Source organism: Mucilaginibacter sp. SG564, assembly GCF_013149275.1.
GTDB lineage: Bacteria > Bacteroidota > Bacteroidia > Sphingobacteriales > Sphingobacteriaceae > Mucilaginibacter.
The window spans coordinates 301461-359131 of record NZ_JABGNA010000007.1 but is presented as its reverse complement, the minus strand read 5'-3'; the positions used below and the strand labels follow the sequence as shown (position 1 = coordinate 359131).

Sequence of the window (57671 nt, the reverse complement as noted above, 5' to 3'; positions counted from 1 at the left end):
CGCAGTGGCTCTATCTCCTTCTCCAATATGGTCGAATCGATTTCTGGAGCCACAGCCTCGGGCAGGCGTTTTATTTTGAACAGGTTACGCGGGCTAAATAACTTTTTTTCTTCCTCCAGACCAGTGCCAAGGGCATAGGTACGGGCGCGCAAAAAGTTAAGGAGTTTGGCGCTGTTGTTATGATCGGGTATGTCCTCTATATTAATGGGTTTGCCAATGCGCAGTTTAATGGTGTGACCGTGCTTGTTAAACAGTTCAGAAGGTAATTTGGCCGTACGCAGGGCAGGGTGTATCAAACTCAGCAAATTGAACAACAAGCCATTATTGCCGTGGAAATAAATGGGCACAACAGGCACTTTCGCCTTAGCTATTATTTTACCCACAACCGGATGCCAAAGGCGATCTGTTACCTGTTTTTGTTCCACCTTAAAGGTTGATACTTCGCCTGCCGGGAAAATGCCGATAGGTGTGCCATTATTTAAAAGCTCCAGGGTGTTTTTTAAGCCACTAATGCTGGAGGAGTGTTCCACATTTTCAAAAGGATTAACGGCTATAAAATAATCACTTAGGTTGGGAATCTTTTTAAGGAGGAAATTAGCCATCAGCTTAGCATCAGGCCTAACCATACATAATATTTTTAGGAGAACCATACCTTCAATACCACCATAAGGATGATTGGCTATGGCAACAAAAGCCCCCGTCTTGGGTATGTTTCGTAATTCACGTTCGTCAAATTCAATATCAATTCCGCAACCCTCTAAAATAGCATCAACAAACTCGGGGCCTTCTTTAGGTTGGGCTTGTGCAAAAAGCTCGTTAACCTGGTTGATTTTCATGAGCTCCATCAATAAAGCGGCCAGGCCCGGCATTTTCAACTTATCCAGTTTGGTGGCTTTGGCAAACTCTTCGGTGGTTATTACTTTCATTTTTATAAAAAGGGGGTGTTTTATTTAACTTATAAATATCCTGAAAATTTATTTATTTTAACAATCGATAAACGCTGTAAATGAAGCCGTATTTTAAAAACTACCTGTCTGTAACCAAAAAAGAATGGAACGGAATGGTAGTAGTTATTATTTTAATGGCATTGATTTTAGCAGCGCCCTATGTTTATCAGGCAATCCGCAAAGATAATATAATAAATTTTAATGAATTTGATAAAGCGGTTGCATTGCTAAGTAAGGGTAAAAGAGTAAGTACAGAGAATAAATCATGGGAAGGTGAATCGAAGACGGCCACCGCGGTAATGTTTGCCTTTAACCCGAATGAGTTAACAGATGCCGGGTGGCAGAAACTGGGCTTAAGCGAACGGCAGGTCAAAGTGATCAAAAATTATGAGGAAAAAGGCGGGCGCTTTTATACCAAGGATGATGTTAAAAAGATCTATTCCATTACCGATGCCGATTATCAGCGCCTGGAGCCATACATCAATATACCGGATACTTATCATCGCACGGAAAAGGCTGCACCGGGCGAAGTGATTGAGGTGAATAGCGCCGACTCTGCAAAATTAACCCGTATAAGAGGAATAGGGCCAGCGTTTGCTATGCGCATTATCAGGTATCGGGAGCGTGTGGGTGGCTTTTATAATAAAGAACAATTAAAAGAAGTATTTGGCATTGATGAAGCTAAATACGCCGAAATAAAAGGCGGCGTCGGTGTTGATAACAAACATATCACTAAAATAAATGTAAATACGGCCAGTTTTGATCAGCTCAGGCGGTTCCCGTATTTGAGCTACAAACAGGCCAATGCCATATTAGAATATCACAATCAGCATGGTGATTATGAATCAGTTGATGATATGAAAAATATTGCCATACTTGATGATGGAATTTTGCGTAAAATTGAGCCATATTTAACTTTCAAATGATAACCCAGCAAATAAAATCTGCCATTCGTGATATTCCAGATTTTCCGAAACCCGGAATTGTTTTTAAAGATATAACCCCTATACTCAAAGATCCTGTTTTATGCGATAGCATTATTAATGCCTTTGTTGAACAATTGCAAGGAAAACAAATAGATGTAATAGCCGGGATTGAAAGCCGGGGCTTTTTATTCGGACTAACATTGGCCACTAAGCTGGGAGTCCCTTTTGTACCCATACGTAAGGCCGGTAAACTACCTTTTACCATCAAACAAAAAGCCTACAAACTGGAGTACGGTACTGCCATTATTGAATGCCATATCGATGCTTTTGAGCCCGGGCAACATGTGCTGATCCACGACGATCTGCTGGCAACAGGTGGTACGGTAGCCGCCGCGAGTGAACTGATCAAAGAAATGGGTTGTGAAATAGCCGGTTTTTCTTTTGTGGTTGAGTTGGGCTTTTTAGAGGGCCGTAAACGAATAACCCCCATCAGTGATACCCTGGTAGTATTGGCAGAATATTGAGGGTAACCGCTGCACAGGGTAATCACTTCTTCGCGTTAAGGATTGAAACGAATACCGGCCAGTGATTAATGCCTGCGCGGTATGAGTGTAAAGCCTGGCCGCAGGCAACGCCCTTACATGATTTTATACACATTCATAAACATACCCCATTTTGTTACAGAAGTGGGTTTACATGGTTTACACTTTTTATGGTTTGCATTGATTTAAATACTTGATAATCAATGGATATATTTGAATATGTAGTGAAAAAGTGTAAACCATGATTTGTCCTATTTTAAGCCCCCTCAAAGGCTTCTGCGATATACCCGAAGAGACTTTTTGATTTCGATATTGGAAATTCGGAATTCATTATTCGATATTAATCCTCTTTTCTTCTGATTCTATCAGTAAAAGCAATAATTTGTTAAATTCTGAAAAATAATTTCCGCCTTTCTTTTTGCCCCAAAAATAACCCTATTTGAACTAAACCTATAATTTATACCAGATACCAAATTGTACTTCTTTTCGGCCCTCGTCAAGGTCAAACTATCTTGATAATTAATCCGTTACTTTGCTAATAACCAATTATAAAACATGGATTCTTTATTAACAGACAGCCCGGTAGGGTTTGATTTTTCTATTAGCGATAACCAGCGAATGGTGGGTGAGATGGCAAGGGATTTTGCCGAAAAAAATATCAGGCCATTTGTGGCCGAATGGGACGAGGCACAGCATTTTCCGCTTGAGTTATTTAAACAAATGGGCGAACTGGGTATGATGGGGGTTGTAGTGCCAGAACAATACGGCGGCTCTGGCTTTGGCTATGCCGAATATGTAACCGTTATATCGGAAATTGCAAGGGTATGTGGGTCGATAGGCCTGTCGCTGGCTGCACATAACTCTTTATGCACCGGTCATATACTGACTTTTGGTAATGAAGAGCAAAAACTCAAATGGTTGCCCAAGCTGGCCAGCGCCGAATGGTTGGGTGCCTGGGGCCTTACCGAAGCAAACACCGGATCTGACGCGATGGGTATGGCAACTACCGCGATATTAGATGGTGATCATTACATAGTAAATGGTTCAAAAAACTTTATAACCCACGGCAAATCGGGTAATGTGGCCGTAGTAATGGTGCGGACAGGAGAAAAGGGCGACTCAAAAGGTATCTCGGCTCTGGTTATAGAAAAAGGCACGCCAGGTTTTACCCATGGCAAAAAGGAAAACAAAATGGGTATGCGCGCTTCGGAAACTACGGAGCTCATATTTGATAATTGCCGAGTACCTAAAGAGAACTTGTTGGGCAAAGAGGGTGAAGGCTTTAAACAGGCCATGACTATATTAGATGGCGGACGTATTTCTATAGCTGCCTTATCGTTGGGTATTGCTAAAGGAGCGTTTGATGCGGCGGTGGCTTATTCCAAAGAGCGTAAACAGTTTGGGCAGGCTATCAGTAACTTCCAGGGAATAGCTTTCAAACTGGCTGATATGGCTACCGAAATAGAAGCAGCTGAACTTTTAGTGATGCAGGCTGCTGATTTGAAAACCAGGCACCTGCCGGTAACCAAACAATCGGCCATGGCTAAGTATTATGCATCGGAGGTAGCGGTGCGTACGGCTAATGAAGCTGTACAGATATTTGGTGGATATGGTTATATCAAGGATTTTCCGGTCGAAAAATACTATCGAGATGCCAAATTGTGTACCATAGGCGAGGGCACGTCAGAAATACAGAAGATCGTGATTAGCAGGGAAGTGCTGAAAGGATAACTATAGAATTTACCCATGCTTTTTACGTTGCTTTAAATGTCTGTTTGTCAGTAAGTTGTAGTTTGTCATGCTTGCTGACAAATTGACAATATTTACATTTGGATGACTAATCCGAACGGAATTTATATAATTCCCGGATATAGTTTAACAGGATAATGAAAAACCGACACTTATTAAAAAGCGGAGGGGGTAAATTGCAAAACCAATTTTCCGCTTTTTAATTTTTAGGGGTTTTAGATACTCTGTCAGGTTTATTCATCTTAAATACCTGTGTTTTTTAATAAATTGAGATTTATTACTGCTGAAAATCAGTTTTTTATTATCGCTTATTAAAAAATAGCCTTAAAATTTAATAATTCAACCTTTTTTCGATTCATTTAAAAATTTTAGCAAAATCAGGAAATACACAATTTTTTGATAAAAATAACTTTTTGGCGATGGCATGTTTTTAGTCGCAACCGATGCAGAAAGAATTAAATATTAATCAAAAAATTAAAGTTATGTTAGTTGTATTAGAAGTTGTTGCCTTTTTAGCTGTTATTATATTACCATTGATCCCAGCAAAAAAAGTAGCCAAATAATTAACGGTAGTATTCCGCTAAAACAAGAAAAGGATGGGAACCCCCATCCTTTTCTTGTTTTAAATTTACGGTGCTGGGGTAGTGAGTTGTTATTTTAATAACTGTAATACAGATATTTATAAAAAGCAAAGGGAGAAAATACCTCGCGTATTTTCTCCCTTTTTAATTAACTAAATTAACTGTCTTATTAATAACTGAACGTGTCAGTAATGCATCTTTAACGAGAGAAAAATAAATTTGTTTTAGTGGTTTTGAAAAAAAATGACTGTTTTAGTTAAAAATTTGTTTGTAAGAGAAATGTTACAATCTTTGCTTGCTTTTCATTCATAGCTGTCAGTAGATTTACCGCCTTAACTATTAACTAATTTTTTTCTATGGAAAAAAGACTACTCCTCGTTTTGTGCGGTATCTTATTGGCTGTAACACAGCTTTTTGCGCAAAGCCAAACCATTACTGGTACGGTAACGGCTAAAGAAGATGGGTTACCCTTGCCTGGTGTAACCGTAAAAGTAAAAGGAACAACTACCGGTACCCAAACCGGTATCAACGGTAAGTTCTCCTTAAATGCCCCTCCAAATGCAATTTTATCATTTAGTTTTATTGGTTATACTACCCTGGATGTTCCTGTAGGTGGAAAAAGCCAGCTAAATGTAGTTTTAGTAGCATCGAGCAAAGGCTTAAATGAAGTGATTGTTACCGCCTTAGGTATTTCACGTGAGCAAAAATCATTAGGTTATGCTGCTCAGGCGGTTAAAGGTGATGATTTAACGGTTACCAAGCAATCAGACTTAAACACGGCCCTTGCCGGTAAAATTGCCGGTGTGCAGGTATTGGGCGGTTCTGGTGCCAAATTCGGAACATCTACCATTCGTATCCGTGGTGTTAACGCTTTACAAGGGGGTAACCCAATTTATGTAGTAAATGGTGTTATTACTGACCCTAATGGAGTAAACAATGATGATATTGAATCATTAACGGTTTTAAAAGGCCCTGCGGCTACAGCCTTGTATGGCCAGCGTGCATCTGAAGGTGCTGTTGTTATTCAACTTAAAAAAGGTGTTGATAAAGGTATTGGTATATCATTTAACCAATCAACTACTTTTGAAAAAGTTTACCAACTGCCTAACTATCAAAATGAATATGGTGGCGGTACCAGTATCAAGTGGAATACTTATACTTATGATCCAGGATCATCTCCAGCATCTAATGCTAACTTTAACGGCGTAAAATACTACGATTATGGTGTTGATGAAAGCTGGGGCCCTAAAATGGATGGTACTTTATATGCACCCTGGTATTTCTGGGATCCATCAAACCCGGGTTATGGTAAATTAGTTCCATTTGTACCTCAGCCAAACAACGTACGTGATTTTTACAGAACAGGTGTTACTTATAACACCAATGCCGCGTTTTCAAAAGCAGCCGACAATTATAATTTCCGCGTATCATACACCAATATTGATCGTACAGGTATTACACCAAACAGTGATCAAAAACGTAACAACGTAAGTTTGAATGGTGAGTTAAAGCTTACTAAGAAATTAACGGTAAGTGCAAATGTTAACTTCTCACAAATCAATTCAAGCAATATACCTGATGAAGGTTACGGAACTCAAACTGCTGGTTCATTCAGCCAATGGTTTCACCGGGATGTTGACATGAGCAAGCTAAAAAATTACCGTCGTGCAGATGGTACTTTTACTTCATGGAATATTACCAGTCCGGACGATCTTACACCTCACTATTGGGATAATCCTTATACAGAGGTATATGAAAATACTTCTAAATCAAATAGCAACCGTGTATACGGCAATTTAACAGCTACTTATCAATTCACAAAAGACTTATCGGTGTCATTGATCGCAAGAGAAGATCTTTTGAATCGTGATGATAATAACAGGACCGCTTCGGGAACACTGAATCTTGATCAATACACTCAAAACCAGTATACCTATAAAGAAAATAACTATGTAGGAAATGTGACTTACAATCACCTATTTGGTGATCTGTCTGTAAAAGCGGGTGTATATGCCGAAAGTCGCCAGGATCGTTATTTGTTTACTGGTGGTAACACCAACGGTGGTTTGGCAATACCTGATCTTTACACTTTAGGTAACTCTTCAAACGCTCCAACAGCAATTAGTTTTAATGGACTAAGTAGGGTAAATAGTTATTACGGATATACTTCATTTGGATATAAGAATTTCTTATACCTTGATTTTAATGCACGTAATGATAGGTCGTCAACATTGCCTGTAAACAATAACTCATACTGGTATGGCGGTCTTTCAACTTCATTTGTATTTACGGAGTTAATGCCGAAGAATGATATATTTACTTTTGGTAAATTAAGACTATCAGCTGCCAAGTTAGGTTCTGATGCAGGGCTATATCAAATTTATCAAACATACAATTTAGGTACAAACCCTTACGGAACGTCGCCTACACAAACAGTGCCTAACGCTTTACCAAATGCAAATTTAAAACCAGCTCTTTCTACCTCTTATGAAGTAGGTACAGAGTTGCATTTTATTCAAGACCGGATCAAGTTTGATTTTAACTACTATACACGTACACAAAAAGATCAAATATTATCATTACCTATTAACGGAACCTCTGGTTACTCATCGGCCGTAGTGAATGCAGGTTCGATCAGAAATAATGGTATTGAGATCTCCCTTGGCGGCACCCCTGTTAAATCAAAGGACTTTATCTGGAATGTTGATTTTAACATCGCGTTTAACCGTAACAAAATTTTATCACTATACCCTGGCACAAACACCTTACCGGTTGCTCCTGATAACAAGCCCACTTATGACTCATCTGGTGGCAATAATCCAGCTGGCGCAACGGGTTTTGGTTTTGTTGGTTCTCCAAGCTTTGGTGTTAATGGTGTTGTTGGCGGCTCATACGGCCAGATCATTGGCTCAGGCTTTATACGTGATGCACATGGTAATATAGTAGTTGATGCGAATGGTATGCCAACATGGAGCAGTACAGTTAATTTAGGTAGCATGCTGCCAAGTTATACCGGTGGTTTTACAAACTCCTTTAATTATAAAGGATTTACCCTGGCTTTCTCTCTTGATTTTCAAAAGGGTGGCAAATTTGTATCAGTTACACAACAGAACCTAAATGGTTCGGGTCTTGGTGCTGAAACTGTTGGCAATAACGCCAAAGGTAACCCAGTGCGTAATGCTGTAGCTGATGGTGGTGGTACTTTGGTAGCAGGTGTTCATGCAGACGGAACGCCAAACACTACCTATGTTGAAACACGTTCATTATACGAGCAGGTATATAGCCAGATATGGGAAAAATGGACTTATGATGCTTCTTATGTGAAACTAAGAGAAGTTAGCATTGGTTACACATTCTCTAAAAAGATGCTGGGTAAAACTCCATTCCAATCCGCTTATTTTGGTATAACCTCACAAAATCCATGGATGATCTATTCCAAAGTTAAAGGTGTTGATCCATCACAACTGCAAACATCCTTTTATGAAGGTGGGCAGTTACCCAACACAAGAAACTTAGGTTTTAACCTTAAATTAACTTTCTAATAAGATAAGATCAAAAAATCATGAAAAGACTATTCAATATAAGTAAATATATTATTGGGGCTGGTGTAATTATCCTGGCTTCATGTAAAGTGGGGGGCGATGTAAACGTCAGTCCCAATCAATCGCCAAATGTTCAAACGGGTTATATGTTAACCAACGCCATACAGTTTTTAGGCGGTATTAACGGTGCTGGTGCCACAACCAATATCAACTCCTTTTGCGGTGAGTTGTATTCGCAGTATATGTCAGAAACGTTTTATACTAACGAATCATTGTTTGCATTAAAACAATATGACTATGCAACGTATTATACCGGCCCTTTACAGGATTTAAAAACTATTATTGCTACTAATACCGATCCGTCAAAAAAAGGATTGTCAGCAACAACTAAATTTGGTTCTAATAATAATCAGATAGCTTCTGCCCGTATCCTTACCGCTTTTATTTATCTGACTATAACTGATAGATGGGGGGATATCCCGTATTCACAGGCTTTAAGTGGAATATCTAATGTTACTCCGGCGTTTGATGCGCAAAAGGATATATATACTGCTTTGATGAAGGAGTTGGATGAAGCTCAAAATCAATTTGACGGTGGTGCTGCACTAACCGGCGATATCTTATTTAATGGTGATAATACCAAATGGAAACACTGGGCAAATTCTTTACACGCTATTATGGCCTTAAGGCTTTCAAAAGCTGATCCGACCACAGGAAAAGCAGAATATGCTAAAGCTGTAACCGGGGGGTTAATGACCTCAAATGATGATAATGCAGCTTACGCTTATCTGGGTGCTTCAACAAATGAAAACCCATATTATACCAACTACCGTAACGGTCGTTATGATTATGCGGTAAGCAGTTTATTGGTAAATACACTTAGCGGTCTTAATGATCCAAGATTACCGGTTTACGCAGCGCCAACGGTGTCTAACACGTATGCCGGCTTGCCTTACGGTACATTTGGTGATGCATTGGGCGCCTATAGTAAAGGTACCCGTACTAAACCAGGTAACATATCATTGATTGGGCTGGCGGTTTCTAACCAGAGTTCACCAACCGTATGGACATCATATGCGCAAGTATTATTTACCCAGGCCGAGGCTGCTCATTTAGGCTGGATATCTGGTGGGGATGGTTCAGCAGCTGATTTTTATAATCAAGGGGTGCTGGCCTCATTAGATCAAAATGGTGTAGCTACAACTGATGCTAATACTTATGTGGCACAAACGGCTGTGAAGTTCTCTGCAAGTACCGCTTTAGAGCAGATCCACTTACAAAAATGGATAGCAGGCTTTTTAGGCGATGGTTGGGAATCATGGGCCGAGTACCGCAGAACAGGTTTGCCAAAATTACTTGACCCTGTACCGGGTTCATTAAGCCCGGGTCAGAATATTCCGCGCAGGCAGCAATATCCTCAAACGGAGATTAATCAAAATCAGACCAATTACAACGCTGTAGTGGCACGTCAGGGAGCTGATGTTATGAACACCAGGATGTACTGGGATAAATAGCTTAAACTCTATTAAAAACAACAAACAAGGGCTGCCATTGGCAGCCCTTGTTTGTTACAAACCATAAGTGCAACAGAGGAGTGATAAAAAAATAGGCGTCCTGTTTGATTTTCAAATAATTGTGCTTACCTTTGACCCTCCTTGAAAGGAGGTATTTTAGGAATTATGATCATTATCAACGTAAAAGAAGGCGAATCATTAGACAAAGCATTGAAACGCTTCAAAAAGAAATTTGAGAAAACAGGTGTGTTGAGAGAACTTCGCAGCCGTCAGGCATTCGAGAAAAAATCTGTAACTCGTCGTCATGTTGTTAAACATGCAATCTACAAGCAAGGTATGAATCAAGAAACTGTTTAATTCTTGTAAAAGAATTTTTCAAATTTCTTAACACTATATTAAAACTATTTGTACATTCAATCTCTGGATGTTCAAATAGTTTTTTATGTTTTTAGAGCGTTTTATCCGATATATTCAGTTCGAAAAGCGATACTCTCCGCACACAGTATCCGCTTATCGATCAGACCTGGATCAGTTCATGCGCTTTTTGAACAATGCGGGGGAAACCGGTACTGTTTCCGAATTAATTGTTACCCATCCTAATCAGGTAAGCTATCAGGACATCCGTAACTGGATGGTTGAGCTTATGGGCCAAAAAATCATAGCCCGCTCTGTAAACCGCAAAATGGCTACGCTGCGTAAGTACTTTAAATTTTTATTGCAGGAAGGCATCATTACCGATAATCCAACATCCAAAATACGGTCGCAAAAAATACCCAAGAACCTTCCGGTAGTTGTTGAGGACGCCCGCTTAATCCAAATGCTGGATGATAACGAAATATTTACAAACGATTTTATAGGCCAGCGGGATAAGCTGGTTGTTGAAATGTTGTTTGGCACCGGTATGCGCCTTGCCGAGCTGCTGGGGCTTAAGGATCAGGATATTAATGATTATGAGGGCACGCTAAAGGTTTTAGGTAAACGAAACAAAGAACGCATTATACCGGTAAATACGGAACTGCGCACTCTGCTGGGTAAATACCTGGAGTTAAAGAAAAATCAAAATTTTGATAACAATTCGCTAACATTAATCGTTACAAATAAAGGCGCAGATGCTTATCCGAAACTAATATATTTAATAGTGAATAAATACCTCTCCAACATATCAACCCAGTATAAAAAGAGCCCTCACGTACTCAGGCATACGTTTGCAACAAGCTTGCTTAATAACGGAGCCGATTTAAATTCAATAAAAGAACTTTTGGGTCATGCCAATTTAAGCGCGACTCAAATTTATACACACAATTCAGTTGAAAGATTAAAGTCTATTTACAAACAAGCCCATCCAAAGGCGTAATTCAAGGAGGAAACATGAAAATTACAGTGCAATCAATTCATTTTACCGCAGACAGGAAATTATTAGATTTTATTCAGAAAAAGGCTGATAAGCTGGATACGTTTTATGATCAGATAATTAGCGGGGAAGTTTATTTAAAACTGGAAAATGTAGAAGATGAGGCAAATAAAATAACAGAGATAAAATTGTTGCTTCCGGGGAACCAGATTTTTGCAAAAGAGAAATGCAAAAGCTTTGAAGAAGCTACCGATCTGGCTATCGAAAGTCTCCGCAAGCAGATAGAAAAGCATAAACAGAAGAAAACCATTGCCGACACCGCAGCCAAAAAGGCTATCCTGATGGCGGCCGAGGACGATTTATAATATAAAAAAGCCCTTTTTTAAGCTAAAATCGACGAGTTTTCCACTCGTCGATTTTTTTTGATAAAAAATTTTGTACGGGTTTAATTTTTTGTAGATTTGCAATCCCTTTCAGAGAGGTGCTAAGCACTGAAAAAAAAGTTGGGATTGTTCTTTAAAATATAAAAAAGCTTATTAGTTTTGCCGCTCTTAATTTTGAAGCCTGTTTAAGGTTATAAAATAAGAAAAGGTAAATAAACATAAGCCTCCTTAGCTCAGCTGGTAGAGCGACTGACTTGTAATCAGTAGGTCATTGGTTCGATCCCGATAGGAGGCTCAGTTTTTTTCGGATTGAAGTGTTTAGCTTCAACTTTGGACATTTTAAATCCGGAATTAACTAATGGGGGGATACCAGAGCGGTCAAATGGGACGGACTGTAAATCCGTTGCTTCGGCTACGAAGGTTCGAATCCTTCTCCCCCCACACCTTAATGAGTGGATTGTTGAATTAGTGAATTACAGAATGATTTTTAAATCATCCGGTCACTAACTCGATAATTCACTCATTTAATTGCGGAAGTAGCTCAGTTGGTAGAGCGATAGCCTTCCAAGCTATAGGTCGCGAGTTCGAACCTCGTCTTCCGCTCGGAGAATTAATTAATGAGTTATTGAATTGCTGAATGAGTGATTTGGTAGGAGTTTTAAAATTCAATAATTCACTAAATCATTAATTCAATAATTAAAATAAGCCGACGTAGCTCAGGGGTAGAGCACTTCCTTGGTAAGGAAGAGGTCATGGGTTCAAATCCCATTGTTGGCTCAATAAAATAAAGAGTAAAACAGAATACATTTTTAAGTATAAATTAACCTACAAAATAATTATAAATCATGGCAAAAGAAAAGTTTGACCGCAGTAAACCGCACTTAAACATCGGTACAATCGGTCACGTTGACCACGGCAAAACAACCCTTACTGCAGCTATCACTAAAGTATTAGCTGATGCAGGTTTATCAGAAGCTCGTTCATTTGATTCAATTGACTCAGCTCCTGAAGAAAAAGAGCGTGGTATCACCATCAATACAGCACACGTTGAGTATTCAACTGCTAACCGTCACTATGCACACGTTGACTGTCCAGGTCACGCGGATTATGTGAAAAACATGGTTACTGGTGCTGCTCAGATGGATGGTGCAATCATTGTTGTTGCTGCTACTGACGGTCCGATGCCACAAACCCGCGAGCACATCCTGTTAGCACGTCAGGTAGGTGTACCTGCACTTGTTGTATTTATGAACAAGGTTGACATGGTTGATGATCCGGAATTATTAGAATTAGTAGAAATGGAAATTCGTGAATTATTATCATTCTACGAATATCCAGGTGATGATATTCCAGTTATTCAAGGTTCTGCATTAGGTGGTCTTAACGGAGATCCTACCTGGGTTGGCAAAATCATGGAATTGATGGACGCTGTAGATAACTACATCCCTATCCCTCCACGTTTAACTGATCTTCCTTTTTTAATGCCGGTTGAAGACGTATTCTCAATCACTGGTCGTGGTACTGTTGCTACCGGTCGTATTGAGCGTGGTGTAATCAACTCTGGTGAGCCTGTTGATATCCTGGGTATGGGTGCTGAGAACTTGAAATCAACCGTAACAGGTGTTGAGATGTTCCGCAAGATCCTTGACCGTGGTGAAGCTGGTGACAACGTAGGTTTATTGTTACGTGGTATTGAAAAAACTGATATCCGTCGTGGTATGGTTATTTGCAAACCAGGTTCAGTAACCCCCCACACCGACTTCAAAGCAGAAGTTTACGTATTATCAAAAGCAGAAGGTGGCCGTCACACTCCATTCTTCAACAAATACCGCCCGCAGTTCTATTTCCGTACAACTGACGTAACTGGTGAGATTTCACTGGCCGAAGGTGTGGAAATGGTTATGCCTGGTGATAACGTTACCATCACTGTAAAATTGATCAACGCTATCGCTATGGAAAAAGGCTTACGTTTCGCTATCCGTGAAGGTGGCAGAACAGTAGGTGCTGGCCAGGTAACTGAAATTTTAAAATAAAATTTCAAAAAAGGTTAATTGGAAACATAAGTTTGACTGTAAAAAGCAAACTTATGTTTTCTTATTATAAAATATACACGGGAATAGTTCAACGGTAGAATAGAGGTCTCCAAAACCTTTGATCAGGGTTCGAATCCTTGTTCCCGTGCATAAGCAAACAATAAAAAATGGCAGGCGTAGCTGAATATATTAAAGAATCATACATCGAGTTAACTCAAAAGGTAACTTGGCCAACCTGGCGCGAATTGCAAAGCAGTGCTATTTTAGTACTGGTTGCTGCAATCATTATAGCTTTGGTTATTGTAGGTATGGACCAGATTATTAATTATTTGCTTGGTATATTTTATCATTCACTAACATAATATCAAAGGACAACGATGAGTGATCAATTGAAGTGGTATGTAGTTAGAGCCATCAGTGGTAAAGAAAAAAAGGTAAAACAATATATAGATGCCGAAATTAGTCGTTTGGGCATTACGCATTTGGTACCTCAGGTATTAATACCAACTGAAAAGTATTACCAGATGCGCGACGGAAAGAAGATAGCTAAAGAGCGTAACTATTTTCCGGGTTATGTGCTGATGGAAGCCGTACTTGACGGTGAAACTGAACACATCATCAAAAATATAAATAGCGTGATTGGTTTTTTAGGCGATAAAGCCGGAAACGCCATCCCATTACGCCAGGCCGAAGTTAACCGTATTTTAGGTAAGGTTGACGAAATGAGTGCGCAGGGCGAAACAATGAACGTGCCTTATTACATTGGCGAAAATGTGAAAGTTATGGACGGACCGTTCAATGGCTTTAGCGGCGTGATAGAAGAGGTTAACGAAGAGAAAAAGAAACTGAAAGTAATGGTAAAGATATTCGGGCGCCGTACGCCGCTTGAATTGAATTACATGCAGGTAGAAAAAGAATAGTAAGTTTTTAATCATGAGCTCTGATTTGGAAAGGCAGACTCAACATGATAAACTTACTTAATGAATATTAAAAGAAAGAAGTTTAGATATTAAGTTAGGGTTAAAAAAACCATACTCATTACTCCAAACCGACAACTATAAAAATCTTAAATGTTACTTAGCTTCCACTTACTAACATTGAGTTATAATTAAAGTAAATTAAAATGGCAAAAGAAATCGGTGCGATGGTAAAGCTGCAGGTAAAAGGCGGCGCTGCAAACCCATCACCTCCAATTGGACCTGCTTTAGGTGCAAAGGGCGTGAATATCATGGAGTTTTGCAAGCAGTTTAATGCACGTACCCAGGACAAGCCTGGTAAAGTGTTGCCTGTTTTGATTACTGTTTACGTTGATAAATCTTTCGATTTTATCATTAAAACCCCTCCGGTTGCAATCCAGTTATTGGAAGCAACAGGATTAAAAAGTGGTTCAGCAGAGCCCAACCGTAAAAAAGTTGCCAATGTAAATTGGGAACAGGTTGAAACTATTGCTAAAGATAAAATGGTGGATCTAAACGCATTCACAGTTGAATCAGCCATGAAAATGGTGGCAGGTACTGCCCGTAGTATGGGAATAACCGTATCAGGTACGGCTCCCTGGAATTAATTAATTTATATTAAAATCAGTTTAAGACAGTGGCTAGATTAACAAAAAATCAGAAAGTGGCACTCTCCAAAATTGAGGCTAACAAATCGTATTCATTACAGGATGCGTCATCTTTGGTAAAGGAATTAACCTTAACCAAATTTGATTCATCAGTTGATATAGACGTTCGTTTAGGTGTTGATCCGCGTAAAGCCAATCAAATGGTACGTGGTATTGCAACATTACCTCATGGAACCGGTAAAACTGTACGTGTACTGGTGCTTTGTACTCCTGACAAGGAACAAGAAGCAAAAGACGCAGGTGCAGATTACGTAGGTTTGGATGATTATATTGCCAAGATTGAAGGTGGATGGACTGATGTTGATATTATCATCACTATGCCAAGTGTTATGGCTAAAGTAGGTCGTTTGGGGCGTATATTAGGCCCACGTAACCTTATGCCTAACCCTAAATCAGGAACAGTAACTCCAGAAGTTGGAAAAGCTGTAACTGACGTAAAAGGTGGTAAGATCGACTTCAAAGTTGATAAAACAGGTATCATCCATGCCTCAATAGGAAAAGCATCTTTCTCTGCGGATAAAATTTATGAGAATGCATTAGAAGTATTGCAAACCATCTCAAAATTAAAACCATCTGCAGCTAAAGGAACATATTTCAAGAGTATCCATATCTCTTCAACTATGTCGCCAGGAATTGAAATTGAAACCAAAACAGTAGCGGGGATTTAATCATGAATAAAGAAGAAAAATACGATCTTGTTCTTGCCCTTACTGAGCAAATGAAAGAGTACGGTAACTTTTATATCACCGATACCTCTGATTTGACGGTTGCAAAGATCAATGACATTCGTCGCAAATGTTTCGACAGCGACATCAAAATGCAGGTAGCAAAAAATAGCTTGATCAAAAAAGCTATGGAAGCTGCAGGCGGCGACTTTAGCCCGATATATGATGTATTAAAAGGATCATCATCAATCCTTTTCTCAAAATCAGCAACTGCTCCGGCAAAGCTGATCAAACAATTGAGAAAAGCAGGTGACAAACCACTTTTAAAAGCAGCATATATTGACTCAGCAGTGTTTATTGGCGACAACCAGATCGATACATTGATCAAGTTGAAATCAAAAGAACAACTGATTGGCGAGATAATAGGATTACTACAATCACCTGCCAAAAACGTTATTTCTGCATTACAATCAGGCGGAAATACGATTGCAGGCCTTGTAAAAACATTACAGGAAAGAGGTTAACGAACACCTTATTAAAGTTCGATATTAACAAACAAAAAGCATTAAAAGTAAAATTTAAATAAAATGGCGGATTTAAAAGCGTTTGCTGAACAGTTGGTAAACTTAACAGTAAAAGAAGTAAACGAATTAGCTCAAATCTTAAAAGATGAGTATGGTATTGAGCCTGCTGCTGCAGCTGTAGCTGTTGCTGCTGCTCCTGCTGGTGGCGATGATGCCCCTGCTGCTGCTGCAGAACAAACTGCATTTGACGTTATCCTGAAAGAAGCAGGTGGTCAAAAATTAGCAGTTGTTAAATTAGTGAAAGACTTAACCGGTCTTGGTTTGAAAGAAGCTAAAGACTTAGTTGACGGTGCACCTAAAGAATTAAAAGCTGGTGTATCTAAAGAAGAAGCTGAATCTCTGAAAAAACAATTAGAAGAAGCCGGAGCAGTAGTTGAGGTTAAATAATTTAACCCACTCAAATATAGCATCAGACTCCGACCTATTTTGGTCGGGGTCTATTGCTGTTTATATACAATAGACTTGAGATATTAGATTTGGGATTTGAGATTTTTGCAGGATGCAGCCTGTGAAATTTTTTAGTCTCAATACTTACGTCTCATATCTCACTTCTAAATACAGGTTTATTAATAAACTAAAATTATAATACCTTGGCAAACAACAATAATCAAAGAGTAAACTTTGCAACCAGCAGAAAGGTACTTGATTACCCTGATTTCCTGGATGTGCAGTTACAATCTTTCCAGGAATTTTTTCAATTGGAAACCACCTCAGACAACCGTTATAAAGAAGGTTTGTTTAAAGTGTTTGCTGAAAATTTTCCGATATCGGATTCAAGAAACATCTTTGTTTTAGAATTTCTTGATTACTTTATTGATCCGCCACGTTACGATATTCAAGAGTGTATCGAACGCGGATTAACTTACAGTGTACCCCTAAAAGCCAAGCTTCGTCTTTCATGTAATGATGAGGAGCACGAAGATTTTGAAACTATTGTACAGGACGTGTATCTGGGAACTATCCCATACATGACCCCTAAAGGTACATTTGTTATAAATGGTGCCGAGCGCGTAATTGTATCTCAATTACACCGTTCGCCAGGTGTGTTCTTTGGCCAAAGCCGCCACACCAACGGTACAAAATTATACTCGGCCCGTGTTATACCTTTCAAAGGTTCATGGATTGAGTTTGCTACTGATGTTAATAACGTGATGTATGCATACATTGACCGTAAAAAGAAATTCCCGGTTACCACATTACTTCGTGCCATCGGTTACGACTCTGATAAAGATATATTAGAGTTGTTTGAACTGGCCGATGAAATTAAAGTAAGCAAATCTGGTCTGAAAAAATATATCGGCCGTAAGCTTGCTGCAAGGGTGCTTAAAAAATGGGTTGAAGATTTCGTGGATGAGGATACCGGTGAAGTGGTTTCTATCGACCGTAATGAGATCATCCTTGAGCGTGAAACCGTATTGGAAGACGATCACATTGATATGATCATTGATGCCGGTGTTAAAACCATCATCCTGAACAAGGAAGATGCGGCCACCAGCGGTGATTATACTATTATATACAATACCTTACAGAAAGATACTTCGAACTCGGAGAAAGAAGCGGTTGAGCATATCTACCGTCAGTTACGTAACGCTGAACCACCTGATGAAGAAACAGCTCGTGGTATCATCGATCGTTTATTCTTCTCTGATAAAAGATATGATTTGGGTGATGTGGGCCGCTACCGCATCAACCGTAAGTTGAAACTGAATACCTCTGACGAAACAAAGGTATTAACCAAGCAGGATATCATCGCCATTGTTAAGTATTTGATCAAACTGATCAACTCTAAGGCTGAGGTGGATGATATTGACCACTTGTCAAACCGTCGTGTTCGTACAGTGGGTGAGCAGTTATATGCTCAGTTTGGTGTAGGTTTGGCACGTATGGCACGTACTATTCGTGAGCGTATGAACATCCGTGATAACGAGGTGTTTACGCCAACCGACCTGATCAACGCGCGTACATTATCGTCAGTGATCAACTCGTTCTTCGGAACAAACCAGTTATCACAGTTCATGGACCAAACCAATCCACTGGCAGAGATCACGCACAAGCGTCGTCTGTCAGCCCTTGGGCCCGGTGGTCTGTCACGTGAGCGTGCTGGTTTCGAGGTTCGTGACGTACATTACACCCACTACGGTAGGTTGTGTACCATTGAAACTCCGGAAGGACCGAACATTGGTTTGATATCATCACTTTGCGTACATGCTAAGATCAACAACTTAGGCTTTATCGAAACTCCATACAAACGTGTGGTTGAAGGTAAGGTACAGGTTGATGAACCGGTTATCTATTTATCTGCAGAAGATGAGGACGGTAAAACTATTGGTCAGGCTAATGCCCATTATGATGATAAAGGTGTGTTTGCATTGCCAAAAGTAAAAGCACGTTTTGAAGGTGACTTCCCGATTATTGAGCCGGAAAGACTCGATTTGATGGACATCGCTCCAAACCAGATCACTTCTATCGCGGCTTCATTGATCCCGTTCCTGGAACATGATGATGCTAACCGTGCATTGATGGGATCGAACATGCAACGCCAGGCAGTACCATTGTTGCGTCCTGAAGCGCCAATTGTTGGAACCGGACTGGAAGGACGTGTGGCAAAAGACTCACGTACACTGATCAACGCCGAAGGCGACGGTGTAGTAGAGTATGTTGATGCTAATGAGATACGTATTAAATATGACCGTGATGAACTTGACCGTTTGGTTTCATTTGATGGCGATTCAAAAAGCTATCGTTTAACCAAATTCAAGAAAACCAACCAAAGCACCACCATGAACCTGAAGCCGATTGTTAAAAAAGGCCAAAGAGTATCAAAAGGAGAGGTTCTTTGCGAAGGTTATGCTACTCAGAATGGTGAGCTTGCATTAGGCCGTAACTTAAAAGTGGCGTTCATGCCTTGGCAGGGATATAACTTTGAGGATGCGATCGTAATATCTGAGCGTGTGGTTTCACAGGATATTTTCACTTCACTTCACGTTGAAGAGTTTGAATTGGAAGTACGTGATACCAAACGTGGTGAAGAGGAATTGACACCAGATATCCCTAACGTATCAGAAGAAGCTACCAAAGACCTTGACGAAGACGGTATCATCCGTGTAGGTGCCGAGGTTAAAGAAGGCGATATCCTGATTGGTAAGATCACTCCAAAAGGTGAATCAGACCCATCACCGGAAGAAAAACTGTTACGTGCCATATTTGGTGATAAAGCAGGCGACGTTAAAGATGCGTCACTGAAAACTCCGCCATCTATTGCAGGTGTTGTTATTGATACCAAATTGTTCAGCCGTGCTAAAAAGACCTCAAAGGCCGAAGAAAAAGCACAGTTGGAAAAACTGGATACTAAACACGAAAGAGCTGTAAAAGAACTTAAAAACACGTTGATCGAAAAGTTATTTGAGATCGTGAATGGTAAAACATCACAAGGTGTTTATAATATTTACAAAGAGCTTTTAGTGCCTAAAGGTGTAAAATTCACTCAGAAAATTTTAGTTGAGCTTAGTTACGAAAACATTAACCCAACTAAATGGACAACTGATGATGACAAAAACGATCAGATCAAGCTTCTGCTTCATAACTACAACATCAAAGTTAATGAGGAATTAGGTGCTTACCGTCGTGATAAATTCGCGATCAGTGTGGGTGACGAGCTTCCATCAGGTATCGTACAAATGGCTAAAGTTTACATCGCTAAAAAGCGTAAGCTTAAAGTAGGTGATAAAATGGCTGGTCGTCACGGTAACAAAGGTATCGTTGCACGTATTGTACGTGACGAGGATATGCCTTTCCTTGAGGATGGAACACCGGTTGATATTGTGTTGAACCCACTGGGTGTACCTTCACGTATGAACCTGGGTCAGATCTATGAAACAGTATTGGGCTGGGCCGGTAAAGAGCTTGGTATTAAATTCGCTACCCCGATTTTTGATGGTGCAAGCCATGAAGAAGTGGAAGAGTGGGTTAAAAAGGCAAACTTACCAGAATCAGGCCGTACCTATTTATACAATGGCTTAACAGGTGATCGTTTTGACCAGCAAACTACAGTAGGTATTATATACATGCTGAAACTGGGTCACATGGTTGATGATAAGATGCACGCACGTTCTATTGGGCCATACTCATTAATTACACAACAACCATTGGGTGGTAAAGCTCAGTTTGGTGGTCAGCGTTTTGGTGAGATGGAGGTTTGGGCACTCGAAGCATTCGGTGCATCAAACATACTGCAGGAAATATTAACCGTTAAATCGGATGATGTTATCGGCCGTGCCAAAACTTACGAGGCTATTGTTAAAGGTGAAAACCTGCCAACACCATCAGTTCCTGAATCATTCAACGTATTGGTTCATGAGTTAAGAGGTTTAGGTTTAGATATCACGTTAGAATAATTAGTGATTTAGCGAGTTAGTGAATTAGTGATTAAACAAATCATCAATTCGCTGACTCGCTAATTCAAACATAGTAGAAGAGTGATTTAACAAACCTGGTTAACTCACTAATTCACTAACTCACTAATTCAATCATTAAAAAACAAGGAGACTATGTCTTACAAAAAGGATAATAAAATCAAAAGTAATTTCACCACAATTACGATCAGCCTGGCCTCTCCTGAGTCCATCCTTGAACGTTCAAGCGGTGAAGTTTTAAAACCAGAAACCATCAACTACAGGACCTATAAACCTGAGCGCGATGGTTTATTCTGCGAACGTATTTTTGGTCCGGTTAAAGATTATGAGTGCCATTGCGGTAAATACAAACGTATCCGTTACAAAGGTATCGTGTGCGACCGTTGCGGTGTTGAAGTAACCGAAAAGAAAGTACGTCGTGAGCGCATGGGCCACATTAACCTTGTAGTTCCTGTTGCTCATATCTGGTACTTCCGTTCATTACCAAACAAAATTGGTTACCTGTTAGGTTTGCCAACAAAAAGGCTCGACCTGATCATATACTACGAGCGTTATGTAGTTATCCAACCAGGTATCAAAGAAGCCGATGGTATCAACAAAATGGATTTCCTAACTGAAGAGGAATATCTTGACGTGTTGGATACCCTTCCAAAAGAAAACCAATACCTGGATGATAAAGATCCACAAAAATTTGTGGCTAAAATGGGTGCCGAGGCTCTTGAAGAGTTATTAAAGCGCCTTGACTTGGATGAGTTATCATTCAGCCTACGTCACCAGGCTGCAAACGAAACTTCACAACAACGTAAAAACGAAGCTTTAAAACGTTTACAGGTTGTTGAGGCTTTCCGTGATGCTAAAACTCGTATCGAGAATAACCCTGAATGGATGATCGTTAAGATCGTTCCGGTTATCCCGCCTGAATTGCGTCCATTGGTACCACTGGAAGGCGGCCGTTTCGCTACTTCGGATTTGAATGACCTTTACCGTCGTGTAATTATCCGTAACAATCGTTTAAAACGTTTGATCGAGATCAAAGCACCGGAAGTTATATTACGTAACGAAAAACGTATGTTGCAGGAAGCTGTTGACTCGTTGTTCGATAACTCACGTAAAGTAAACGCAGTAAAAACCGAAGGTAACCGTGCCCTGAAATCACTTTCAGACATCCTGAAAGGTAAACAAGGCCGTTTCCGTCAAAACTTATTAGGTAAACGTGTGGATTACTCTGCCCGTTCGGTAATTGTTGTAGGTCCAAACCTTAAACTACACGAGTGCGGTTTACCAAAAGATATGGCTGCCGAGCTGTTTAAACCATTTATCATCCGTAAAATGATTGAGCGTGGTGTGGTTAAAACAGTAAAATCTGCCAAAAAGATAGTTGACCGTAAAGATCCGTTAGTTTGGGACATTTTAGAAAACGTATTGAAAGGACACCCTGTATTACTAAACCGTGCGCCTACGCTGCACAGATTAGGTATCCAGTCGTTCCAGCCAAAACTGGTTGAAGGTAAAGCGATCCAATTGCACCCATTAACTTGTACAGCATTCAACGCGGATTTTGACGGTGACCAGATGGCCGTTCACGTACCACTAGGTAATGCGGCAATTTTGGAAGCCCAAATTCTAATGCTGGCATCACACAACATCCTTAACCCTGCCAACGGTACACCTATTACTGTACCATCACAGGACATGGTGCTTGGTTTGTACTACATAACCAAAGGCCGTAAAACAGATGCAACCCGTGTGGTAAAAGGCGAAGGTTTAACCTTCTACTCTGCAGAGGAAGTAATTATCGCTTATAATGAGAAAAAACTTGATCTGCACGCCTTTATCAAAGTGAAAGCTTTGGTGAAAGAAAAAGATGGCAGTATTGTAAGTAAAATCATTGATACTACTGTTGGTCGTGTATTGTTTAATCAGCATGTACCGGTAGAAGTAGGTTATATTAATGAACTGCTTACCAAAAAATCACTTCGTGATATCATTGGTGAAGTAGTGAAAATTACTGGTATGGCTCGTGCAGCACAATTCCTTGATGATATTAAGGAGTTAGGCTTTAAGATGGCATTCCAGGGTGGTTTATCATTTAACCTGAAGGATATTAATATCCCCGCCGAAAAAGTTACGCTTATAGAAACAGCTTCTAAACAAGTTGAAGAGGTAATGAGTAACTATAACATGGGTTTCATTACCAATAACGAGCGTTACAATCAGATCATCGATATCTGGACACGTATCAACAACCGCTTAACCGCGAATGTAATGGATATTCTGAGCACCGATAACCAGGGCTTTAACTCTGTTTACATGATGCTTGACTCAGGAGCCCGTGGTTCTAAAGAGCAGATCCGTCAGCTTGCAGGTATGCGTGGTTTGATGGCGAAACCTCAGAAATCAGGTTCAGGTGGTGAGATTATCGAAAACCCGATCCTTTCAAACTTTAAAGAAGGTTTGTCGGTATTGGAGTACTTCATCTCTACTCACGGTGCTCGCAAAGGTTTGGCCGATACGGCGTTAAAAACAGCGGATGCTGGTTACTTAACCCGTAGGTTGCATGACGTTGCCCAGGATATGATTGTAGGTGAAGTTGATTGTGGCACTTTAAGAGGTATCTACACAACTGCACTGAAAGACAACGAGGATATTGTTGAGCCATTATATGACCGTATCTTAGGTCGTACCGCTTTACATGATGTACATGACCCTATCACCAACGAACTGTTGGCATCAGCTGGTCAGGATATTACAGAAGAGGTAGCTAAAAAAATCGAAAACTCTCCATTGGAGGGTGTCGAAATACGTTCGGTATTAACTTGCGAAAGTAAACGCGGAGTTTGTGCACTTTGCTACGGCCGTAACCTGGCCAGCGGTAAACGTGTACAAAAAGGCGAAGCTGTAGGTGTAATTGCTGCACAATCAATCGGTGAGCCGGGTACACAGTTAACACTACGTACTTTCCACGTGGGTGGTACCGCGTCAAACATTGCTGCGGAGTCACAAATCAACGCTAAGTTTGATGGTATCATTGAATTTGAAAACGTGCGTACTGTTGAATACACTACTGCCGAAGAGGGTAAAGTAGATGTAGTATTAGGCCGTTCAGGTGAGTTCCGTATCATTGAAGAAGGAAGCAACAAGGTAATTGTTACCAATAACATTCCATACGGTTCATACCTGTATGTAAAAGATGGCAGCAAAATAACCCGTGGCGACCGTATCTGTTCATGGGATCCATACAACGCGGTGATTATATCTGAATTTGCAGGTTTAACCCAGTTTGAGGCTGTATTGGATGGTATCACTTTCCGTGAAGAATCTGACGAACAAACAGGTCACCGTGAAAAGGTAATTATCGATACCAGGGATAAAACAAAAAACCCTGTTATTCAAATTACCGATACAAAAGGTAACATCATTAAAGGGTATAACATTCCGGTAGGAGCGCACATCGCTGTTGAAGAAGGTGAAAAGCTACAAACAGGACAGGTTATTGCTAAGATCCCTCGTTCAACTGGTAAAACCCGTGACATCACCGGTGGTTTACCACGTGTAACCGAGTTATTTGAAGCACGTAACCCATCAAACCCTGCTGTAGTAACAGAGATTGACGGTGTGGTAACTTTGGGTGGTGTGAAACGTGGTAATCGCGAGATCACTATCGAATCAAAAGACGGTCAGGTTAAAAAATACCTGGTTCCATTGTCAAAACACATCCTTGTACAGGATAACGACTTTGTGAAAGCAGGTATGCCGTTATCTGATGGATCTATATCACCTGCTGATATCCTGGCTATTAAAGGCCCGGCTGCGGTGCAGGAATACCTGGTAAATGGTATACAAGAGGTTTACCGTTTACAGGGTGTGAAGATCAACGATAAGCACTTTGAGGTTATCGTTCACCAGATGATGCAGAAAGTATCGATCGAAGACGCGGGTGATACCCGTTTCTTAGAGCGTGAAGCTGTTGACAGCTGGGATTTCATGACCGAAAATGATGATATATTTGACAAAAAGGTAGTAGTTGAGCCAGGTGATTCAACTACGTTAAAAGCTGGTCAGATTGTATCATTAAGAAGGTTACGTGATGAGAACTCTGTCTTAAAACGTCGTGACTTAAGGTTAGTTGAAGTGCGTGATGCTATCGCGGCAACTTCAAGCCCGATACTGCAAGGTATCACCAGGGCGTCATTAGGCACCAAATCGTTTATCTCAGCTGCATCATTCCAGGAAACTACCAAAGTACTGAATGAAGCTGCCATAGCAGGTAAAAAAGACCTAATGCTTGGCCTGAAAGAAAACGTTATTGTTGGTCACTTGATTCCTTCTGGTACTGGCTTACGCGAATACGAAAACATCCGTGTAGGTTCGCAAGAAGAGTTTGATCGCTTAATGGCTTCAAAAGCCGAGGAAATCGAAGCGTAATTTAATCAGCTATATTGATCAAAGCCCCCCGTAAACCGGGGGGCTTTTTGTTTTATGATCAATACGATATCCGCTAATGGAAAATTTTGAAAAAAAGTAAAACAAAACCTAAACATGATGGTTTTAGAGTTTCGTTGCTTACAATAAAGCATTTGTACGTTAGGTTGAACAATATTTATTATTATTGGAGAGCCTTTCGATGGATGAATGGCTTTATTATTTTAATGAAATGGAAGAACAAAATGAAAATCAACTGAATATTGAACTTTCTGAAGAGATAGCAGAAGGAATTTATTCAAATTTGGCAATAATTACTCACTCCAGCTCAGAATTTGTGCTTGACTTTATAAGAGTAATGCCCGGGATACCAAAGGCAAAAGTAAAGTCGCGTGTTATCTTAACGCCGGAGCATGCTAAACGTTTATTAACTGCATTGGAAGACAATCTGGAAAAATTTGAATCAATTAACGGACGTATTAAAGTTCAACAGGAACCTTCAGGTTTTCCGATGAACTTTGGTGGGACAATGGGGCAAGCATAAGATGAGCGAAACAAATACTTAACAAAAAAGTAGTATTTTGTGAAAAAAATTTTATGAAGAAATTAATACCCCTAAACTTTACCTTGTTGATCTTGTTATTAGTTATTTTTTCTTGTAAAAAGGAAGATAAGATACCCGATCACGTTTATGAAGTTACTGTACCTAATCATGTTAATTTACCCGATTCAGTCAACCCACTTCCAGTTATTCCGGTTAGTCTTAAATTATACAGTGATGTTATTAGCCCGGTAGTTCCTGATGATTTTTTAGGTTTTAGTTTTGAGAAATTGATATTAACAGATACAACTTACTTTAATACATCAAATACCTCTTTTATTAATCTATTTAAAAACCTTGGAGGTGGATTAATCAGAATTGGAGGGGCTTTTGTCGATAAAGTTTATTGGTCAAAAAATAACAGGAAGACAGGTACCAAGGATACTGTTTATGCCAATGATGTTGACCGCGTTCTTGCGTTCAACAGACAGGTTGGATGGAAAACAATCTGGGGCCTTAACTTGGGCAAGTTAAACATATCAAGCGATGTGGAGGAAGCAAATTATGTATTAAGTAAATCGGGCAACCTGATACATAGTTTTGCCATAGGAAATGAACCGGAATATTTCGGTTTAAATAATTTAAGGAAACCCGGTTATAGCTTTAACGATTTTCAAAGTGAATTCACTAATTTTTCAAATACTTTAAGGAGCTCCGTTCCAGGAATAGTAATTTCAGGTCCGGAATCAAATGACGGAAACTGGGCGAGGCAATTTTTAAATAACACTAATAATAATGTAAACCTGTTTTCATTCCATTATTATAGAATGGGACCAGCAGGCAATGCAAGTGTCACTATGAATAAACTGATGACTTTTGATCAGTTTTTACATGATATCATTGAATATCTTAAGTTAGGTGTAAACGTACATAACAAAGTGCCGTTTCGGTTTTCTGAATGTAGTTCGGTTTATCGCGGCGGACAGCCTGGAATTAGCAACGCCTTTGGATCATCATTATGGGGATCTGAATTTTTATTTTATTTGGCACAACAAGGTATTGCTGGCGTTAATTTTCATACGGGAGGAGAAAGTGTATACGTTTATTCGCCTATAAATACGGTTAATAAGAAAAACGTAGCCAGGCCGTTGTATTATGCAATGTTACTGTTTCATCAAGCCGCAGTTAGGCAATTTTTAAAGACAGAGCTGCAAAGTACAAATGCAAACATTGACATTTTTTCATTTACAAGAAAAGATGGTAAAAAAGGATTACTGCTAATTAACAAAGACGACAAAAACGATGTGTCGGTTACTATAAATAATAAGGACGTTATAAATACAACAACAATCTATCAGTTAAATGGGCCATCACTGTCGAGTACCTCCCCATCCGGTACTAATATTAATGGGGCTTTTGTGGATGATAATGGTGTATTTAAAACAGACGGTTATGTAAGTAATCTGAGCGCGCCAAGTAGATTTATTAATATAAAAGTACGGGCTACTACGGCATTGTTAATAGTTCTTAACTAATGATTATTTAATATATTCAAACAAAATTTTCTTATTTTATAAAAAAAATCTATGTTTGTTGAAATAATTGCAAAATTAAATACATTGATTGTCGCTTTCAAAATATATATGTTTAATTTTTTCGAAACTTTAATCAATGGTCTTTATAACCCAATTTCAAAATAAATGTTCAACATGTATAAAATAGTTTTAGGGTCATTTTTAATTATAGGTCTCTTGACAATGTTTTCATGCGCTTCTAAAAAGCAAATTAAGTATTTCGATGATCTTTCAGATACGGCCAGAACCGTTAATATATCTAAAGTTAATTATGTAGAACCATTGATTCAGATTGATGATATACTTAACGTAACTATCCTGACATTAGATCCTAACGCTACTCAGATAATTAATGCGGGTAACCTGGCTCTTGCCGGTAGCGCCCCTGTTGGTAGTAGTAATAGTGCAGCTATTCAAACCTCAAATGGATATCTGGTTAACAAAGATGGTGTTATAGATTTACCGATACTTGGTAAAATAAAAGTGGTAGGATTAACAACATCGCAGGCGCGCGAAGCGATCGAGACGAAAACAAAAGCGTTCTTTAAAGATCCTTCTGTATCGGTGAGAATTACAAATTTTAAAATAACGATTGCCGGTGAGGTTGCCAGACCCGCAACTTACATTGTTCCTAATGAAAAGGTAACTATACTTGATGCCTTGGGTATGGCAGGGGATTTAACAATATATGGAAAACGGGAAAACGTTTTATTGATAAGGATGAATCAGGATGGATCGAAAGAAGCGCATCGCCTGGATTTATCCAAGAGCGCGGTATTAAATTCGCCCTATTACTACCTCAAACAAAATGACTACCTGTATGTTGAACCGGCTAAAACAAAGATAGCCGCCTCTGATGCCGCATCATTAAGAACTATAACAATTATAGGCTCGTTCCTTTCTTTCATCGCTATCATCATTACCCGGATTAAGTAATAAATATGAATCAAGCTTCTAGTAACCAAAATTTATCTTCAAAAGAAGGTGTTGATTTAAAATCAATAATAGCCAAAGTCAGACGTAGATGGTATTTGTTTTTAATAAGTATAGCACTTTGTTTATTTACTGCTTTTTTTTATCTAAAATATACAGCGCCATCCTATAAAATATTCAGTAAAGTTCTTGTTGAAGATAATAAATCCAATTCGCTGTCTTCTTCAAGTGGTTCAAATGGAATGGTTGACCTGTCTTCATTGCTTGATACAAAAAGTAATGCCGATAATGAAATACAGATTTTACAATCACGAAGCTTGATGAAGCAAGTTGTGGATCAACTAAAGCTTAATCAAATTATTTATAAACAGGGAACGTTAAGTAAGAAGGAATTATATGATGAAGCTCCGTTTGATTTGACCGTTATCAGCAAAAAGGATACAATCATAAGCCGGGAATTTGAACTGGTTATTCTTAAGAATAATAAATTTAGAATAATAAACAGTGATGAGGATATTGATATGAACGAGGTATCATTTGGTACCGTTATCAAACTCAGTCAGTATGACCTGGTATTTAGTGAAAATAAGAATAAACTTATACCCGGAGCTAAGTATAAAGTAAATATTGTTTCAAAGGATTCGAAAATTGAAAGCTTATCTAAAAACTTCAAAGCAGAATTATCAGATAAAAAGGTTACAACCATAGATTTATCATTAAAGTATCCTAATCCTAAAAAAGGAGAGGTTATACTTCAAACATTGATGAATTTATATCTAAAAGAAAACCTGGAAAATAAAATAAGCATAGCAGACAGCACATTAGTTTTTATAAATGACAGGCTTAATATTGTTGGAAAAGAATTAGGCGGTGTTGAAGGTCAGTTGGAGAAGTTTAAAATAAATAATAACATAGCCGATATTGATGGTCAATCACAAGCGTTGATATCGAGCTCTGTAGATTATGTTGATAAATTGAATACTGTAAATGCTCAATTGGGGGTTTTAGATCAGGTTGAAACCTATATTAAAAGCTCCGATTTAAAGAAAAGCTTACCAAGTTCATTAAGTATCCAGGATCCGGTTTTTGCTTACTCTCTCCAGGCTTACAATACACTTCTTATTGATCGGGACAAGCAAAGCTTATCTTATACTAATGATAACCCCTATATAAAGAATCTGGACCTCCAGATTGATAATGCAAGGGCAAATCTTTTAAAGAGTTTCTATACCTATAAAAAAGGCCTGGAACTTAATAAGCAGCAATTGGTAGCTCAGAATAATAATTTCAAAGGGCAGATCAAAACTGTTCCAGGAAAAGAGCGAATATTTTTAGATTACTCAAGACAACAGACGGTTAAGCAGCAATTATACTTATATCTGTTACAAAAAAGAGAAGAGACCGCTATTTCCAAAACATCAACAATTTCAACAACCAGGATTATTGATAATGCTAAAAGCGAGTTTGCTCCGTCAGAGCCTAACAGAAATAATATTTATATTATAGGCTTTGTGATCGGATTGCTTATTCCGTTCTTAATCATCAGCATTCAGGAGCTGCTCAACGTTAAGATCATTTCAAAGGCAGATATTTTAAAAGAAAGTGATATTTCAATTTTAGCCGAAATTAGTCATAATACCTCGGGCGATTCCATTGTGGTGGCTGCCAGTTCCAGATCGGTAATTTCTGAGCAGTTCCGGAGTTTGCGTACCAACTTGCAGTTTTTGTTAGCTTCTAATAAGCCTAATGTAATAATTATAACCTCCAGCATGAGTGGGGAAGGTAAATCATTCATTAGTTTGAATCTGGGTTTATCATTAGCATTAATGGGAAAGAAGGTATTATTTATGGAGCTGGATTTGCGGAAACCAAAACTATCGAGTAGCGTTGGTATGGATAATCAATTGGGCTTTACCAATTATATTATAGGTGAGCAAACCGATGTGAGTAGCATAATTAAACCATTGTGGATGCATGAAAACTGCTATCTGATATCTTCGGGGCCTATTCCGCCTAACCCTTCTGAATTACTTCTTAATGAAAAGGTGGATGCAATGATGACCGAATTGAAAGAGCAGTTTGATTATATAATTATGGATACGGCGCCTATCGGGTTAGTTTCTGATGCCCTGATCGTTGAAAAGTATGCAGACTCTGTGATGTACATTGTTAGACAGAACTATACATTTAAATCGCAACTGGGTATTGTAAACGAGTTAAAGAGTACCGGTAAAATCAGAAAGCCATATTTAGTTGTAAACGATATTAAAGCTAATGATGGCGGTTATCAAGGCTATGGCTACGGATATGGTTATGGCTACGGAAATTATAGCGAGGAAGTAGAAACCAGTTGGTTTAGCAAGCTATTTAAAAAGTGATATGTGAATTAAATTAAAATTATTTCAGAAAAATCATTTTTTTGTGAACAAATTTTCAGTGAATTTGTCTGATTGTTAAGAATATTTTAATTATAATTGTGAATGTAATGAATAGAAATTTAACAATATTTTAGGTTTAATTATGATTACTTACACATTAAAAGTTGTAGAAGTCAGAAAGGAAACAATTGATACTGTTACTATTTGTTTTAAACAACCGGGCCTAAAGAAAATTAAATATCTTTCTGGCCAGTATTTGACATTAATTTTTAGAATAAACGGCCGTAGATATATACGCCCTTATTCTTTTTCTTCTGCCCCAGGTGTTGACCCTAATATTGAAGTTACAGTGAAAAGGGTGCCCGGAGGAATAATATCAAACCATATTAATGATCGGGTAGCAGTTGGTGACATCGTAGAGGTAATGGAACCATTGGGAGACTTTACTTTGAGTAAAATACCAGATTTGCCCGAGACGCATTTAGTATTATGGGGAGCTGGCAGTGGTATAACACCGCTTTTATCAATAGCTAAATTTGCACTGTATAATAAGGTTTGTGATCATATTACATTGGTATATGGTAACAAGAACTCTGAAAGCGTGATTTTCTCTGATCAGATTGAAATGCTCCAGGCAACATTTAAAAATCTTTCAGTATTTCATTTTCATTCACAGCTTGTTATAAGCGCCAATAATCCTGAGATTATTGAAGGGAGGATAAACCCCAAAAAGGTTTTATCAATCATGAAACAGGAGAAGCCAAAGGATAAAACAATACATTATATATGTGGCCCTGTTGGACTTAAGGAATCTGTAAAGGCCCAGTTGTCTGTTTTGCAAATACCGGAAGAAAATATTTATACAGAAGACTTTGAAATAGTAAAGGATCCTAAGGAATTTGAATCAATAACAACACAGAATGTAGAGGTTGTTTTTGAGGATACTACTTATAACGTTGAAGTGGTAAAAGGCAAAAGCATTCTTGAAGCAGGACTTGATTCTTTATTGGATCTTACTTATTCCTGTCAAACCGGGAACTGCCTGGTATGCAAAGCTAAATTACTATCGGGTGAAGCGAAAATGATTGGAGCATCGAAGAAAGACGAACTGTCTGAAGATGAATATTTGCTTTGTTGCAGCTATCCGGTAAGTAGTAACGTAAAAGTTTTGGTTACAAATTAAACAAATAAAAATCGATACATGAAAGTTGTATTATTAGCCGGTGGCTTAGGCACCAGATTATCTGAAGAAACTGTCCTGAAACCTAAACCCATGGTTGAAATAGGGGGAATGCCAATTCTATGGCATATCATGAAAATCTATTCGAGTCATGGATTTAATGATTTTATTGTTTGCCTTGGTTATAAAGGCTACGTCATTAAAGAGTATTTTGCTAATTACTTTCTTCACAAATCAGACGTTACTATTGATTTATCTGATAATTCAATCAAAGTTCATGATTCGCAGGCTGAACCCTGGAAAATTACATTGGTTGATACTGGTAATGAGTCAATGACGGGCGGAAGGATTAAAAGAATACAACCTTTTGTCGGCGACTCTCCGTTTATGCTTACATATGGTGATGGTGTTTGTGATGTAGACGTTAAGGCTTTGGTGAAATACCATGAAGAACACGGCAAATCATGTACGGTGACATCAGTTCAGCCATCAGGAAGATTTGGTGCTTTAAACATCCTCGAAGACTCTACAGTGCATTCATTTATGGAGAAACCAAAAGGGGATGGAGCCTGGATCAATGGGGGATTTTTTGTTTGCCAGCCCGATGTATTTAATTATATAAAAGAAGGCGACAGTACGGTTTGGGAGCAACAACCAATGGAACAAATCGCAAATGCCGGTCAGATGAATGCCTATAAACATACAGGATTTTGGAGACCAATGGATACATTGAAAGATAAACAGGATCTAAACACAATGTGGGATACAAATAGCGCCCCCTGGAAAATTTGGTAGTTATGTATAATAAATTAGTTTCGGCATATAAAGGGAAAAAGATCTTTTTAACCGGGCATACCGGTTTTAAAGGGTCGTGGTTGCTCAAAACATTAACTATATTGGGAGCTGATGTAAAGGGCTACGCCCTGGCTCCCGAAAATGAGGAAAATTTATATAATTTAATACAAGGCGATAAACTATGTGAATCTGTAATAGCAGATTTAAGGGATAAAGAGAAGTTGGTAAGTAGTATTAAAGAGTTCGAGCCTGATTTTATTTTTCATCTTGCAGCGCAGCCCCTGGTTAGGTTATCATATGAATTCCCGGCAGAAACTTTTGAGATCAATGCAATTGGTACGGCTAACCTGTTAGAAGGTGTAAGGGCCTTAAATAAGCCATGTAACATCATTCTAATAACAACGGATAAAGTATATCATAATAATGAATGGGTATATCCTTATCGCGAGAATGACAGGTTAGGAGGATACGATCCATACAGTGCAAGTAAGGCCTGTGCCGAACTGGTAATAAATTCTTATCAAAAATCGTTTTTTAATATTAATAATTATCACGAACACCAGAAGGCTATTGCGGTAGGCCGGGCTGGTAATGTTATAGGTGGAGGCGATTGGTCAAAAGATCGTTTAATACCAGACATTGCAAGAGCGCTGGGGAATAATAAAAAGATAACTGTCAGAAACCCTGTCTCTGTAAGACCCTGGCAGCATGTATTAGAGCCATTGGTTGGATATTTATTATTAGGCGAAAAGTTATTGGCTGATGCCATTAAATATGCCGAACCGTACAATTTTGGCCCTTACGGAGAGGATGCCTTGCCCGTAAAAGCGATGGTTGAACTCGCCATTGAAATATGGGGTAAAGGCGAATATGAAGTACCGCAGTTGTCTAATCAACCACATGAGGCGGGTTTATTAAAGCTGGATATCAGCAAAGCTATAGACCAACTCGGTTGGAAACCGCAATTAAATGCAAAAAAGGCAGTTGAATATACAATTGATTGGTATAAAAGCTTTTTTGAAGATAAGGCAGGTATGGATAAATATACCGAAAAACAAATAACAGGTTTTTTAAATTTAAATTAATGACAACCAACAGTATCATCAACGAAGATTTAGAAAACATATATAAGGCAGATATAAATTGGTCGCGATTTGCTGGTAAAACTGTATTAATTACAGGTGCCAATGGATTTTTGCCCGCGTATTTGGTGGAAACTCTTCTGTATGTTGGTGATCGTTTCGTGGATAAAAAAGTTAAAGTAATTGGCCTGGTACGGAATATTGAGAGGGCCAAAAAAAGGTTTGCAGACTATCTATCAAATAGCAACCTGATATTTATTGAGCAGGATGTTGTAGAAGAAATCCGGCTGGATACAAATGTTGACTTTATTATACATGCGGCCAGCCAGGCAAGCCCTAAGTATTACGGCACCGATCCGGTTGGTACACTGAATGCAAATGTGCTGGGAACCAGTAATCTGCTAAATTTGGCTAAAGATCACAAAGTAGAGTCTTTTTTGTTTTTTAGTTCAAGTGAAGTATACGGATCATTAACAAATGACCAAATGCCGGTAAATGAAGATCACTATGGCTATCTAAATCCATTAGTAGTAAGATCATGCTATGCAGAAAGTAAGCGAATGGGTGAAAATATGTGTGCAAGCTATTCTCATCAATACCAGGTAAACACCAAAATAATTCGACCATTTCACACTTATGGGCCAGGAATGGATCTTAACGATGGTCGGGTGTTTGTTGATTTTGTTGCCGACGTTTTAAAAGGGGAAAATATAGTTATTAAAAGTGATGGTACAGCTAAAAGAGCCTATTGCTATATAACTGATGCCATAATAGCCTATTTTAAAGTATTACTTAACGGCAAAAATGGAGAGGCCTATAACGTAGGTAACCCATATAATGAACATAGTGTAAGTGAACTTGCAAACATTATGGTATCGCTATTTGAGGGCGAACCTTTAAAGGTTATTATGGAAAACAAAAGTAATGGTTCATACTTACCATCACAGGTTAGCCGTATTGTACCAGACATTAATAAGTTAAAAGACCTTGGTTGGGAACCAAAAGTTTCCGCAAAAGAAGGCTTTTACCGAACAGTAACGAGTTATAAAAACATTTACAATGAAAGCATCTGATTACATAGCCAAATTTTTGGAGCAAAAGGGGGTTAAATATGTTTTTGAGCTCTCGGGCGGGATGATAACCCACCTGCTTGATTCACTAAATCAAAAAACAGCTATTAATATTGTAACAATGCACCACGAACAGGCTGCGGCATTCGCTGCCGATGCTTATGGACGCGTTACAGGAATACCCGGTGTTGCCTTAGCTACCAGTGGTCCTGGTGCCACAAACCTGATCACAGGAATTGGAAGTTGTTACTTTGATTCAACTCCGGCGGTTTTTATAACCGGGCAGGTTAATCGCCATGAACAAAAGGGTGATAGGAATATCAGACAATTGGGCTTCCAGGAAACGGATATTATTTCGATGGTGAAGCCCATTACTAAAGCATGTTATAAGGTTGAACACCAGGACGATTTGCCTTTGATTTTGGAAGAGGCATTTGCAATAGCTGTAGAAGGGCGCCCCGGTCCTGTTTTGATTGACATTCCCATGGATGTTCAAAGATCAGCAATCACTGTTCCTGCACCTAATTTAGATCCAATTGTGCCGCTAACACCCTCAGCTGAAGTTTTAGAAGAAATTGTTGCTGATATTCATAATGCTCAGCGTCCGTTGCTTTTGGTAGGCAGGGGAGTAAGATCGGCATTTGCAATAGATGCGATGAAAGCATTTATTGAAAAAACAAATGTTCCTGTTATAACCACCCTTTTAGCGGTTGATGCCATAGAATTTACACACCCGTCACGAGTGGGTTTTATTGGTAGTTATGGCAACAGGTGGGCGAATGTTGCCTTTGGCGAATGCGATCTGCTTATTGTAGTAGGTAGCCGTCTTGATATCAGGCAAACAGGCGCCGACACTAAATTTTTTGAAAATCGTAAGATTTATCATATTGATTGCGAACCGGGTGAAATTAACAACCGGGTTAAAGGCTGTGTACCCGTAGTTGCAGATGCAAAGAAGTTCCTGGAGAACTTTAATGAATTTACAATTACAGAAGAGTTTGTTAAGCCTGTACTATGGTATAATTACATTAATGAATTAAGGGCGCAATGGCCAGATACAAAAGAGCTTGCGCCCAATGGTATAAATCCTAATGTGTTTATGCACAGTTTGTCAAAAAATTCACCTTTGGCAAAATGTTATATTGCGGATGTCGGAAGTCACCAGATGTGGACAGCACAGTCAATTGAATTAGCTGAGGATCAGTTATTTTTAACCTCGGCTGGTATGGGAGCCATGGGTTACGCTTTACCCGCTGGTATCGGTGCAAGTTTTGCCCTGGATAGGCAACCGGTAGTAACCATTATAGGCGATGGTTGTATGCAAATTAACATACAGGAGTTGCAAACTATATCAAGAAATAAACTCCCGGTAAAGGTGATCATCATGAATAACAAAAATCTGGGCATGATTCGTCAGTTTCAGGATAGTTATTTTGAATCAAGGTATCAGTCAACATATTGGGGATATAGCGCGCCGGATTTTGAAAAAGTAGCAAAGGCATACGAAATAAACAGCATAACCATTTCAAAGGAAGAGGAGATTGAGGATGCAGTGAAGTGGATGTGGAATGATACGAATAAAGATGCTCCTGTTCTACTCCAGATCATGATAGATCCTTATACCAATACGTATCCAAAAATAGCGTTTGGCAAACCGATAACAGAGATGGAGCCATTTGCTAAACCTATTGAAATGGAAAGCACCTAATTAATCACAGTAAAAAATCAGTAAAAAATAGCAATAATACCCATGTTAAAAAATATAACGGATCCCGAACTTGAAAAAAGTCTTAGAGAGATAGCTCGAAAGAAAACTACTCAGATTATAGTTCCTGGTCAAAATTATATACCTGTTACAGGTAAGGTCTTAAATGAGGAGGATATATTATTAGGCGTTGATGCTACGCTTGACGGATGGCTAACGGCAGGTCGTTTTGCTAATGATTTTGAGTATAAGTTCGCTCAATATTTCGGAGCCAACAAAGCACTTTTAGTAAACTCAGGATCCTCTGCAAATTTAGTGGCTTTTTATACCTTAACATCCCCTAAATTGGGCGATAGGGCAATTAAACCTGGCGATGAAGTAATCACTGTAGCCGCAGGTTTTCCAACCACTGTTAACCCAATTGTGCAATTTGGCGCAATCCCTGTTTTTGTTGATGTTGATGTGGCAACCCACAATGTAAAGGCAGAACTTATTGAATCGGCTGTGTCACCAAAAACGAAAGCTATAATGATCGCACATTCCTTAGGTAATCCATTCAATTTGGATGAGGTAATGCGGGTGGCTAAAAAATATAATCTTTGGGTTGTTGAAGATGATTGCGACTCCTTAGGCGCTACTTACAGGGGCCAAAAAACCGGAACATTTGGAGATATTGCCACTTTTTCATTTTATCCGGCGCATCATATTACCATGGGCGAGGGCGGTGCCGTTTTAATTAATAATGCAGAACTGGCTAAGCTAGCAGAAAGCTTTAGGGATTGGGGCAGAGACTGTTATTGCGAGCCTGGAAAAGATAATACCTGCGGATGTAGGTTTTCGCAGCAATTAGGCTCATTACCATACGGATACGATCATAAATATACTTATTCTCATATCGGTTTCAATTTAAAGGTTACAGATATGCAGGCCGCTTTTGGCGTTTCGCAATTAAATAAGGTTGATGAGTTTGTTGCAAAACGCCGTCAGAATTACAAACTGCTTTATGACAGAATGAAGGAGTTTGAAGAAATATTTATTCTTCCTGAGCCTACAGAACATAGCGATCCATCCTGGTTTGGCTTTTTATTAACTTTAAGAGAAGGGGATGCTGCCGACAGGCATATGCTGGTTCAGCACCTTGAAGAAAACAAAATAGGAACACGTTTATTATTTGCAGGTAACTTATTGAGGCAGCCTGCCTATGCAAATGTTGAGCACAGAGTAGTAGGGGATCTAACCAATACCGATATTATCATGAACCAATCTTTTTGGTTAGGTGTTTGGCCCGGTCTGAATGAAACTCATTACGACTATATTGCTAAAGTCATCAGGGATTATATCAATTCTTAACTTACCCGCTTATTTATGTTAATTGTTGCAAGTTACCTTGCAACAATTAACAATTTAAGTAAATAATCGCGTCTGCAATCACATAATTTATCAAATGTTAAGCATCTTAATTCCAACGTATAACCGTAGCGAGTTCTTATTGAAAAATTTGAATATTTTATTTGATATCATTAAGAAGGCCGGGTTTTCAGATGAAATTACCATTATAATATCCAATAACGGTTCGCCGGACGACACCCAGGAAGTAATTGAAAACTTTAGCAAAACCCATGATTTAAATATCGTTGCTTATGAGCAAAAGGAGAATCTGGGTGTTAAGACCAATGTTTTATTTTTATTGGAAAAGTGTACGGATGAGTATGTAATGTTTTTAGGTGATGATGATTATATCAGCTATGAATACCTTACTGAATGTATGGATATACTTCGCCGGGATAAATCTACGTATGCAATTATCCCTAATTTTGTACCCGTTTCAGTAAATGATGAAATATTAGGCCCTCCAAGAGATAAAATGGATCAAATAAAGTGCTTTGAGCCGGGTTTTAAGACGCTGCTAATCAATTCATTTAAAGGCCACCAATTAAGTGGATTAACCCTGAAAAGGGAGGGACTGCGAGAAGTTTATTTAGAACATAAAGTAGATAACCTTTATCAGTTTATTTATTTTGCAAGTATCTGGTGTTTAAAAGGTACTGTATACAATTTAAGTAACCTCCCGGTTAAAGTAACACAGCCTGTGAAAAAAAAGGATTGGGGCTACGGAGATGATGGGTCAGTGAATGAAATATTCGACAATTACAAAAAACTTCCGGTAAACTATTTTCAGCGTTTTGCATTGGAATTATATTTTATGCATAAAAACCTGATAAGGTTAACAATGTATAAATCACAAGGGACGGCTAAATATCTTAAGGCCTTTTATAAAATTTCCTTTGCTAAGAATGCAACTACGCTGTTTTCAATTGTTTACCCTTTCTACGTTCCTGCGAGGTGGGCAATAAGTTCGCTAAAAAGAGTTATCAAGTAATATTAAATTATAGTAAGATTTATTTTCAGATCAGACAATATATCTCATGAATAATAAATTTTATGTATAAACAATGAGCTTTAAAAAAAATCTATTTAAAAATATATTGGTTTCTGGGGGGTATACTTATCTCTCACAGTTAATAAATTTTGCTTCATCAATTATAGTTTCAAGAATATTAACTCCAGCAAACTATGGCTTGATGGGATTAATAACTGTGTTCACCGGATTTATCTTAATCTTCTCTGATGGCGGACTTTCTTATGCCCTGATCAGGAGTGATTATGGAAGAACTTATCAGCGCATTTTAACAAATTTATCGTGGATATTAGGATCGGTATTATTCCTGATAACCGTGATCATGGCTTACCCGATATCACTTTTTTATAAAAACAGTCAGCTGTTTTGGCCCACAATCGTATTATCAACAACGTTTTTAATACGTGGTTTAAGTTTAGCTCAGGGAGCATTATTAGCTAAACAATTGAAGTTTGGTTTTATTGGTAAGGTAACGCTGATATGTATGGTGATCTCGGTGATCATAACTATTATACTGGCTTATCTGGGTGCCGCATATTGGTCTTTGGTAATACCGCAAATTTTTACCGCTATTATAACTGCTATATATTATGAAAGGGAGGTGAAACTGGGCTTTAAAATATTTCCTTTAAGCTATATAAAAGTAGGGTTTAAACACACTAAAAGATTAATTGGGAGTGTGATTGGTTTCAATACCATTAACTACTGGTCAAGAAATACCGACAATATGCTTGTTGGTAAAATGTATGGCGCTGCAGATCTAGGTATTTATAATAGAGCTTATTCCTTATTAATTTTACCATTGAGTTTAATTACAGGTTTGTTTAATACCATACTCTTCCCAAGTATGAAAAAACTACAAACCGAAGGAGGAGATATAGAATCTGAATATTACTTTGTATTGCGGGTAATAACCTTCCTGAGCTATCCTTTGGTAATTATATTTATATTATTTCCGCACCAGTTAGTTTTGTTATTATGGGGTAAAAACTGGCTCCAGGTAGCTGTACTGTTACCCTATTTTGGATTGTTGATATTTACCCAAACGTTATCATCAACATGCGGATCTTTATTGATATTATATAAAAAGGAACGCGAATTTATGATATCAGGGTGGGTAGGAGCCTTTTTCCTCATCAGTGCAATTGTAATAGGTGCATTTATTTCACTAAAAGCAATCGCGCAGTTTTACTCAATTTCTTTTTTCTTATTTGTATTGAGTTTCACCGTTTATTACACATTTGTTTATAGTCTTAAATTCAATAAAGCCAGAGTATGGGGATTTTGGATGCCCAAGATATTGTTTTCCACTTTAATATGGCTTTCGCTTTATTTTGATGTTTTGTTGATGAAACAGGTGCTACTTGGATTATTGACCGCATACTTATTTTTTGACTGCAGGAAGGAAATAGGGAAAATTATATTGCTAATAAAGAAGAGGATATGAATTTAGCACCCATCGTATTATTTGTTTATAACAGACCGGTACATACGCAAAAAACGCTCGAGGCTTTGTCAAATAATGAATTGGCAGATAAAAGCACGTTATACATATATGCGGATGGCCCCAAAGCGGATGCCACAGATTCCCAACTAAAAAAAATCGACGAAACAAGGAATATCATTCGAGCAAGGAAGTGGTGTAAGGAAGTAATTATAATAGAATCTCAAAGTAATAATGGTTTGGCTAATTCCATAGTTAAAGGAGTAACTGACGTTGTTAATAAGCATGGGAAGATCATAGTTTTAGAGGATGATTTGATCACTTCTGTAGGATTTCTGAAATATATGAATGATGCTTTAACCCTTTATGAGCCCGAGAGCAAAGTAATGCATGTGAGTGGGTATATATACCCTGTTAAAACGAAAGATCAAGGTAATGAAACCTTTTTTTTAAATATTTTATCTTGCTGGGGTTGGGGGACCTGGGCGAGGGCGTGGAAGCACTATGACCATGATACCAACGTACACTTGGAGCGCCTGAATTCAAAAAAGAAGATCAAGGATTTTAACATCCAGGGACATGCCGATTATTATTACCAATTGATTTTAAACAGAGATGGTAAATTATATACCTGGGCGGTTAAATGGTATGCATCGTGGTTATTTGCAGGGGGATATTCATTGTTTCCTTATAAATCGTTAACCCTTAATAATGGATTTGATGATACCGGTACTAATTCAAAAAGTGAATCGGGATTCTATTCAGCCCCGACAGATTATATTGAAGTAACTAAAACAGATCTTAAAGAAGATTTATATTATAAAAAACAAGTAGATAATTTTTACGCTAAAACAATTCCGCATTATAAAATTAAATTCATTCTGCTTTTAAAAAAATACAATATTTACTCAACTTTAAAAAAACTCGTTAAATGATAGTTAACAGAATTAAGAAGCTGCTCTCATTTTTTTTAAATATTCTTTACTATGGAAATAGTAAAGTAAATATCCGGGTTGGTAAGTCTGTAAAATTATATTCAATATATAAGTTATATAATGTTGAAGTAGGCGATTATACCTACATCGCACCTAATTCCAATATCACTGATACAGTTATTGGTAAATTTTGCTCTATTGGTCCTAATTTAGTTTGTGGTTTGGGTATCCATCCTACAAATGGTATATCAACGGCCCCAATGTTCTATTCCGCCTATAAACAAAACGGGATAACTTTGTGTAAGGAGGACAAGATTACAGAAAATTTACCCGTAAACATTGGTAATGATGTATTTATAGGTGCCAATGTTACCATATTGGGAGGTGTTACAATAGGAGATGGAGCTGTTATTGGCGCTGGTGCCGTGGTAAGTAAAAATATTCCGCCATATGCAATTGCCGTTGGAACGCCGATAAAAGTCGTTAAATACCGATTTGATGAGGATAAGATAAAGGCATTATTGAAAATTAAGTGGTGGGACTGGGAAGAAGATAAACTACCTTTGATTGAAAAATACATATTCAATACGGATGATTTTTTAAAACTATATAACTAATTACATAAGTGAATAAGCTTTTATACTATATATCATACATCTGGAATTATTTGATTCTTAATTTAGTTAAGGCAGAATATGCGGGTTTTCCAACTATTGTTGGGTTTATTGGTATTAAGGGCTTTAAAGGCAAAATTTATTTTGGGAAAAATGTTTTAATTAACTCCAATAAATGGAGTAATCCTGTTGGGCTATCATCGAGCACTTATTTATGTGTAAATCAAAATGCCGTTATTGAAATAGGGAATAATGTGGGCATTTCTAATGCTTTGCTTTATGCACGTGAAAAGATCACCATCGAAGACGATGTTATAATAGGCGGAGGGTGCCAGATACTGGATAATGACTTTCATTGCCTTGATTATGCTATACGAAGAACCCATCTTGACCAGGAAAATGTGGTTTCGGCAAAAATAGTTATTAGAAAAGGTGTGTTTATAGGAACGGGGTCAATTGTGTTAAAAGGGGTTGAAATTGGAGAGCAGAGTATAATTGCAGCAGGCTCCGTAGTTACAAAAAACATACCCTCGTTTGAAATTTGGGGAGGAAATCCTGCAAAATTTATAAGAGGGATCAGCAACCCCAGTATAAAACCGGATAGTTTATGATAGAGTTTTCAATTATAATAGCAACGTATAACTCTGAAGATGTAATTGGGCATTGTTTGCAAAGTGTTGTAGACCAAACATACCAGAATTATGAAATAATCATAGTAGACGGTAATTCTAAAGATTCAACGCTAAGTGAAGTTGGAAAATTTTCCTCGCATATTGCGCATACAGTTTCAGAACCTGATAAAGGAGTTTATGATGCGTGGAATAAAGGATTAAAATTAGCCTCGGGAAACTGGATTATGTTTGTGGGTTCTGATGATCAGTTATTACCTGATTGTTTACAATCATACCACGAATTTATTATTCAGAACAAGTTAGAAGGAATTGATTTTATTTCATCAAAAAATGTCTTGCTGAATAATAAGGGTGAAGTTTTAAAAACTTTAGGTGGCGAGTGGACATGGAATGTTTTTAAAAAATATATGAATTTGGCACATGTTGGTGCACTGCATCATAAATTGTATTTTGAAAAATATGGGATTTTTAATGACAGCTATAAAATAGCAGGTGATTATGAATTGCTTTTACGTGCAAAACATAATTTAAAAGCTAAATTCCTTGATAAGGTCAATGCAAAAATGGGATATGGTGGTATAAGTACAGCAAGTGCAAGGGTCTTTAAAGAAACTTTTAAAGCCAAAAATACATCAGGAGGAGTAAGGTTTTTAAGTTGTTTTATTGACGATTTAATAGCCAGGTTAAAGTATTTTTATCGTAAAACTGTACGTAATTATGAATAAATACTTATTGCATAGTACACTTTTATGTGTTTTTAGCGAGGCTTTGGCATTATATGGCAGAGGCAACGGTGTCGATCTTAAATTATTCTATTTTATTCTACCAATAAATTTCGCACTGCTTATTTTTCAGCAAGGTAACTTAAAATTCCCTCAATACTTTGGTTATATTTTTGGCTTTCTTTTTCTATCGTGCATATTTTCGATAGTGTTTTTATATAACAGTCCAACAAAAGGCTACTTTCAGCTAATAGGTATAACCTTCGTTTCGTTGTATTTTTACAATTTTATCAGGTACTTTTCGCAAAACGGATGGTTTTTAGTGGTAATTAAAACCTATTTACAATACGCCTATTGGGTTAGTATTCTGGGAATAATATTGTTTGTAGTGATCTTTGGCTTATTGGGTGAGCGTTCATACAGGTTACATAGCATAATGGCCGAACCGGCTCACTTTGCGGGTATTGTGCTCCCGGCATTCTTTATATTGATGAAGAATAAAAAGGTTAATTCTATTAAATTTTACGTGATACTCTTTTCGCTGATACTTACCTTCTCTTCTGTTGGTTACCTTGGCATATTTGTTTCCTTATTTTTATACCAGGAAAATAAATTTGCTTTTCGTAATCTATTTATCTTTCTGATCATATACCTATCAGTAACGCTTGCGTATGTATTTGTTGATGATTTTAGATTAAGGGTTGATGATACCACACAATCCTATGTTTCTAATGATGTTGAGGGAGCTAATTTAAGTACATACGCCTTAATATCTAATATGTTTGTTACCGAACAGGTTTTTCAAAATAACCCTGTTTTTGGGGCCGGTTTAGGCTCGCACCCCGAGAGTCATAAATTGTACATTTCAAAACTTCCCGGCCAGGAAACCTTTATTGATAAAGGAAGTAATTTAGCCAATCTTAACGCCGATGATGCTAACTCTTTATTTTTAAGAATTCTATCAGAACTTGGTATAACCGGAATTGTTTTTGTGCTGCTCTTCCTGATCAAGGATTATTCAAATAAAAATTTGTTTAGCAGCATCATATCAAGAGCGTTGCTAATTTATTTCATATATAAATTGTTTAGAGAAGGAAACTACTTTTCGCCCGAAATGTACTTCTTTGTTTTTCTATATTATTTTAACAGGATCGTCAATTATTCTGTCGACGATTTCAATCAAATAGTTACGTCATGGATTTCGAAGAAAACGCTCAACATCAGGTTAAGTTAAGGGAGTTCAATCCGAGTGCCGGGTATGTTAGAGGGGCCGGGGTTTTAAAAGAATCAATATGGTATATTATCAAAGTGATGTTTTTTTTGAGCGCTCTTCCGTATCCTTATAGTTTTAAAAGATTTTTACTCAAGCTATTTGGTGCTAAAATGGGAAATAATATCGTTATTAAACCACGGGTCAACATCCACATGCCATGGCATCTGACTATAGGCAATGATGTTTGGATAGGGGAAGAAGTTTATTTATTAAACCTGGTACCAATTACCATTGGTAATGACGTATGCATATCCCAGCGTGCGTTTTTGTGTACCGGAAATCATGACTATCGAAAACCAAGCATGGATTACCGCAATCAGCCCATTATTTTAAATGATGGATGTTGGGTAGGGGCTTCTGCATTTGTTGGTCCTGGTGTCACTATAGGTAGCAATACGGTCATTGCAGCAGGTGGGGTAGTAACCAGTACAACCGAATCTAATGTTATTTATAAGGGTAATCCGGCTTTAATAAAAGGGAACAGATGGGGAGCGTAATAAAAAAAAATATTATTGTAAATGCAGTATCTCTTAAAAATGGAGGCGCGCGTACTATACTTTTACAGTTTTTTAATCAATTGATCCTTAAACAAAACGATTTTAAAGATTTTGATTTTTACTTATTTGTATGTGATGGGGTTGTGCTAGAGGCCAGGGACATACCGGAGTCAATACAGATAGTACATTTACCCGTTAACAATATTGTTGATCGAATAAAATGGGAAGTGTCTGGTTTACGAAAATGGATCAAAGAAAAGCATCTGAATGTCTCACTTTTTGTGTCTCTGCAAAGCATCGGGTTTTTCTTCAACAATAAAAACCAATTAATATATTATCATAATCCAATTCCGGTTTATCCCAAGCGATGGAATATCTGGAAAAAGAGCGAAACCAAACTGTGGATATATAAAACCATTTTCCGAAAAATAATGAAATGGTCATATAACGATAATTCAATTTTTATAGCACAGGTTAAATGGGTTAAACAAGCCTTAGTGGATACTTTTCATATTAAGGATGATCAGATTCATATCATCAAACCTGATATTTCCTCGTTTCAAAACCGGATTCATTTTTTGAAAGATAGCGACGCTCATCAGTCCGATTTGAATTATATATATTTTCCAGCTACCGAATATCCTTACAAGAATCACTTATTTATTGTAAATGTTTTAAGCCGGCTTTTAGAGATCGCCCCTGCAGAAGAACGATTACTTAGTACCTGGAAAATTATTTTTACACTTGATGTAAACACAAGCGGCATATATCAAATCATTAAGCAAAGAGGCCTGGAAAAGTATTTTTTGTTTACAGGGCACGTTTCTTATGACGAGGCGATGGCGTACTATCAAAAGTCAAAATTGATCCTGTTTCCAAGTTATATTGAAACGTTTGGTTTGCCATTGATTGAAGCCGCATTTTTTGGAAAGAAGATATTAGCATCCGATCTTTCTTTTGTATCAGAGGTTTTGCATGATTATAATGGCTTGCAAATGATAACGCTTACCGATGAAGATGCTTGGGCTAAGGCATTATTAGATAATATAAACCATACTACAAGCTTTGATTCGTACCTGCCTGATTATGAAACAGGATGGAATGATTTTTTTGATTTGATAAAGCGATACGCTTAATTACAAACAATAGCATTCCCGCAAACCGATCTACATATTTAGGATACGGTAAGTAAATCTGTTTATATAATCGTATTCAATTAACTCAATTAGTTGCGGGAACTGATTCTGCTTTCTTTACCTGGTAACGATTCTTAAGTTTTAAAATCGGCGTTTCAACGTACTTGAAGGATAAGGCTGCTAAACCAAAAGAAATAGCAATCCGTGCTACATTTACAGTTACTATGCTAACTATGCTTTTAGGATCTATGAGTGAATCTGAGGCCAAAAAGATAGGTAGATGGTAAGCATAAATTCCGTAAGATCGCTTTCCGATCCAGGAGAGCACCTTGCTGCTGAAAATAGCATGATGTTGTTTTTTGATGGCAAACCATACGGTACCTACACACAATAGATTGGTGAGTATAAATCCACCGTTATTCAAATAAACATCGTCCTTATCAATTTTTAACAAAATAAAAACGAAGGCTAAAAGAAGGAATACGATGAGTAAAGCTATGTTCGTCCTGTTTTTCGTGTTGATATCTTCACGTTGAATCTCCGCGGGTATAAAAGCTAATAAAGAACCCAATAAAATGCTGTCGATTCTGCAAACAGTGAACCTGTAAGCATCTATTGTTATCAGATGGAAATGATGATTCTGATGGAAAGCCAGTATCCTGAGAATAGTTACGATAACAAGTAAGGTCACCATAAAATTAATTCGACCGTGAAAAGGCCTTTTGAATACAAAAAGAAGGGCGAATATGGGCCAAAAGAAATAAAAGTGTTCTTCAACAGATAAAGACCATAAATGAGCCATATTGCCGGGTACACTACGTATCAGGAAATTAGTAAAATAAAATAAGCCTGCAAATGTGGCTACTATTTGGTTAGCTCCCGGATCGAATTTGGTATAGCCCCATAGGATATTGGCTATAAGAATACATATTAATAAAGGAGGGAAAAGCCTTAACGCTCTTCGGATATAAAATTTTGAGAATGAAATACTTCCGAATGTGGAGTATTCATTTTGAAGTAATGATGTAATAAGATATCCACTGAGTACAAAAAATAGATCAACCCCGATCCAGCCCCCTTTAAAAAAAACGTGATTGCCGTGCAGAAGCATAACCAATACTATTGCAAATCCTCTTAAACAGTCAAAACTTTTTATATATTGAAGTTTAGGTATTGGGTTTCCCATATAATTTGTTGTTTTTTTAATTAAACTGAGTTAGATTAAAACGATATAGAGGTTCTTAGCCTGATAAAGTCAGGATATGATTCTCGCTCCAGCCTATTAGCCAGCCGAAAATAGGGAAAAATCGACATCAATTAATGAAGTTGAAGATTATTATGAAATTGGAAATAATTAGATGGGTTCATAATGGGGAGTTTTGAAAATTTGATTTTCAAAACTCCCCATAAACAAGTGAATAAGCCCTTTGCTGCAGTTTTATTATTGGAAACCTACTTTTGTTGTATCGATTTGTTTGAAGCTATTTGCCCTGTCGGTGTTTAACGATGATATATTTATTCGGGATGAAACTTGTTGCCGTTTTGAATGCAAATCTTTATCGGTGCTTATGGCATTTGAAGCGGCAGCGGTAGTTGCGGTAGCTGCTCTGCTAAGTTTATTTAATTGAGCGCCTGATTTGTTTTGAGTTAAATACGTATTGTAATCACTTTGAATAAAAGAAGAACTCCAATTTATATTTGTGGGATTGTTGTTTTCCTGGTACAAAACATTATTGGCAAATTTTAAAGAGATATTGTCTTTAAAGTTTCCAAACTGAACCTGACCGCCTGTATTATTTGCAAATATATTATTGGTTACGGTTATGTTCTGACATCTGTTTTGCATATAGCCAGCCGATTGGCAATGATCAACAATATTGTTGGTTACTGTAATGTTTTTAGACCCCTGGTCAATGTATATTCCCCAGGAACCATAGCTGTTAAACTTAAGATTTCTTACTATGTTATTTGATATAACAACATTTTCCATCATTCCTAAAGTATAAATACCCCCCAGGTCATCTAATAAACCGGTTCCAATATTTTCAACCCTATTTTTACTTATCGTTACATTATTGAGGATATTTGGAATGGTGCCATATCCCCAGCCTATTCCAATGGCAGAGTATTCTGCTCTATTAACGCTATTGTTGCTAATGCTGATGTTATTGCCGTTAACAACAAAAATTGGATTAGCAGCTGGCACAACCAGACCACTGTTGGTGATTTTGTTGTTGTCGATATTAACTTTGTTATTCAATATCTTGGTGTCATTGCCCGAGCCAGGGCTTCCAACTTTAACAGATCCGGCGCCCATATTACTAAAAATGCAATTGGTAACGGATACATTGTTATTAGATTTATAATACCAGATAGCATTTTTACCTATCCCTTTAAACGTGCATTTATTAAAAACAACGTTGTCTGTAAAATTTATCATTATAGCTGCATCTTCAGTAAAAGCAGAGGGGTTGGGATCTATGCTTCTGTCTGTATATCTGTAACCAAAATGCTCAAAGGTTATATTTTCAAAACGGATATTCTTTATTTTATTTAAAGCAGAACCTGTTATATCAAATATCCGGTCATTAACAGGAATATATACCTGACTGCTGTTAGGTGATACATTAAAGTACTGCGACAATACAGAGGCATCCGCATTTGCTACAGAAGCAGATGAAAGACTAATTAGTTTGAATCTTACCCCTTTTTTCCAGGGTGAGTAATCACTATTATTAAGCCCGGTAGTATATAATACATGTGTTTTAAAATTGATGCTATCTACCTTTCTGTAGCAATATGTCCAGTTGGCATAAATAATTATTCCAAAATGCCCGCTTTTTAAATCAGCAAGCCCAATAGATTTACTTACTTGCTCCGGGTCATAATAAAACAACTGCTTGTTATCATATATTCCTGTTCCTGTCTTCTTGGTCTCAAAGTTTGTTAAGGTAAAAAAAGATGTTTTGGGACTGCGTACATAATTTTTAAGAGAATTATCGGTAAAAACCTCATCAAATTTTATATTATTTAGCGGAAGCTTTGATGTGCTTATATCATTAAACGCTATTGAGCCGGTAAGCGTTACCGCTGGAATTTTATAGGGCTTAATGGTTAATGTATGTATAAAATAAGATTGATTTACAGCTGTTAACTTAACAGGACTTGCAATTAGATATTTGCTATCCATAATGAATATATTAATAGCTTCTCCATTTGCTAATTGGGGATCGCTCTTAATTGCGATAAAAAAAGCCCTTTGTAAAGTTGCTAATGGACCGGAATTGTTATTATGAACAGCATTTTTCCCGTCCCAGGTATCATTTCCGGCACTGCTTACATAAATGTCAAGGGCCCTTACAGGTAGCCAACAAAATTGAATTAATATAACCAGTATCAACAGAGCCCTGCAGTTTAATAACTTTTTCATAGTGTACACAAAGTAAATTAGGATCGACAAATAATTTAGTTTTTTACCATAACAAATATTTATTTATTATGTTCTTCATTTGTCTTGAAGCAGGCAAGATAAATTGATGTTATTACACGTCAGGTGACAGACTATATCTTAAACGGTTATTTTGTTAAAATGTTTTTGCCCAATATTTCTATTAATTTTTGTGTTCTTATTTCTCTCCCTTGTTTATTCAGGTGATATTCTGAATTGAAGTAAAGGCTATCGTTATAAACAAAAGTATCAGGCGTATTTAAAATAGGGCATTTTAACTTTTTATGGAATAGGGTTGCAAAATCATTAACCGCCTTTTTGTTTAATGTAAAAGTAGATTGCTGATAGGTTGGAAATAGGTAATATACTGTAGCTCCTTTGCTTTCTGCAGTCTCAATAAAAGTGTTCATTAATTGCAGATCATCCGTATAATCTATTTCCCTTAACCTTGGAGGAACTAATGGAACATTTTTTTTATTTAAATGGGAAACAAGATCGCCTTCAACAGTAAAGCCATTTCTTATATAAATATTATCCGAAAACTGTTTTCCTATTACTTTTACAGAGCTGGTGATACATCTTTGTAAATCACTAATATAAAAAGGTATCAGTTCTTCGGGCTTAAGTGTAATGTATTTTTTAGCGTTTGGATTGGCATCCATTAATTGGGTAAGCAATTTTAGCTCCGGTTTATCAAGGTAATACTCTGTTGATAAAAGTACAATGTCTGATTTCTTGACTCCATCTAACGCTTCATTAAGCATATATGACAACCCTAAGCCCCCATGCAGGCTCATATTAACAACCGGATAATTGAATTTTTTGCTGATGGTATTGCTGTTTATACCAAACGCCAGGTTTGATCCTCCAACAAAAATAATTTTGGGGGAAGGCAGGGAATGAAGCCTGTTTTCTTTATCAATTGTTGCTGCTACATAATCATTATGCGCCCGTACTAAGGGGCTAACCAACATTACAATTGCAACAAGAGATACTATGATTAATAAGCTAAAGAGAATAGCTTTGATGAAAAATTTTTTCATAATCTAAAACTGGAAATAAATAAATTGCTGATTGCCCTCAAATTTTCCGAGCAAAAATATGATCAGTACAAGGCCATAGTAAAATCCCCATCGGATAACCGGAGATTTCCTATTTATGAAATCAACCAAAGACAGATTTTTCTGCAAATATTCAACTCCAAACAAAATGAATAAGGCAATCAATGCAAAAAGAATATCCATCATGTTTTTTGCTGATAGATATAAAGCGGTAGTTCCGTGAACAGAGGTGATAAAATGGCTTACTATATACCAGCCATCCTGAACGCTTCTGGCCCTGAAAAATACCCATGTTGTACAAATAAGCAGAAAGGTAACCAGTTGGCACAAGATCGAATAAGCTGGCTTAAGTCCTGATGATACGATACTTTCTATTTTACCTCTGAATTTTTTTGTTGAAATATCAATGATCTGATAAACCCCGTTTAAACCTCCCCAAACAATATACGTCCAGTTAGCCCCATGCCATAAACCGCTAATTAAAAAGGTAATTAACAAATTAAGGTAACGTCGGCTCATTTTTACCCTGCTGCCGCCCAATGGAATATAAAGGTAGTCTCTGAACCAGGTAGAAAGTGAGATATGCCATCTTTGCCAGAATTCAACTATTGATTTTGCTGAATATGGTTTGTTAAAGTTTCTCATTAAATCAAATCCCATCACCCTGGCTGCTCCTATCGCTATATCTGAATACCCTGAAAAATCGCAATAAATTTGAAAAGCAAAGAAGATGGTTGATAAAATAAGCGGAAAACCCTGGTAACGGTGAGGATCGCTGTATGCCTGGTTAACCAGGTCGGCCAAACGGTCACTGATAACAATCTTTTTAAAAAATCCCCAGGTCATAAGTTTTAAGCCATTCGTTACATTATCATAACTAAATTTGTGCTTTTCATAAAACTGATGTAATATGTTTTGCGGTCTTTCTATAGGACCTGCTACTAGCTGCGGATAAAACATTACATACAATGAATAAATGCCAAAATTTCTTTCGGCCTTTTGGTTACCCCGATATACTTCAATGGTGTAACTCATTGCCTGGAATGTATGGAATGAAAGGCCGATAGGTAGTAAAATGGAAAGATTTGGAATGTGGTTTACATAGCCAAGATCATTTAACAACAAGGACAGATTATCATTTAAAAAATTGTAGTATTTAAAAATACACAGTACGCCTATATTGGCTACCAAACTACATATCAGAAATAATTTCCTTTTTTTTCCTGACGATAATTCAATGTATATACCTGCAAAGTAGTCTATAACAATGGTGAACCCTAATATTAAGATGTAAATGGGTAAAAATGCCATGTAAAAATAGCAGCTGGCTATTAGTAGCAAAAACCATCTTAATTTGTGCGGAATTATAAAGTATAATGTTGTTACAACTATGAAAAAGTATACAAAATGTAAGGAGTTGAATAGCATAATGAAATTTATCTATAGGGGCCTAGAGTTAAATTGTTTGTGTCATTTATTTGAGTTGGCGGTAGTATTAAACTGTAAGCTCAACAAAATATAATTTTTCATGGAAACCAGATCCTCCATAAGGATTTTTGTTTCTTGAAGAAAGAAGTTTAGTATTGAATTAATAAGCGTTAAGATTTTAAACAATTACAAAAATTAAGTCAATTAAATTTTCTTTTTTTTATGGTGTAAAAATGCATCTAAAATGTTTATTTTGTAAAATAAAAATCATTTTTTTTTAAAATTTTTATCAAAAGTGGTTATGAATTGAAAAAAATAATGCTTTTAGCCATATTATTTAATAATTAACATGTGGGTTTTAACATAGCAAATGGGCCAATTATTTTAATAAATATTGGTATTTTTTTAACCTTTAAAAGCAGCTTGCAATCATAAATCTAACCATAAATTAAATACTCATTATCAGTAATAGCTGGTTGCACTGCACTGGCTTTTGCTAATTTTACACTGTTTCAAAATAATATATGGATAAAAAAAACATTCTTCTCATTAGTCATAATTTTTCCCCCGAGCCTACTGGTATTGGAAGATACAATGGTGAGATGATGGATTGGTTAGCCCGGGAAGGTTATAATTGTACTGTAGTAACTACCTTTCCTTATTATCCATATTGGAAAGTTCAACCACCTTATAAAAACGTGTGGTATAAAAAAGAAGTTGTTGCATACCCGGAAAGTAATTCTACTCTAACTATTTATCGTTGTCCTTCTTACGTACCCGCCGATCCAACAGGTAAGAAAAGGATCATTCAGGATTTTTCCTTTTGGAGCTCGATGCTATGGAAGATTTTTCAGCTTATTTTAAACAGGAAAAAATATGATCTTATCATTACCATCGCCCCTCCCTTCCATTTGGCATATTTAGGTTTGCTACTTAGAAAATTTAATGGAGGTAAACTATTATATCATATTCAGGATCTTCAAATAGAGGCTGCGCAGGACCTTAATATGATCTCAAGTAAAAGGTTATTTAACTGGATATTTAAGGTCGAGAAGAAAATATTATTAAAAGCCGACTATGTGAGCAGCATTTCTGAAGGCATGCTCAATAAAATCAGAGCCAAAATTGATAAAGATGTTTTGTTTTTTCCTAATTGGGTGGATACCTCATTATTTTACCCTTTACCATCAAGGCACTTATTAAAAGAGAAGTGGGGGTATAAGGAAAGCGATACAGTTTGCCTTTACTCTGGTGCCATAGGCGAAAAACAAGGACTTGAAATTATACTAAACGTTGCCGGATTATTGCAAAATTCCCCAGACATCAAATTTATTATTTGCGGATCGGGGCCATACAAAGAGAAATTGGTTGAGATAGCCACCCAGAATAAACTAACAAATATTCAGTTTTTACCGGTGCAGGAGAAAGAGGTATTTAATGAGTTCTTAAATATGGCGGATGTGCACCTGATATTACAAAAGAGCGAAGCAAGCGATTTGGTAATGCCGTCAAAACTTACAACCATATTGGCTGTTGGTGGTGTGAGCTTGATCACTTCTGCCCGCGGTACGTCATTATACAATGTTGTTAATAATTATAATGTGGGCTATGTTGTTGAACCTGGTAATGACGAACTTTTGGCCGACGCCATTCAGAAGATAAATACAGAAAGCGATATAGAAACAAAAAGGAATAATGCCCGCGATTACGCTTTAAAATACCTGAATATCGATAATGTAATGAATAGCCTTACAAAACAATTAAAATGCCTGGAATTGTAAATATTTCAATAAAATAGTAATTTTGTTGTTATATTGCAATGTTTTTATTGGTAAATATACTAATTGTAAAATTTAAAAACTTTTCAATATAAATGCTGTTAACGCTTACAATTAAGCCACTGCTATATTAACTCTATGAAGAAAATTGCACTTATTACAGGTATAACCGGACAGGACGGAGCCTATTTAACAGAATTGCTGCTATCAAAAGGCTATGAGGTTCATGGTATCAAACGTCGTAGCTCATTGTTTAATACCGACAGAATTGATCATTTATATCAGGATCCGCATGATTCTGAACTTAAATTGATCTTGCATTATGGTGATTTAAGTGATTCAACCAACCTGATACGTATTATTCAACAGGTACAGCCTGATGAAATTTACAATTTAGGAGCCATGTCACACGTTAAGGTAAGCTTTGATACGCCAGAATATACCGCTAATGCCGATGGTATAGGCACATTGCGTTTATTAGAAGCGATCCGCATTTTAGGTTTAGAAAAGAAAACTAAAATCTATCAGGCATCTACATCAGAGCTATATGGTTTGGTACAAGCTGTTCCGCAATCAGAAACTACTCCTTTTTACCCGCGCTCGCCATACGCAGTTGCCAAAATGTATGCCTACTGGATCACCGTAAACTATCGCGAAGCTTACGGCATTTATGCATGTAATGGTATATTGTTTAACCATGAAAGCCCTTTGCGTGGCGAAACATTTGTAACGCGTAAAATTACACGCGCAACAGCTAAAATAGCCATGGGGTTACAAGATAAATTATTCTTAGGTAATCTTGATGCGCAAAGAGATTGGGGACATGCTAAAGATTACGTGGAGGCTATGTATCTGATCCTGCAACAAGATACTCCTGAAGATTATGTTATAGCCACAGGTGTAACTACCCGGGTGCGTGAATTTGTAAGATTAGCATTTGCTGAAGTAGGTATTGCTGTTGAATTTAAGGGAGAAGGCGTGGATGAAAAAGGATATGTGGTAAGCTGCTCAAACCCTGATTTTCAAATTGAAATTGGTAAGGAAGTGGTTGCCGTTGATGAGAAGTATTTCAGACCTACCGAGGTTGATCTGCTTATAGGTGATCCAACCAAATCAAAAACCAAATTGGGCTGGAAGCCTAAATATGACCTGCAAGGCTTAGTAAAAGAAATGGTTGCATCGGATGTGGAACTTTTCCAAAGAGAAAAATTACTAAAAGATTCAGGTTATGTTATTAAAAACCAGTTTGAATAATTGTAATGGATAAAGCTTCCAAAATATATATAGCCGGCCATAAAGGAATGGTTGGGTCGGCCATACATCGCAAATTACTCAAAGAAGGTTTCTCCAATATTATTACCCGCAATTCTGCTGATCTTGATTTACGGGATCAACAGGAGGTTGCTGCTTTTTTTGCAAGCGAAAAACCCGACTATGTGTTTTTAGCAGCTGCCAAAGTTGGTGGTATTGTAGCTAATAATACCTACCGGGCCGATTTCTTGTACGAAAACCTGCAGATACAAAACAATGTTATCCATAATTCGTACCTAAACGGAGTAAAAAAACTGATGTTCCTAGGGTCAAGTTGTATTTATCCTAAACTTGCTCCCCAACCATTAAAGGAAGAATATCTGCTTACCGGGCTGCTTGAGCCAACTAATGAGCCCTATGCAATTGCCAAAATTGCTGGTATAAAAATGTGCGATGCATACAGAGATCAATACGGATGTAATTTTATATCGGTAATGCCTACAAATCTTTACGGATATAATGATAATTATCACCCGCAAAATTCACATGTATTACCGGCTCTTATACGCAGATTTGACGAGGCCAAAAATCAACAATTACCCGAAGTGGTTATCTGGGGAACAGGATCGCCAAAGCGAGAGTTTTTATTTGCAGACGACCTGGCAGAGGCTTGCTTTTACCTGATGCAGAATTACGACGAGCAAGGTTTGGTGAATATTGGTACAGGAGAGGATCTTTCTATTAAAGATTTGGCACTCCTCATCAAAAAAATAGTAGGTTATGAAGGTAATATATCTTTTGATACCTCAAAACCAGATGGAACTCCGCGTAAGTTGATGGATGTAACAAAATTACACAGCAAGGGGTGGAAACATAAAATTGAATTAGAAGAAGGAATAGCTTTAGCTTATAAAGATTATTTGACAAAAAATAATTAATGTTTTGTTATTTATTTGAGTTAGTATTACTATTACAATCAAATAAACAATCAATACACATAATTTCGTAAATATATGACCGAGGTAACCAAGATTTGTTGCATAGGCGCTGGGTATGTTGGCGGCCCAACAATGGCAGTAATTGCAAAAAAATGTCCTCATATTCAAGTTACAGTAGTAGATCTTAATGAAGCACGAATTGCTGCCTGGAATGATAAGGATACCAACAATATACCTATTTATGAACCAGGTTTAAGTGAGGTTGTAGCTGAAGCGAGAGGTCGCAATTTATTTTTCTCTACCGAAGTTGATAAAGCCATTCATGAGGCGCAGATGATATTTATATCTGTTAATACACCAACTAAAACTTATGGAGCAGGTAAAGGACAAGCTGCCGATTTGAAGTGGATTGAGCTTTGTGCCAGGCAAATTGCCAGTGTCGCAAAAGATAACAAGATCATCGTTGAAAAATCTACCCTGCCTGTTAGAACTGCCAGTGCCATAAAGGATATTCTTACCCATACAGGAAATAACGTTCAGTTTCAAATACTGTCAAACCCAGAGTTTCTTGCCGAGGGAACAGCGATAGAGGACCTGGATGCCCCAGATCGTGTACTAATTGGTGGTGACAGTACACCTGAGGGTAAAATGGCTGTGCAGGCATTGGTTGATGTATATGCTAATTGGATACCAAAGGAGCGTATATTAACTACTAACGTTTGGTCATCAGAATTATCAAAACTAACTGCAAACGCGTTTTTAGCACAACGGGTATCATCAATTAATTCACTTACCGAAATTTGCGAACAAACAGAGGCAGATATTAATGAGGTTGCGCGTGCAATTGGAACGGATAGCAGAATTGGTTCTAAGTTTTTAAAAGCCTCAGTAGGGTTTGGTGGGTCTTGTTTCCAAAAAGATATTCTAAATCTTGTTTATATAGCTCGTAGCTATGGCTTACAGGAAGTAGCTGATTATTGGGAGCAGGTAATTATTATGAATGATCACCAAAAAAGGCGATTTGCAAACCAGATCATTAAAAACCTGTACAACACGGTTAACGGCAAAAAAATAACATTTTTGGGCTGGGCGTTTAAAAAAGACACCAACGATACCCGTGAATCGGCGGCTATTTATGTGGCCGATCACTTATTACACGAACAAGCAGATATTGCTGTTTATGATCCAAAAGTTCCCGAAAGCCAGGTATATGCCGATCTGGATTACTTGCGTAGCCGGGAGCAGGAGGAGAATAAAAAAGGAGTTAACGTTTTCAAAGATCCTTATGAAGCCTGCAAAGGTTCGCATGCTATTGCTGTTTTAACAGAGTGGGATGAATTTAAAGGTTACGACTGGCAAAGGATCTATGACAATATGTTAAAACCAGCTAAAATATTTGACGGAAGGAATTTACTTGACGCCGATAAATTAAGGGCCATTGGATTCCAGGTAAGGTCAATAGGTACTAATGTTTTGGAAAAGTGATCTATTGTACCTGAAGAAGTTTAAGTTTAGAGGCAGTTGCGAAATTCGTAACTGCTTTTTTATTCTGTACTTTTGAC

At 37.6% G+C, this 57671-nt stretch carries 45 protein-coding genes and 5 tRNA genes (1 of these 50 only partly in view); 45 read left to right on the top strand and 5 right to left on the bottom strand.

Annotated elements, in window-relative coordinates; genetic code table 11:
* Positions 1-926, bottom strand: the 5' portion of a protein-coding gene (locus FHW89_RS18090) for a lysophospholipid acyltransferase family protein (protein WP_172336449.1). The gene continues 829 nt to the left of window position 1, outside the view; the window shows 926 of its 1755 coding nt (coding positions 1-926); the start codon lies at positions 924-926; the stop codon falls past the left edge of the window.
* Between the two features lie 80 nt (positions 927-1006).
* On the opposite strand from FHW89_RS18090, the gene FHW89_RS18085 reads away from it, so the two are divergent.
* The 41 genes from FHW89_RS18085 to FHW89_RS17885 all read left to right on the top strand — a co-directional run bounded on the left by FHW89_RS18085 (position 1007) and on the right by FHW89_RS17885 (position 46205).
* On the top strand, positions 1007-1873 hold the full coding sequence (locus FHW89_RS18085) for a helix-hairpin-helix domain-containing protein (RefSeq protein ID WP_172336448.1): 867 nt from the start codon (positions 1007-1009) through the stop codon (positions 1871-1873).
* The gene (locus tag FHW89_RS18080; protein ID WP_172336447.1) at positions 1870-2397 is read left to right on the top strand and encodes an adenine phosphoribosyltransferase; all 528 of its coding nucleotides are present in this window, start codon (positions 1870-1872) and stop codon (positions 2395-2397) included. Before FHW89_RS18085 ends, FHW89_RS18080 begins: the two co-directional genes overlap by 4 nt.
* Before the next feature lie 573 nt (positions 2398-2970).
* The gene (locus FHW89_RS18075; RefSeq protein ID WP_172336446.1) at positions 2971-4146 is read left to right on the top strand and encodes an acyl-CoA dehydrogenase; all 1176 of its coding nucleotides are present in this window, start codon (positions 2971-2973) and stop codon (positions 4144-4146) included.
* A gap of 955 nt (positions 4147-5101) precedes the next feature.
* Positions 5102-8287, top strand: coding sequence for a SusC/RagA family TonB-linked outer membrane protein (locus FHW89_RS18070; RefSeq protein WP_172336445.1), 3186 nt, complete (start codon positions 5102-5104; stop codon positions 8285-8287).
* Positions 8288-8307: 20 nt separating this feature from the next.
* Complete coding sequence (locus FHW89_RS18065; protein WP_172336444.1) at positions 8308-9801, top strand: SusD/RagB family nutrient-binding outer membrane lipoprotein; 1494 nt, start codon at positions 8308-8310, stop codon at positions 9799-9801.
* A gap of 165 nt (positions 9802-9966) precedes the next feature.
* Positions 9967-10158, top strand: a complete 192-nt coding sequence (rpsU, locus tag FHW89_RS18060; RefSeq protein WP_166090118.1) for a 30S ribosomal protein S21 — start codon at positions 9967-9969, stop codon at positions 10156-10158.
* Between the two features lie 85 nt (positions 10159-10243).
* Positions 10244-11155, top strand: a complete 912-nt coding sequence (locus tag FHW89_RS18055; RefSeq protein ID WP_172336443.1) for a tyrosine-type recombinase/integrase — start codon at positions 10244-10246, stop codon at positions 11153-11155.
* A 14-nt stretch (positions 11156-11169) separates the two neighbouring features.
* Positions 11170-11517, top strand: a complete 348-nt coding sequence (hpf, locus tag FHW89_RS18050; protein ID WP_090473142.1) for a ribosome hibernation-promoting factor, HPF/YfiA family — start codon at positions 11170-11172, stop codon at positions 11515-11517.
* Positions 11518-11757: 240 nt separating this feature from the next.
* Positions 11758-11830 (top strand) — tRNA-Thr (locus tag FHW89_RS18045).
* 65 nt (positions 11831-11895) lie between these two features.
* Positions 11896-11976, top strand: a tRNA-Tyr gene (locus FHW89_RS18040).
* An 89-nt stretch (positions 11977-12065) separates the two neighbouring features.
* Positions 12066-12138, top strand: a tRNA-Gly gene (locus tag FHW89_RS18035).
* A gap of 102 nt (positions 12139-12240) precedes the next feature.
* Positions 12241-12312, top strand: a tRNA-Thr gene (locus tag FHW89_RS18030).
* Positions 12313-12380: 68 nt separating this feature from the next.
* Positions 12381-13568, top strand: coding sequence for an elongation factor Tu (tuf, locus tag FHW89_RS18025; RefSeq protein WP_172336442.1), 1188 nt, complete (start codon positions 12381-12383; stop codon positions 13566-13568).
* A 77-nt stretch (positions 13569-13645) separates the two neighbouring features.
* Positions 13646-13716, top strand: a tRNA-Trp gene (locus FHW89_RS18020).
* Positions 13717-13735: 19 nt separating this feature from the next.
* Positions 13736-13930 carry a preprotein translocase subunit SecE gene (gene secE, locus FHW89_RS18015; RefSeq protein WP_076374892.1) on the top strand — a complete coding sequence of 65 codons (195 nt, stop codon included), beginning with the start codon at positions 13736-13738 and terminating at the stop codon, positions 13928-13930.
* Positions 13931-13945: 15 nt separating this feature from the next.
* Positions 13946-14488, top strand: a complete 543-nt coding sequence (gene nusG / locus FHW89_RS18010) for a transcription termination/antitermination protein NusG (protein WP_076374894.1) — start codon at positions 13946-13948, stop codon at positions 14486-14488.
* A gap of 203 nt (positions 14489-14691) precedes the next feature.
* Positions 14692-15132 carry a 50S ribosomal protein L11 gene (gene rplK, locus FHW89_RS18005; RefSeq protein ID WP_076374896.1) on the top strand — a complete coding sequence of 147 codons (441 nt, stop codon included), beginning with the start codon at positions 14692-14694 and terminating at the stop codon, positions 15130-15132.
* A gap of 29 nt (positions 15133-15161) precedes the next feature.
* Positions 15162-15860 carry a 50S ribosomal protein L1 gene (rplA, locus tag FHW89_RS18000; RefSeq protein ID WP_166090112.1) on the top strand — a complete coding sequence of 233 codons (699 nt, stop codon included), beginning with the start codon at positions 15162-15164 and terminating at the stop codon, positions 15858-15860.
* 2 nt (positions 15861-15862) lie between these two features.
* Positions 15863-16381 carry a 50S ribosomal protein L10 gene (gene rplJ / locus FHW89_RS17995; RefSeq protein ID WP_172336441.1) on the top strand — a complete coding sequence of 173 codons (519 nt, stop codon included), beginning with the start codon at positions 15863-15865 and terminating at the stop codon, positions 16379-16381.
* Positions 16382-16444: 63 nt separating this feature from the next.
* Entirely contained in the window at positions 16445-16828 is a 384-nt protein-coding gene (gene rplL / locus FHW89_RS17990) for a 50S ribosomal protein L7/L12 (RefSeq protein WP_172336440.1), read from the top strand.
* 203 nt (positions 16829-17031) lie between these two features.
* Entirely contained in the window at positions 17032-20835 is a 3804-nt protein-coding gene (gene rpoB, locus FHW89_RS17985; RefSeq protein WP_172336439.1) for a DNA-directed RNA polymerase subunit beta, read from the top strand.
* Positions 20836-20988: 153 nt separating this feature from the next.
* The gene (gene rpoC, locus FHW89_RS17980) at positions 20989-25278 is read left to right on the top strand and encodes a DNA-directed RNA polymerase subunit beta' (protein ID WP_172336438.1); all 4290 of its coding nucleotides are present in this window, start codon (positions 20989-20991) and stop codon (positions 25276-25278) included.
* A gap of 229 nt (positions 25279-25507) precedes the next feature.
* On the top strand, positions 25508-25819 hold the full coding sequence (locus FHW89_RS17975; RefSeq protein ID WP_076374980.1) for a DUF3467 domain-containing protein: 312 nt from the start codon (positions 25508-25510) through the stop codon (positions 25817-25819).
* Positions 25820-25872: 53 nt separating this feature from the next.
* A complete protein-coding gene (locus FHW89_RS17970) occupies positions 25873-27351 on the top strand; it encodes a hypothetical protein (protein WP_172336437.1) in 1479 nt (492 codons plus the stop codon).
* Between the two features lie 174 nt (positions 27352-27525).
* The gene (locus FHW89_RS17965) at positions 27526-28326 is read left to right on the top strand and encodes a polysaccharide biosynthesis/export family protein (protein WP_172336436.1); all 801 of its coding nucleotides are present in this window, start codon (positions 27526-27528) and stop codon (positions 28324-28326) included.
* A gap of 5 nt (positions 28327-28331) precedes the next feature.
* A complete protein-coding gene (locus tag FHW89_RS17960; RefSeq protein WP_172336435.1) occupies positions 28332-30701 on the top strand; it encodes a tyrosine-protein kinase in 2370 nt (789 codons plus the stop codon).
* Between the two features lie 142 nt (positions 30702-30843).
* Positions 30844-31884 carry a ferredoxin--NADP reductase gene (locus FHW89_RS17955; RefSeq protein WP_172336434.1) on the top strand — a complete coding sequence of 347 codons (1041 nt, stop codon included), beginning with the start codon at positions 30844-30846 and terminating at the stop codon, positions 31882-31884.
* Positions 31885-31902: 18 nt separating this feature from the next.
* On the top strand, positions 31903-32676 hold the full coding sequence (gene rfbF, locus FHW89_RS17950) for a glucose-1-phosphate cytidylyltransferase (protein ID WP_172336433.1): 774 nt from the start codon (positions 31903-31905) through the stop codon (positions 32674-32676).
* 2 nt (positions 32677-32678) lie between these two features.
* Entirely contained in the window at positions 32679-33761 is a 1083-nt protein-coding gene (gene rfbG / locus FHW89_RS17945; protein ID WP_172336432.1) for a CDP-glucose 4,6-dehydratase, read from the top strand.
* Positions 33761-34831, top strand: a complete 1071-nt coding sequence (locus FHW89_RS17940) for an NAD-dependent epimerase/dehydratase family protein (protein ID WP_172336431.1) — start codon at positions 33761-33763, stop codon at positions 34829-34831. The genes rfbG and FHW89_RS17940 overlap by 1 nt, the downstream gene beginning before the upstream one ends.
* Positions 34818-36536 (top strand): thiamine pyrophosphate-binding protein, encoded by a 1719-nt coding sequence (locus FHW89_RS17935; RefSeq protein WP_172336430.1) that lies wholly within the window; start codon positions 34818-34820, stop codon positions 36534-36536. Before FHW89_RS17940 ends, FHW89_RS17935 begins: the two co-directional genes overlap by 14 nt.
* A 42-nt stretch (positions 36537-36578) precedes the next feature.
* Positions 36579-37883, top strand: coding sequence for a lipopolysaccharide biosynthesis protein RfbH (gene rfbH / locus FHW89_RS17930; protein WP_172336429.1), 1305 nt, complete (start codon positions 36579-36581; stop codon positions 37881-37883).
* A 94-nt stretch (positions 37884-37977) separates the two neighbouring features.
* Positions 37978-38913: a glycosyltransferase family 2 protein gene (locus FHW89_RS17925; RefSeq protein ID WP_172336428.1), complete on the top strand. Its 936-nt coding sequence runs from the start codon at positions 37978-37980 to the stop codon at positions 38911-38913.
* Positions 38914-38986: 73 nt separating this feature from the next.
* A complete protein-coding gene (locus FHW89_RS17920) occupies positions 38987-40399 on the top strand; it encodes an oligosaccharide flippase family protein (RefSeq protein WP_253952264.1) in 1413 nt (470 codons plus the stop codon).
* 65 nt (positions 40400-40464) lie between these two features.
* Positions 40465-41331 (top strand): sugar transferase, encoded by an 867-nt coding sequence (locus FHW89_RS17915; protein ID WP_253952263.1) that lies wholly within the window; start codon positions 40465-40467, stop codon positions 41329-41331.
* On the top strand, positions 41328-41948 hold the full coding sequence (locus tag FHW89_RS29065; protein WP_172336425.1) for a CatB-related O-acetyltransferase: 621 nt from the start codon (positions 41328-41330) through the stop codon (positions 41946-41948). Before FHW89_RS17915 ends, FHW89_RS29065 begins: the two co-directional genes overlap by 4 nt.
* 8 nt (positions 41949-41956) lie before the next feature.
* Positions 41957-42556, top strand: coding sequence for an acyltransferase (locus tag FHW89_RS28860; protein WP_172336424.1), 600 nt, complete (start codon positions 41957-41959; stop codon positions 42554-42556).
* Entirely contained in the window at positions 42553-43302 is a 750-nt protein-coding gene (locus FHW89_RS17900) for a glycosyltransferase family 2 protein (RefSeq protein WP_172336423.1), read from the top strand. The genes FHW89_RS28860 and FHW89_RS17900 overlap by 4 nt, the downstream gene beginning before the upstream one ends.
* Positions 43295-44533 carry an O-antigen ligase family protein gene (locus FHW89_RS17895; RefSeq protein ID WP_172336422.1) on the top strand — a complete coding sequence of 413 codons (1239 nt, stop codon included), beginning with the start codon at positions 43295-43297 and terminating at the stop codon, positions 44531-44533. The genes FHW89_RS17900 and FHW89_RS17895 overlap by 8 nt, the downstream gene beginning before the upstream one ends.
* Positions 44494-45069, top strand: a complete 576-nt coding sequence (locus FHW89_RS17890; RefSeq protein ID WP_172336421.1) for a WcaF family extracellular polysaccharide biosynthesis acetyltransferase — start codon at positions 44494-44496, stop codon at positions 45067-45069. Before FHW89_RS17895 ends, FHW89_RS17890 begins: the two co-directional genes overlap by 40 nt.
* Positions 45057-46205 carry a glycosyltransferase gene (locus FHW89_RS17885; protein WP_172336420.1) on the top strand — a complete coding sequence of 383 codons (1149 nt, stop codon included), beginning with the start codon at positions 45057-45059 and terminating at the stop codon, positions 46203-46205. The genes FHW89_RS17890 and FHW89_RS17885 overlap by 13 nt, the downstream gene beginning before the upstream one ends.
* Positions 46206-46290: 85 nt before the next feature.
* Here the strand turns inward: FHW89_RS17885 and FHW89_RS17880 are convergent, their stop codons facing one another.
* From FHW89_RS17880 to FHW89_RS17865, 4 genes are all read right to left on the bottom strand, one after another.
* Positions 46291-47391, bottom strand: a complete 1101-nt coding sequence (locus tag FHW89_RS17880) for an acyltransferase (protein ID WP_172336419.1) — start codon at positions 47389-47391, stop codon at positions 46291-46293.
* Between the two features lie 255 nt (positions 47392-47646).
* Entirely contained in the window at positions 47647-49635 is a 1989-nt protein-coding gene (locus FHW89_RS17875; RefSeq protein WP_172336418.1) for a right-handed parallel beta-helix repeat-containing protein, read from the bottom strand.
* A gap of 146 nt (positions 49636-49781) precedes the next feature.
* The gene (locus FHW89_RS17870) at positions 49782-50696 is read right to left on the bottom strand and encodes a hypothetical protein (RefSeq protein ID WP_172336417.1); all 915 of its coding nucleotides are present in this window, start codon (positions 50694-50696) and stop codon (positions 49782-49784) included.
* A 3-nt stretch (positions 50697-50699) separates the two neighbouring features.
* Positions 50700-52025: an MBOAT family protein gene (locus tag FHW89_RS17865; protein ID WP_253952262.1), complete on the bottom strand. Its 1326-nt coding sequence runs from the start codon at positions 52023-52025 to the stop codon at positions 50700-50702.
* 641 nt (positions 52026-52666) lie between these two features.
* On the opposite strand from FHW89_RS17865, the gene FHW89_RS17860 reads away from it, so the two are divergent.
* From FHW89_RS17860 to FHW89_RS17845, 4 genes are all read left to right on the top strand, one after another.
* The gene (locus FHW89_RS17860; RefSeq protein WP_172336415.1) at positions 52667-53923 is read left to right on the top strand and encodes a WcaI family glycosyltransferase; all 1257 of its coding nucleotides are present in this window, start codon (positions 52667-52669) and stop codon (positions 53921-53923) included.
* A gap of 135 nt (positions 53924-54058) precedes the next feature.
* Positions 54059-55174 (top strand): GDP-mannose 4,6-dehydratase, encoded by a 1116-nt coding sequence (gene gmd, locus FHW89_RS17855; protein WP_172336414.1) that lies wholly within the window; start codon positions 54059-54061, stop codon positions 55172-55174.
* A gap of 5 nt (positions 55175-55179) precedes the next feature.
* On the top strand, positions 55180-56109 hold the full coding sequence (locus FHW89_RS17850) for a GDP-L-fucose synthase (protein ID WP_172336413.1): 930 nt from the start codon (positions 55180-55182) through the stop codon (positions 56107-56109).
* A gap of 75 nt (positions 56110-56184) precedes the next feature.
* Positions 56185-57594 carry a UDP-glucose 6-dehydrogenase gene (locus tag FHW89_RS17845; protein ID WP_172336412.1) on the top strand — a complete coding sequence of 470 codons (1410 nt, stop codon included), beginning with the start codon at positions 56185-56187 and terminating at the stop codon, positions 57592-57594.
* The last annotated feature ends 77 nt before the right edge of the window (positions 57595-57671 follow it).

Coding starts and splice junctions, on each gene's coding strand:
- FHW89_RS17880 (WP_172336419.1), bottom strand. CDS start 47,391: ATGGGAAACCCAATACCTAAACTTCAATATATAAAAAGTTTTGACTGT.
- FHW89_RS18085 (WP_172336448.1), top strand. CDS start 1,007: ATGAAGCCGTATTTTAAAAACTACCTGTCTGTAACCAAAAAAGAATGG.
- FHW89_RS17935 (WP_172336430.1), top strand. CDS start 34,818: ATGAAAGCATCTGATTACATAGCCAAATTTTTGGAGCAAAAGGGGGTT.
- rplL (WP_172336440.1), top strand. CDS start 16,445: ATGGCGGATTTAAAAGCGTTTGCTGAACAGTTGGTAAACTTAACAGTA.
- rfbF (WP_172336433.1), top strand. CDS start 31,903: ATGAAAGTTGTATTATTAGCCGGTGGCTTAGGCACCAGATTATCTGAA.
- FHW89_RS17970 (WP_172336437.1), top strand. CDS start 25,873: ATGAAGAAATTAATACCCCTAAACTTTACCTTGTTGATCTTGTTATTA.
- gmd (WP_172336414.1), top strand. CDS start 54,059: ATGAAGAAAATTGCACTTATTACAGGTATAACCGGACAGGACGGAGCC.
- FHW89_RS17895 (WP_172336422.1), top strand. CDS start 43,295: ATGAATAAATACTTATTGCATAGTACACTTTTATGTGTTTTTAGCGAG.
- FHW89_RS17860 (WP_172336415.1), top strand. CDS start 52,667: ATGGATAAAAAAAACATTCTTCTCATTAGTCATAATTTTTCCCCCGAG.
- FHW89_RS17900 (WP_172336423.1), top strand. CDS start 42,553: ATGATAGAGTTTTCAATTATAATAGCAACGTATAACTCTGAAGATGTA.
- FHW89_RS17960 (WP_172336435.1), top strand. CDS start 28,332: ATGAATCAAGCTTCTAGTAACCAAAATTTATCTTCAAAAGAAGGTGTT.
- FHW89_RS17920 (WP_253952264.1), top strand. CDS start 38,987: ATGAGCTTTAAAAAAAATCTATTTAAAAATATATTGGTTTCTGGGGGG.
- tuf (WP_172336442.1), top strand. CDS start 12,381: ATGGCAAAAGAAAAGTTTGACCGCAGTAAACCGCACTTAAACATCGGT.
- FHW89_RS17875 (WP_172336418.1), bottom strand. CDS start 49,635: ATGAAAAAGTTATTAAACTGCAGGGCTCTGTTGATACTGGTTATATTA.
- FHW89_RS17870 (WP_172336417.1), bottom strand. CDS start 50,696: ATGAAAAAATTTTTCATCAAAGCTATTCTCTTTAGCTTATTAATCATA.
- FHW89_RS18065 (WP_172336444.1), top strand. CDS start 8,308: ATGAAAAGACTATTCAATATAAGTAAATATATTATTGGGGCTGGTGTA.
- rpsU (WP_166090118.1), top strand. CDS start 9,967: ATGATCATTATCAACGTAAAAGAAGGCGAATCATTAGACAAAGCATTG.
- FHW89_RS17965 (WP_172336436.1), top strand. CDS start 27,526: ATGTATAAAATAGTTTTAGGGTCATTTTTAATTATAGGTCTCTTGACA.
- rfbH (WP_172336429.1), top strand. CDS start 36,579: ATGTTAAAAAATATAACGGATCCCGAACTTGAAAAAAGTCTTAGAGAG.
- FHW89_RS18070 (WP_172336445.1), top strand. CDS start 5,102: ATGGAAAAAAGACTACTCCTCGTTTTGTGCGGTATCTTATTGGCTGTA.
- FHW89_RS17940 (WP_172336431.1), top strand. CDS start 33,761: ATGACAACCAACAGTATCATCAACGAAGATTTAGAAAACATATATAAG.
- hpf (WP_090473142.1), top strand. CDS start 11,170: ATGAAAATTACAGTGCAATCAATTCATTTTACCGCAGACAGGAAATTA.
- nusG (WP_076374894.1), top strand. CDS start 13,946: ATGAGTGATCAATTGAAGTGGTATGTAGTTAGAGCCATCAGTGGTAAA.
- FHW89_RS17925 (WP_172336428.1), top strand. CDS start 37,978: ATGTTAAGCATCTTAATTCCAACGTATAACCGTAGCGAGTTCTTATTG.
- secE (WP_076374892.1), top strand. CDS start 13,736: ATGGCAGGCGTAGCTGAATATATTAAAGAATCATACATCGAGTTAACT.
- FHW89_RS18075 (WP_172336446.1), top strand. CDS start 2,971: ATGGATTCTTTATTAACAGACAGCCCGGTAGGGTTTGATTTTTCTATT.
- FHW89_RS17890 (WP_172336421.1), top strand. CDS start 44,494: ATGGATTTCGAAGAAAACGCTCAACATCAGGTTAAGTTAAGGGAGTTC.
- rplK (WP_076374896.1), top strand. CDS start 14,692: ATGGCAAAAGAAATCGGTGCGATGGTAAAGCTGCAGGTAAAAGGCGGC.
- FHW89_RS17975 (WP_076374980.1), top strand. CDS start 25,508: ATGGAAGAACAAAATGAAAATCAACTGAATATTGAACTTTCTGAAGAG.
- rplJ (WP_172336441.1), top strand. CDS start 15,863: ATGAATAAAGAAGAAAAATACGATCTTGTTCTTGCCCTTACTGAGCAA.
- FHW89_RS18080 (WP_172336447.1), top strand. CDS start 1,870: ATGATAACCCAGCAAATAAAATCTGCCATTCGTGATATTCCAGATTTT.
- FHW89_RS17955 (WP_172336434.1), top strand. CDS start 30,844: ATGATTACTTACACATTAAAAGTTGTAGAAGTCAGAAAGGAAACAATT.
- FHW89_RS29065 (WP_172336425.1), top strand. CDS start 41,328: ATGATAGTTAACAGAATTAAGAAGCTGCTCTCATTTTTTTTAAATATT.
- FHW89_RS17850 (WP_172336413.1), top strand. CDS start 55,180: ATGGATAAAGCTTCCAAAATATATATAGCCGGCCATAAAGGAATGGTT.
- rfbG (WP_172336432.1), top strand. CDS start 32,679: ATGTATAATAAATTAGTTTCGGCATATAAAGGGAAAAAGATCTTTTTA.
- FHW89_RS18055 (WP_172336443.1), top strand. CDS start 10,244: ATGTTTTTAGAGCGTTTTATCCGATATATTCAGTTCGAAAAGCGATAC.
- rpoC (WP_172336438.1), top strand. CDS start 20,989: ATGTCTTACAAAAAGGATAATAAAATCAAAAGTAATTTCACCACAATT.
- FHW89_RS17885 (WP_172336420.1), top strand. CDS start 45,057: ATGGGGAGCGTAATAAAAAAAAATATTATTGTAAATGCAGTATCTCTT.
- FHW89_RS17865 (WP_253952262.1), bottom strand. CDS start 52,025: ATGGCATTTTTACCCATTTACATCTTAATATTAGGGTTCACCATTGTT.
- FHW89_RS17845 (WP_172336412.1), top strand. CDS start 56,185: ATGACCGAGGTAACCAAGATTTGTTGCATAGGCGCTGGGTATGTTGGC.